The following is a 57,671-nucleotide window of genomic DNA, read 5'->3' on the forward strand; positions in this document are numbered from 1 at the left end:
CACCAAATCAATCGGAAAAGCCTCTGATTTCCAAGCCCAGTCTGCTAAACATACCTCTGTTTTATCCATCGTTTTCCTCGGAAGAAGAGCTTTGAAAAAAGCAATTACTATCTCTCAAGAATTTTTTGAGAAACTTTTAAGCATGCTGTATCAGTGTGCTATTCAGAATCAACAAGAGAGTCCTCACTATGGCTAAATTTTGTGAGGATCTCTCAGGCTTTATGCGCGGGCTCTATACCGAGACACACGAAAATGTACCTATTTTTAATGTAGCCTTTACTGGATTCTGCGCATAAAGCGTGGAACATAAGCTAATGAAGCAATTGTCAACAGCCCCTAATATAGGGTCGATAATTAGAAGCCCGAATTATCGCTGCACTAACTTGAGGAACAGACACATGTATCTTGAGCATAGAGAGATTTATCATTGCTCTAACACATTGTTACAAAGAGAGCCCCTCGCTACACTCGTGATGACGAAAAAACCTCTGGATTTCGTTAAACTAATCCAGTCTACTAAACACCATTGTTATTTAGGCAAGGAGGCTAAAAAGTCAGTAACCTCTTTGGGTGTTAATTCATAACATTGTCCACGTGACAAATATCTTGGCATAGTTAATACACCGTAGCGAATTCGTATCAATCGACTTACTTCCACACCTTGTGATTCCCATAATCGTCGCACTTCCCTATTACGTCCTTCATTTAATGTCACATGATACCAGGAGTTTGATCCTTCTCCACCTCGAAATTCCAAGCGAGTAAATTTAGCTATTCCATCTTCTAGTTCAACACCCTTTTGAAGATTATTTAAAGCCTCCGGACTAACCTGGCCATGAACTCTAACTGCATATTCTCTTTCCAGTCCATATTTAGGATGCATTAATTGATTTGCTAAATCACCATTATTTGTAAAGATAAGTAAACCAGAAGTATTTAAATCCAAACGACCTACCTGAACCCAACGTCCCTGTCGCAAATGAGGTAAATGATCAAAAACTGTCTTCTCAAATTTAGGATCATGACGGCTTGATATTTCACCTACGGGTTTATGATAAAGCAGAATGCGTGTGTTTTGTCTTACTTTAAGTGGATTAGGAATTAACTTTCCTTTTACAGTGATCTTATCTTCGGCACTTGCTGAATCGCCTAATTTCACTGGTTTACCATTAACCTGAACCCAGCCATTTTCTATCCAACGCTCCATTTCTCGTCGAGATCCAAGGCCTGCTTGACTTAATATTTTTTGTAACCTTTCGCTGCTCATTCGGTAATATACTCTTCATTAGGATTATGTAAAGTTAAGGATTCCATAACCTCGGGTAAGGTTGGAAGTTCCTTTAAATATTTTAAATTGAAATAATTTAAAAACTCTCTTGTAGTCGTATATACAGCGGGCTTACCCGCAACATTTTTATAACCAGAAACACGAATCCATTCTCTTTCCAATAATGTTTTTATTATTTGACTACTTACTGCAACACCACGTAGCTCCTCAATATCAGCTCGGGTAACTGGTTGCTTATAAGCAATAATGGCTAAAGTTTCAAGCAAAGCACGAGAATATTTACTAGGCTTTTCAATTTGCATGCGAGCAACCCAGCTGCTGTATTCTTTTCTGGTTTGTATGATAAAACCACTAGCAACTTGAACAAGCTCAAAAGATCGTGATGTATAGTCTTCTGTTAAGTCATTAATAACCATACTTAAATGTTCTTTGGTAGGTCTTTGCCATTCATCAAAAACCTCTAACAGTTTATCTATAGAGATTGGTTCATTAGAGCTTAAAATTAATGCTTCAACTATGTTTTTTAATTCCTTTTCATCCATCTTATGCTGCCTGTAAATGTATTGGAGAAAATGCTTCGTTTTGTGTAATCACAATGAGTGATTGCCTCGCTAACTCTAAAATAGCTAACAAAGAAACAACCAATCCAATTCGTCCCTCCTCAATCGAGAATAATTGACTGAATTCTAAAACTTTATGTTCTTGCAGTAGTGACAAAACGTGACTCATTCGCTCACGAACCGATAGCACTTCTCGTGAGATTTGATGATGGCTTGTCTGCTCTTCTCTTTGTAATAGTGATTTCATTGCTTCAATTAAATCTTCCAAATGTACATCAGGATGAACTATTATTCGTTCAAGTTCAGAAGGAGTTACTTGAACTAGAAAATGATCTCGCTCTTGTCTAGGAAGTGTATCAAGCAATTCTGCTGCAATTTTTATTTGTTCATAGGCTTGGAGTTTTCGTACCAGGCTCATACGAGGATCTTCTTCCTCATCATCGTCACTAGCAGGAGGAGCCGGTAGTAACAGTCGTGACTTAATTTCTGCAAGCATCGCAGCCATCAATAAATAATCAGCAGCTAATTCTAAACGTCTACATTCCATCAATTGGATATAATGCAAATATTGCTTTGTGATACTTACAATCGGAATATCCAGTATATCTATATTCTGTTTGCGAATAAGGTATAAAAGCAAATCTAGAGGTCCACTAAATGAATCTAAGAGAACCTCGAGTGCATCAGGAGGAATAAATAAATCATCAGGGAGCTCCGTAAGCTCCTTACCATCAATAATTGCTTTTACTTCTGGTTTGCTTGCTAATTCAATATCCATGCTAATAACTCATTCTTATGAGGCTCTTCACAGATACACTCTCAAAAATCGGCATAAATCTGTGCATGTAAAATGGAGGAAGTAACGTGGAACCTGGACGCTATTATATTCGTCCAGGATTGTTTTTCAAAAGTACCGATATAACGCCCAAGCATCAATAATCAAGCCCCATAACTTCTCGTACAGTACTCAAATTTTTGCAAGCCACTTCTCGTGCAGCTTCACTTCCTTCAGAAACAATTCGTTTTACTGAACTCAAATCAGACTCATATTCCGTAATTGCTTCTTGAATAGGTTGTAACTCTTTATTAACCGCGTCAACAACCGGTCGTTTACATTCAATACAACCAATTCCTGCTGAACGACAGCCCTTTTGCACCCAATCCTTCACTTCATTATTGGAGTAAATTTTATGAAATTGCCAAACAGGACATTTGTCTGGCTCACCAGGATCGGTTCGTTTGACTCTTGCTGGATCAGTTGGCATAGTCAATATCTTTTTCTCAACTTGTTCCGGCGGTTCCCTTAACATAATTGTATTATGATAGGATTTAGACATTTTTTGCCCATCTGTACCAGGCATTTTGGCTGTTTCGGTAAGTAATGGGTGGGGTTCTGGCAGAATAATTTTACCACTACCCTCTATGTAACCTAAGAGACGCTCTTTATCACCAATAGATAAATTAGGTTGATCTTCTAACAAAGCTTGTGCTGTTTTAATTGCCTCATGATTTCCATGTTCCTGAAATTGCCGACGCAACTCACTATAATACTTGCTGTTCTTTTTTCCCATTTTTTTAATAGCTTCAGCCGCTAACTCTTCAAAATTTGGCTCTTTACCATATATATGATTAAAACGACGCGCAATTTCTCTTGTAAGCTCAATATGAGATACTTGATCTTCACCGACAGGGACATAATCAGCATGATAAATAAGAACATCAGCACTTTGTAATAAAGGATAACCTAAAAAACCATAGGTCGATAAGTCTTTTTCCTTTAATTTTTCTTGCTGATCTTTAAAGCTAGGTACTCTTTCCAACCATCCCAAAGGAGTAATCATGGATAAAAGTAAGTGTAACTCAGCATGCTCTGGAACCCATGATTGAATAAATATTCGTGATAATCCAGGATTTACTCCACAAGCCAGCCAATCCACAATCATATCCCACAGATGGTTTTCTATAAAACCTGGTTGATCATATTGTGTGGTTAAGCCATGCCAATCGGCTGCAAAAAAGAAGCAATCATATTGATGTTGTAATTTAATCCAATTTTTTATTACACCATGGTAGTGCCCAAGATGTAATCTTCCACTGACTCGCATTCCAGAAACAACTCGTTTATTGGAACTAAATAATGCTGACATCAATATCCTCTTTATAAATTTAAATTAATTACTTAAAAGGTTCGGGATCACCCTTACCCTCCCTTATTATCACTGGATAATCACCAGTTAAATCAACTACCGTTGTGGGCTCTTGTCCACAGTTACCGCCATCAATAACTAAATCGATTTGATGTCCTAACAGATCATGAATCGCTTCAGGTTCGCTCAATGGGGCCTTAGCGCCAGGTAGAATCAACGTAGTGCTCATTAAAGGCGCTTCAAGACATTCCAATAGTGCAAGTGTAATCATATTATCAGGAACGCGTAATCCCAGAGTTTTTCTTTTGGGATGGAGCATTAAGCGAGGAACCTCTTGTGTTGCATTAAGAATAAAAGTATAGGAACCTGGCGTAAACGCTTTCAATAATCTAAATATTGGATTTGATACACGGGCATAAGTGCCAAGTTGAGATAAGTCACGACAAACAAGAGTCATGTTATGATTTTTATCCAATTGGCGTAATTTTCTAATGCGTTCAAGTGCGGCCTTATTACCTAAGCTACAACCCAATGCGTAACCTGAGTCCGTAGGATAAACAATTAGTCCGCCGTCCTCAATAATATTCACCGCCTTTCTCAATAAACGAGCCTGTGGATTATCAGGATGTAATGCAAAAAACTGACTCATAAAGTCCCCTGTTAAATGTTCCATTCATGCCAAATAGGCGTACAGTTCACTGGTAGCTGCCTCTGGCCTCCAAGCTTAACTCGTGAAGAAATATCACTATGATAATCTGAACCAGAAGAAGCTAATAACTGGAACCTTAGGCATATCGCCGCCATTTCATTAACATCAGTAACAGTCATCTCACCAGAAACTACCTCTATTCCTACGCCACCAGCTTCTTTAAATTCATTAATTAACTCATGCAATTTAGAGCGCGTCAATCCGTATTTAAGAGGATGAGCGATAACTGCCTGGCCACCTGCAGTGATAATGCCATCGACCGCTTCCTGAATGCTAATCCAAGGAGTCGGAACATAGGCTCCTTTACCTCTCCCTAAAAAGCGCTTAAATGCCGTTGCAAGATCTTGAACTTTGCCTTCATTCACAAGAAGCTGTGCAAAATGAGGTCTTCCTACTCGCTCATGTCCTGCTAATTTGCATGCCTTTAAATAAGCATCCGAAATACCAAGCAAATCTAATGCCGCTCCAATTTGTTGCGCACGCTCTACTCTACTCTGATTTTGCCGTTGAATCAGTTCAAGGAAACCCGCAGAATGGTTAATTTGATAACCCAGAATGTGTAATTCATGCTTTTTCCATCGGACACTAAATTCTATTCCATTAATTATTTTAATTGATGTAGTAGAAGCGGCCTGCAATAATTCGGGATAACCTGCGACTGTATCATGATCTGTAAGCGACAAACACTGAATCTGTTTACTTTGCGCTCTTTGTATTAATTCTTTTGGACTTAAAATTCCATCAGAAAAATTGCTATGACAATGAAGATCGATCATGAATTTGTGTTATATCAAAAAGAATGATTGTAGCATAAATCTTGCAGAAGATGAGCGTTCTGCACTATTCTTGTGAACCCATACCAAATACGGCCATAAAGTATAATAAATACTATACTAATAATATATTACTTTATTAAGGAAAACCCTAAGATAATGATTCATAATGTTCATCATGTTAAATTATGTAGAAAGTCAATCGTTGCCCGAAATAACAAACAAGCTGACTTTCTCGATGCAATAGACCGCTTTGATGTAACCTTTGCTGTTGGTCCCGCAGGAACAGGTAAAACTTATTTAGCTGTTTCTAAAGCCATACAATGTTTTGAAAAAGGTGAAATACAAAGATTAATTTTTGTAAGACCGGCAGTTGAAGCAGGTGAAAAATTAGGATTTCTTCCAGGAGATTTAGTAGAAAAAGTACTACCCTATTTAAGACCTATTTATGACGCACTATATGAAATGATAGGTTTTAAAGAAACACAAAAGCTGATTCAATCGGATATTATCGAGGTTTTACCCTTAGCATTTATGCGTGGCCGAACTTTAAACGAATCATTTATCATTCTTGATGAAGCACAAAACACAACCATTATGCAGATGAAAATGTTCTTAACACGTATTGGTTTTGGTTCAAAAGCTGTAGTAACTGGAGATATGACACAAGTTGATTTGCCAAAAGGTATTGATTCAGGGCTTGCGCATGCAGTAGGATTATTCAAAAAATTACCGGAAATTAGTATTCATACATTTACAAGTCATGAAGTAGTAAGGCATCCGCTAGTATCTAAAATTGTTGACTGCTATGATAATGCATCAACCGGAAAAAAATAAATGAGTTATTATATCGACATTCAAAACGCAACTGATGAATCACTACCTATCAGCGAAGACGAAATAATCCGCTTGGCATCTCTGGCTTTAAGAGATTGTAAAAAAGAAGCGGAGCTCACTGTTCGGCTGGTTACTGAAGAAGAAATGATTCATTTAAATCATACATACAGAAAGCAAAATAAAACCACAAATGTATTGGCATTTCCTAGTGCGTTACCACCTGAAATACAGTTAGAATGCCCATTATTAGGTGATGTTGTCATTTGCCCACAGGTTTTGTTAGAAGAAAGCAAGCAGCTTAAAAAAACTTTAGAATCACATTGGGCATTGATTTTGATTCATGGAGTATTGCATTTATTAGGCTATGATCATATTAAGGATGATGAGGCAGCCATAATGCAATCTATTGAAATTAAATTATTAGCTGAGCTTGGATTTCCTAATCCTTACGACGTAGAGGGTAATGAACTTGAATAGAGAGGAAGATAGCACTACGTGGTTTGCTCGTTTTAAGCAGTTTTTACAAGGAGAACCACAAAATCAAGAGGAACTTGTTAGTTTATTAAGGGACGCACAGATTCGCTCTCTTATTAGCGCTGAAACTTTGACAATGATAGAAGGAGCTATTTCATTCTCCAAAATGCGTGTACGAGATATCATGTTGCCCAAAAACCAAATGATTTGCATTAAGCAAGATGATCAATTCTGCGACATCATCAAAACAATTACTCAAACCGGCCACTCAAGATTTCCTGTAATTGCCGCAGATTCAGACGAAATCATTGGGGTATTACATGCAAAGGATTTATTACGCTATCAATCTGCAAATCTCGACTCCTTCGATTTACTAGATATTTGTCGTCAGGCAACGTTTGTTCCTGAAAGCAGGCGTTTGGATAGCTTACTCCGTGAATTTCGCAGCAACAAAAATCACATGGCTATTGTTGTGGATGAATATGGCGAAGTTTCAGGCTTTGTAACCATTGAAGACATTATCGAACAAATTATTGGCGATATTGAAGATGAGTTCGATATTGATGAAGATGCGTACCTTAAGGCACATGAAGATGGACACTATATTGTTAAAGCCCATATGCCTATTGATGAATTTAATGAACAACTTAAAGCAGATTTTAGTGATGAAACTTATGATACAATAGGTGGTATTGTAATGAATAGTTTTGGTCATTTACCTTCACGAGGGGAAACGATTACGATCGATTCTTTTGAGTTTAAAATTATTAATGCAGATGCTAGAAGAATCAAGTTGATGGAATGTATTGATAAACGCAAGGCATAATGAAGAATGAATGGTAATATTCTCATAATCGATGACGATATAGAGCTGACAGATTTATTAGCCCAATATTTGGAACCCGAGGGATTCCATGCTGTTTGTATTCATGACGGTGAAAACGGAGTAAAAAAAGCCTTAAATCAGACTTTTGATGCAATTATCCTTGATGTCATGTTACCGAAACTGAATGGTTTTGAAGTATTAAAAGCGATTCGTGAACATTTGGAAACACCTGTTCTCATGCTTACGGCTCGAGGTGATGATATAGACCGTATTGTAGGCCTTGAAATTGGTGCCGATGATTATCTGCCTAAACCATGCAATCCTCGCGAATTAGTAGCTCGCTTACGTGCTATTCTAAGACGTACCCAAAAAATTCCCACATCAAGACCGGTCATCGAACAACATAACATAGTGGTTGACTGTTCCAAACGTCATGTAACCATGGGTGGAAATTATCTCGAACTGACTAATGCTGAATTCAATATTTTAGAAATGCTTATAAAATCACCAGGGCAAGCATTTTCAAAGGAAGAACTTACTGAATATGCTTTAGGCAGAAAATATACTGCCTATGATCGAAGTATCGATGTTCATATCAGTAACCTAAGAAATAAATTAGGAGACAATCCTCAAGGCGAACCCATAGTTAAAACTGTTCGAGGATTTGGATATATGTTTAATGCGTAGTTTGTATTGGAAAATTTTTATTTCATTTTGGCTCGCCACAATACTTATTATTTTCACTACAGCTTGGGTAATTAGTCATATTGTACAAAAATCATCATTGCCTGCCCAAGAACAGCTATTTATGGATAGTTATGCAAATGCGGCCGTTGCAACGTACGAATCAGGTCGACAAACTGCTTTATTAAAATGGCTTAATAAAATTGGTATTTCACGCCATATGTCCATTTATTTATTATCAAGCACTGGTGAAATTATTGGAACACAAGCCGTACCAGAAAATGTAAAAAAAGTTGCAGAAAACTTACTTCAAGATCAGCTAAGCGAAGGTATATTAAAATCAGGCAAACTCATCGTGAGTCATGAAATCTTATCCACTTCAGGAAAGTTTTATCGACTTGCTGCTGTAAGTGAAAAACCAATCTATCATTTTGTTGGCGTTCCTTGGGCTGGTCTTGCGATTCGCCTCATTTTAGCCACATTTATTAGTGGTCTTATTTGTTATTTATTATCACGGTATTTAACTCAACCATTACGATCTTTGGGATTGGCGGCTAAATCAATTGCTACTGGAAAGTTAAATACAAGAGTTGGGCATTTAAGAGGTCATTATAATGATGAGATAGCCCAATTGAGCAATGAGTTTGATCGTATGGCAGAACAATTGGAGACAATAGTCAACTCCAAAGAACGATTGTTACAAGATATTTCACATGAATTACGCTCCCCTCTTGCTCGATTGCAAATTGCTATTGAATTAGGACGCAATAAAACGCAACATTTAGCAGACACAGAATTTAATCGTATGGAACTTGAGTGTTCCAGGTTAAATGCTTTAATTACTGAGGTACTTGATTTTGCTCGTTTGGAAAAATCAACAACTGATCTCAATTTAAATAAAATTGATCTTTCAGCTCTTTTGCTCAATATCATTAGAGATGCCAATTATGAAGCTGGAGAGGAAACACCGCGAGTCAAGGCAGGCGTGATTGAACCGTGTTGCTTGTTCATTGATGAGCGATTAATTCATAGAGCAATAGAAAATGTGGTTCGCAATGCACTACATTACTCGCCTGCCACAGAACAAGTGGTTGTTTCATTAAAACATGATGAAACTAAAGAACATGTGTACATCGATATTAGTGATAAAGGACCAGGCGTGCCTGAAGCTCAATTAAACAGAATATTTAGCCCATTTTATCGTGTTGATACGTCAAGAACAAAAAAAACAGGCGGATACGGTTTAGGGTTAGCCATAGCCTCTCGCGCAATTCAATTACATCAGGGTGAAATCATGGCTCTAAATAATCCTGGTGGAGGATTGCTTATACGCATTATTCTTCATTCAATACCAGATATAAAAACGGAACCACCTGTATTAAATCCAGTTATAAATTCGTAAAACTTTAATCATAAAATTAAATATATGATTGATACTTTTTTTATTCACTCTTATGCTCTTAAATATATGAAATAAACTATTTTTTTCTGTTTAATTAAGGTACAATTTGCAGGGTTACAAAATCTCCAGGATTACTTTTATATGACCGTAGCCCAGAAATTAGATAAAGCAAGTGGCATTTTTTTCTTTGCTGGCTTTTTGCTTTCAAAGCTTCAGTATATTCCTTTTCCACTGGCGTCAGCTATTTTCCGATTCATTTCATTGGGCGTTTATTCATTAGCTTATCTGTCTTGGTTTATAGCATGCCATCTTCATCCTGATCATCCAGAACACTATCGCAAATGGTATGGTTTTGCACAAATTAAAGAGCAATTTCTTTTTTCCTCAATTGTAGGGTTTACAGCAACAATAATCAGTGTCGCTGCCATTTTTGTACCGGCTTTATTTCCTCCTGCAGCATGGTTGTTTCTTCTTGGTAATATAATATGGTCAATTGGAGAGTATCATAAATTGAAAAATCCCCCTCCGGGTGATGAAAATTTTTCCTCGACACGACAAAAAGCTTATGTATCTTACGCTATAACATCTACTGCCATAAGCCTTGTTGCTGCAACTGCAGCAACTTTTATCTTTTTCTTTCCGCCGATGGCGATACCAATTACTATTTTTTCACTGCTCATTTGTGTGGGACTTGGGGCATTCGCATTTGAATTCTGGTTAAATTGCAATTTCGGACAACATAAACCCGACCAAACTCCTGAAAGTTATTATGAAATGAGTGAAATATTAAAGCCTTCAGTTTCCGTACAATACTCTAAGTCACCCGAACAAGAACCCAGTTGCTTCAACAGTGTATTTTCAAATCCGAGCCAACAATCTTCTGAACCAACTAAATCAAATGTTATTAATGGCGAAGAACATAAAGAAGAAGATAGTCTTAAAGACAATACTCTTTTATACTTACAAACTTCCAGTTTTAATTGAGATTTGTTATGGATCAAACGATTGCGAAAATGATTTCAAACGCACATGAGGCGCTCATTCATTCTTACTCGCCTTATTCCAAATTTTGCGTGGCTTGTTGTATATGCACCGATAAAGACAATTTATATACAGGAGTGAATGTAGAGAACGGCTCTTATGGTTTATCTGTATGTGCTGAAACTTCAGCAATTTCTGCAATGGTTTCTGCAGGCGAACAACATATTAAAAGTATGGTTATCCTTGCGGGAACAGATTTATTGTGTCCACCTTGTGGTGCATGTAGACAAAGGATTTATGAATTCTCAACAACTGATACTCTAATCCATCTATGTAATAAAGATTCAATATTACGTAGCTTAAAGATTAATGAACTCCTACCATTGGCATTTAATTTTGATGTTAACCCTTAATTAATAGGAAAATTTGTATGACAGATACTGCACCAAAGCAGAGCTATGCCCATTTAGCAGCAAACTATATCAAAAAATTATACCCTTCATTTAAACCAACCATTGGGGTGGTTTTGGGATCAGGATTAGGGAAATTTGCTGATGAGTTACAAGATTCAATACGAATCAGTTATGAAGAGTTACCAGGATTCCCTAAAATTACCGTGCAAGGACATGGTGGTAATTTGATTTTTGGCTATTGGAATAATGTGGGTGTTGTATGTTTACAAGGTCGAGCTCATACTTACGAAGGTATAGAGAACTATGAAACAGTTAAAACCTATATTCGTACTTTAAAACTGTTAGGATGCGATTATTTTATTGCCACTAATGCCTCAGGCTCATTAAGAGAAGATGTTGGGCCCGGAGAATTAATGCTAATCTCGGATCATATAAATTTACAGCCTAGCAACCCATTGATTGGGGCCAACGATGATGAGTTTGGCCCAAGATTTTATCCTTTGGATAACGCTTATGACAAACAAATGCGTTTTGACTTATTATCTATTGCTGCACAAAATTCAATTAAGCTTACTGAAGGAGTTTACATTTCGGTGTTAGGCCCACATTACGAAACAGCTGCCGAAATCAGAGCATTTAAAGTTTGGGGGGCTGATGCTGTAGGCATGTCTACTGTACCAGAAGTATTAGTTGCGAATCATTGTGGGATGCACGTAGCAGTTATTGCTATGATTACTAACTATGCAACAGGTCTCTCAAAAACTGCACACAGCCACGAGTCTGTAGTCGCGATGGCAGAAAGTGCTGCGGAAAAACTTAATTTAATTCTAAAACAATACATTGCGAGTATAAAGTGACTTTAGAGACCCATTTGAATGAGGTCATGGAAACGTTGCTTGGTAGCTATTCCAAAAGAATCATCCCCGCCAAGCAACTTATTCAAACCATTGATCTTACATTATTGGATGAACATGCAACTCCTGAAGCATTATTGCAATTAAAACACAATGCGAATCAAAATAAAGTTGCTGCGCTCTGCATTCATATACAGCATCTGGATCAATTTTTTTCACAAAATAATATTGATTTGGCTACGGTTATTAACTTTCCCCATGGAAGCGAAGAACTCTCTATTTCACTTGAAGCTATAGAAAAGGCAATTGAGCTGGGGGCTCGAGAAATTGATTATGTTTTTCCTTACCATATATATCTTCAGGGACAAATGCAAAAAGCGTTAAATCAATGCCATACTATTGCACAATTATGTAAGAGGCATAAGCTTACTTTAAAAATTATTTTAGAAACAGGCTCTTTTCCTGATATCAAAGCTATTTACAATGCAAGCAATGAGTTAATTGAATCAGGCTGCGATTTTATTAAAACATCAACAGGAAAAATATCTACAGGAGCATCATTATCCGCAGCATTTGCTATTTTAAGTGCTATTCGAGATGCAGGTAGAGTCTGTGGGATTAAGATTTCAGGAGGCATTAGAAAGCCACAGCAAGCATATAATTATGCCATACTCGCAGAGTTGATAATTGGCAAACAAATTAATAAAAGCTGGTTTCGCATTGGGGCCAGCAGTTTATTAGAAGAACTGTTAAAAATAAATTAATTCTCGGTTATACTTCATTCGATCGTAAAATTAATTAGTACGTGACATAGATAATTCCCTATTTGCTTCAAGATAAGCTCACAGTTAAATTTGATATGGGGCTATTATCTTAATCATGTTCCTTACTGGAGTTTGAGTATCTATGAATCGAAAAAACATATTTAAACCAATTTTAGTATTATTCTTTGGTCTTATTTTATCAAGCTGTAATAAAGCATTGCCTCCTGGTGAATATGATTCAAATGAGGTAGGTAAGATTAAAAAAGTAATTCCAGGAACAATTATTTCCAAACGCCCTGTGAATTTGCATCGAACAATGAGCAATGTAACTAATAACACAAACAATAGTTTTGAGGACAATGGCTATAACCAATCACGTGGTGTTGAATATGTCATTAAATTAAATTCAGGAGGAATTATTTCTGTAGTACAAGCAGAAGATCTCAAGCTGAAAACAAAGCAAAAAATACTTGTAATTTATGGAAAACATACTCGAGTTGTTGCAGATAATGGTAGTGAGGCCTTTTAAATCTAAACTATAGGTGTAGCCTGGGTGAAGCGTAGTGGAATCCGGGCTACTATAACTATAATACTACTGTGAGAACATGGTCTTATATGTTCAGGAAGATCATCACAGACCAATACCAACAACAGCCAACCACATTAATGCGCCATAATACGCACTCACAATAAAGGCTTTAAAGCAATCTTGAGGTATTCTTTTATTAATCAGCTTTTGTTGGTAAATCAAGACAATACCCGCTATAAACCAAAAAATATAAAACGATAAATTTATTTGATTTATGAATGCCCAATATAACCACAAACTATGAAATAAACCTTGTAACAAACCAATAATCACCCGATCATAACTAGCAAAATAAATTGCAGTCGATTTCACCCCAATTCGTAAATCATCCGCTTTATCAGCCATGGCATACATGGTGTCATAAGTAATAATCCAGGAAAAATTTATTAAAAACAACAAGAAACATTCACTATTTAAAAATCGATCTGAGGCAACATAAGCCATAGGTATTCCCATAGAAAATGCTAAACCAAGAACAAATTGGGGTGCATTGAGAAAGCGTTTACAAAAGGGATATAACAGAGAAATAAATAGTGCGATTAATCCAAGAAAAAAACAATTTCTAGGAAGCTGAATTAATATAAATAATGCAGCTAAAAGTAATGTTATTAATACAAGAAAACTCTCTGGCAAGCTCACTTCACCAGCAGTTAGCGGTCTTAGTTTAGTGCGTGCAACATGTTTATCAATATTTCGATCAGCAATATCATTGATCACACAGCCCGCAGCACGCATCAGTGCAGTACCGCATAAAAAAAAGATTAACAGTCTGAGCGATGGTAGTCCTTTATTTGCCAACCATAAAGCCCATGCCGTTGGGTACCAGAGCAATAGAATTCCCACGGGCTTATCAAAACGCATTAATCGCCAGTATGCATTCCACTTCATGAGTTAATATTCTCAAGTTCAGGTAACATAATTTCAGCCAAAAAAAATGATTCTTTTTGTTGAAATGAAAACTCAGCGAGTCGCACCCAAAGCACACCATTAATTGAGTCCAGATTTTGTTTAACCCAATAATACTCCAAGCATTGTTGATCCACAGGATAGCTTGTCCATCGAACGCGATGCACTCGATCTTCATTAAAAATTAAGTTTTTTATTGATTCGTTTTCTAAGCGTCCAAAAAAAGCAGGATCAAGCTCATAACATCTCTTAGGAATAATACTTCGTGCATACCAATAAACAACATCATGACTTTTCATCATGATTTCACGTTGAAAGACGAGGTTATCTTGGATTTGTAGAAGGTTTCTACCCCACCAGTCTGTATCTCTCCAACATTGGGAAATAAGCTGAATGCGTGATTCCCCTTTAATTTGCAGCAGTTTATCAGTTAATGAAGCGTTATAATTAAGCCATTGTGAAAGTTGTTCCGAACTTTGTGCATTTATTGTGTAAATGGAATGGGTATTAATAGACATGTATGTTAGCTACTTATTACAAAATATATTTCAGGATGATCTTACAAAATTAACGCATCAGCGACAAGTTATTGCTAACTCTTATTCTTCCTAGTCGATTCAAAATAACAACAGTCTGTTCATGGGTATCTAAATTCATTAAAATGAAACGTCCGTTGCTAATCGCTTGTCCAGGATAAGTTGAAAAAGTGATCTTCTTTGATGAACTTACTCCATCCCAATGCAAGTCCCAACGAGGATGACTCCATTGCCATTGATAAATCAATTCCATTTGATTCGTTTTTTTATTTAAAAAATTTAAAACAATACCCTTTGACCAATTCGATGACGCATCTTGAGGAGAAAGATATACAGGATTGCCAAGAATAATAGCCTGCATCTTGGCATATTGTATTGCCGTACGAAGTTCATCAATTATCGTCTTCTGCTCATTTTTTTTCACAAAATAAGTATATGAGCCAATCCCTATTATTGATAAGCCTATAAACACAGACATAGTTATAAGTAACTCAAGTAACGTAAAACCGTTTATTTTCATCAATTAAAATTTATTCCGTTTCTATTTCCTGATTTGCGAGTTACCTAATAAAATACCATAGTTCGATGAATATATTACATACTATAGGAAAATGATTCATCAGACTCTAAATCGACGTAATCATCTTCATAATAAACACCCGAAATCACAGTTTGCATGGGCTCATATTTTCTGCTTAATGAACGAAGCATTTGAGGATCAATATCAGAATGCTTACTCAATAAGCTTAATATGCGTGAACATTGAGAAAAAGATAAATCCCAACGTGAAAAATACTCTTCTTTACACACATTTACATTACTGTTAAGCAAAGCAAGCAATTGACTCATCGCATCATATACTTTCTCACTAGGATTCCTTTTAAGTTCTTTTAACAAATTAATTGCAATATGAAAAACTATGTGTGTTTCATTGCGGATTTTTGCAAAATGGCTCAAACAATCAAAAGGTGCTTTTAACGAAAAAGCGTGACGCGCATAATCAAAAATCTTTTTGTCTGTGCTGTCTTTTAATAAATCTTGCGATAATTTTAAAAACACAGGATATATAGCAAGCAGGATTTTGTGATGGTCTTTTCTAATTGATGAAGATGAATCATGATGTATTTCATTACCAAAAAAAGTCAATTGATTATCATCTTGTTTAGGAGTTTTGGGTGAGTTGGTTTGCGGTGAAAAACTTTTTGAACTGAAATAAAGTCTACGCAACTCCTGCGCTTGTTGCATTAATTCGCATTGATTAGGAGCACTAGACTCTTCAATCAGTCGATACACTTTTTCAAACCAGTTACTATCACCTCGATAACAACAATAGGAAAGTAACTCACCAAGGGAACTAAATGTCGTATACATAAATTCTTCATTTTCATATTCTTCAGAGTCATTTTTATGATAACGGGTATTCAAATAGTTGATTGTCTCTTGATAACCAGAATCAATCATTTGTTTTCTGGTTTCCTCTGCCACGGTAAACGATGATGTAGATACATTATCAACGTTAATTATAATGGATTGACATGCATATTTTCTCAATTTCAAGCGATCTTTTTCCCAACCGCTGGCAGGATCACTAACGCCAGTTAATAATCTATAAATCCAGTTTAATACAACATTCTCTCTATAAACTCGATCCATCACCCGATCGATAGCCTTTCTTTCTGGACCATCATCAAACTTAACGGCTAATACTTTTAGGTTATTACCGTATTCTGATTCGAGTAATGTGGAGTGATCATCAAAAAATGCCTCTGTAGGAAAATTATTTAATATTCCACCATCATTATGTTCTTCACCATCAATAAGGGTTGATCTATAAACAATAGGAAAACTGGCAGATGTTTTAACTGCCTCACTCACTTCAAAATTTGGTGAGCGAAAATAAGAGAAATATCGAGTTTTCCCTTGCCGTTTATTTGTTGCTGTAACTACCAATTCTTTTCCAATCCCACAACCTGGACATTTCTGCCGTATTTCCTCTAAGGTAGCAAACGTAATTTTTCCGTGCGGATATGGAATTTTATATTTAGAAACGATTTGATCTAATTTATAGGCAATAGCATAATCAAGAGCAGTCTTTAAGGAGTGAGCTTCTGAAATTCCATTGATATTTATATCAAAATGAACTAAATGCTCATGTTTAAAATGTTTAAACAGGGCTTCAATCTCGGCCGCTGTATAACCTAAATAACACATTAACGCCATAATGGCTCCTGCGGAGCTACCAGCGAATTTTTCAGGATATATTTTCGCTTCATTTAATGCTTTCCAGACACCAATATGAGCAAAAATTTTTGCACCACCACCACAAAGAACTATATTTTCAATATTAGGTTTTCTTTCACGCACTAAAATCTCATGTGATTTTAAAAACCGAAATATCTCTATTTTTTTTGTTTGATATAGAGGCACTACATGTTTTTCTTTAATTGATTTACTTTTAACTTTTTCTTCACTTATCCAGGGAAATAGCCAATTCCAAATTCGAACATACCAAGGTTTTAATGACATAAAACGCTGCATTCTTCGATAATCATACATTTTATCTAGGCGTTCTTGTGGATCATCTACCTCTATTGATTGAGGATGAGGACTCTTGCATATTGATTCAAAGTTAATATTTTTTATATTAAGCGAGATAAGTTGATCGACCAATTTATCGGTAATAAAAACTCGTTTTGTATTTCCTAAAGGTTCTTGCTGTGAGTCATTAGGATCTTTATATTTTGTCCCTGTTCCCGGAACTAAAAATTGATTAAATCCAATTAATATCCCGTGATTACCATGACACATTTGAATGCCTGTCAATTGATAATGGGATATATTTTTCAGTGATAAATCTAAATCACTTATTTTCCAATGCTCTAGATATTGTCCCTGAAACCAGCTTACTATTCTTCCCCACCAGGTTAAAGCAACCTCTGCTGTAAAGCCGCGATACTCATTTACAGTTACGCCACTTAAAAAGGCTTTAGTTTTTTCTTTTTGATGGGGTTCCAAAAGCCATTGTTTAAACAATGCTCTTTTCTCATCACTTACCCGGGTAAAATCGAACATTATTTGTTCGTTATCAAATAGATAACTACCCAAGGGGATTTTATTATCAGGAGGAAACCCATTAATTTGTAAACGTCCTAAATAGGCCGTCATAATAATTTTTTTTAGTAAATCAAGATTTTGGGCATATGGGTGTGTGTCAGATTCAAGCAGCTGACTTATTACGTGTTGTGGTGTCATCACTTATCCTTAAGTTATGATAATCCATTAACTCATTCAGCAAATAATCGAAGCATTCCCTGCTTTCCATTAATTTATTGCTGAATGGATCTTGCTATACTTATCTCGATTCTTGCTGTTTCCATCACCTTTTGTTCAAACGATAAGATTACGATTAGATTCCTTTATATTTATTATTTTTAACCATCACAAATATAATTAACACAAATTTATCATAAATTAAATAGATAAAATTATTCGAAATTGACGCTCTTATAGTATTAATATGATATGCCTATACCCGGGCTTTCATGATTAGCCTAGTCACATTTTGGAATGTAGCTAGGCTATAAATTGGATTAATTATCTTGAATATTCTTTTAAAATTTCAGCGACAACTAGTTCAGGATTTGCTGCTTGTGTGATTGGACGCCCTACTACCAGATAATCACTACCTTCTTCGATAGCCTGTTTGGGTGTCATTACTCGAGATTGATCATCACTGACGTTATTTGGCAATCTGATACCTGGAGTAACCGTGATAAATTGCTCACCACAAGCTCTTTTAATGGCTTTCACTTCTTGAGCAGAACAGACCACTCCATCTAAACCTGATTCCTTAGTCAAAATTGCTAATTTTTTCACATGGTCAATAACAGGAGTGTTAATCCCAACCGAAGTTAATTCGATTTGATTAAAACTGGTTAAAACAGTTACTGCAATTAAGATTGGTCTACTAGCGCCATAAGAATCAATAGCCTTCCTTGCTGCTTGCATCATATTCATTCCCCCAGAAGCATGGACATTCATCATCCATACACCGAGTTCAGCACCGGCCTTACACGCTTTTGCAACAGTATTAGGAATATCATGAAATTTTAAGTCTAAAAAAACCTTAAATTGTCTTTTGACTAATTGTTTCACAAAACTTGTGCCAAGCAGTGTAAAAAGTTCGCTTCCTACTTTTAAAGCACAACTTTGGGGATCAAGCTTTTCAATCAAACGTAAAGCATCATGCTCATTATCAAAATCCAGTGCTACAATTAATTTGGGCATCATTTATACCATTGCTTCTTGTTCATGAACTTTTAGAGCATTTTTAACTGCTGTAACTATTTTCATTTGCTCTGCTTCTTGCAAATATGGATGCATGGGTAGACTAATAACACGGCTGCTTGCATATTCTGCATGTGGAAAATCACCGATTTTATAACCAAGATAAGCCATTGCTGCTTGCTGATGCAGTGGTACAGGATAGTGCACTGCAGTTGGAATTCCTGATTCTTGCATCGCCTTTTGAAAAGCATCTCGATTAGTGACTTCAATAGTATATTGTGCATAAACACTTGTATTATAACTATGAACAAAAGGTGTTTTTACTAAAGGCGAAAGAATCTGATCATACATTTTGGCGACTCTTTGGCGCATAATAATTTCATCGGGGAACAGTTTTAATTTTTCAATTAAAACAGCGGCCTGAATCGTATCCATTCGTCCATTAATTCCTATACGGTTATGGCAATAACGCGCATTTTGACCATGAATTCTTATTTCAATAAGTTTTTGAGCTAAAATATCATCATTAGTAAAACAGGCCCCAGAATCTCCATATCCACCCAAAGGTTTAGACGGAAAGAAACTAGTACATCCAATCGTTGATAAAGCACAAGAATATTTACCTTTATAAGTTGCGCCAAAACTTTGTGCTGCATCCTCAATTACCGGGATACCATAACGAGCCGCAATCGCATTAATTTCATCATGTTCAGCACATTGACCATACAATCCAACCGGCATTATCGCCTTGGTTTTGCTGGTAATTGCGGCTTCCAACTTATTAGGGTCCAGGTTATAGGTCAGTGGATCAATATCTACAAAAACAGGTTTGGCTTGACAAAGACTAATCACCTCAGCAGTAGCGAAGAAACTGAAAGGAGTAGTTATTATTTCATCTCCTGGCTGAATTTCTAAAGCCATTAATGCCATTAATAAAGCATCTGTTCCACTTGAATTGACAATAGCATGTTTAACTCCTATAAAATCAGCTAATTGCTTTTCAAGCTGCGCAATTTCAGGCCCCATAATATATTGACCATGATCCAAAACGTTTTTAATACTGGCTAAAATTTCGTTTTCTATTATTGAATATTGTCTTTTTAAATCGATAAATTGCATCATAATCTCTAAAAAAATTAATTAATATCCTTCCAATCCATGGACAGGTTTCATTCTTCCCCAGTTTTTGCAGCTGGGACAATGCCAATGAAGATGCTTTCCACCAAAACCACAATGAACACATCTATAAACTGGCTTATTGTCTAAAAATTTACTCGTTATATCATAAAGCATTTGTAACTTGTCACGTACCTTCCCGTGAGCAGATTCAAGATGCCAATAGATTAACTGATTTAAACCTCGAATTGATGGATGTTTGCTTAAATTATCAGCTACGAAATCGATAGCAGCATCCATATTTTTTTGTTGTCTTAAATATTCCGCTATTACAAAAATTACTGAAGCTCTGGGATTTTTCTCTAATGTCTCTTCAAGATACTTGATACACTCATCCATTGTATTTAATTCTTTATGACATACAACTAGAGGTTCGATAATTTCTGTTAAAAAATCTGCATCTTGCTGAGGCACACGTTTTAATGAACGAATAGCATGTTTGTAACGCCCTTCTTTCATTTCAAGGCTTGCATTCATTAAACTGGCTCGAACAGATTCATTATCAACGTTTATGGCTTGTTTAATACAATATGTAGCCCTATCAATCGCATTGCTTTTTAAAGCTTGATTGGCCATTTCACAATAATAATGGGCGGCTTGGTTATGAAAACTTGTTCCTGTAGAAATTTCTAATTTTTTAATAACATCCAAAGCCTTTTCCCATGCTTTTTCTTGTTGATAAATCGCTAGCAATCCATGCAAGCTGCTAGTTTCTTTAGATCCACCTAACTCTACAACCTCCAAAAAAATTCGCTCTGCACGATCGAATAAACCAGCACTCATATAATCTTGGCCTAATGCCATTAACGATTCTTTTCTTTGTAATATACTTAATTGAGGTCTTGCGATTAAATTTTGATGAATGCGTATAGCTCTATCAACCTCACCACGACGTCGAAATAAACTTCCTAACGCAAGATGAGTTTCTACCGTATCACTGTCAACTTCTAATAACTTAATAAATATATCAACAGCTTTATCGGGTTGTTCATTTAAAAGATAATTAAGTCCGACAACATACTCACGAGATAAGCGATTATTAAGAGTAGGATCTTCCTTAGGTTTACTACGATTTGCCATCCACCAACCAGACCATGCAGCAGCAGGCAATAGTAATGGCCATAAATCAATCATTATTACCCTCCTCTCTGCATGTTAAACTTCATAATAATAAAAAAATTAGTGTTGATCTTGCAATGGAATTGATCGTAAGTTTTTAATTTCTTTTTCAGTTAATTTTAATTGGTTTTTAATTTTGTGGTATTCAGCTTTTAAACGCCAATATCGACCAATAAAAAGTATAAAGCCTACTAAAATACCGATACCCAACATAATTGTCATGAGAACAGATATAGGCATTGTTATCGTTTTAAAATATAAATTAACATCCACTGAAGTTGCATTTAAAGCAGCAAAACTAACGCCAATAATGATAAGTACTATATAAATAACTAGCATTAATATGCGCATAAATTCTTCCTTTTTTGTTTACTGGGCAATTCGAAGTGGAACCTGGGAGCGTTCCAGGATAATACTGTAACAAAAACCTGAGCGCCACCTCGTTCACTCTGGTTATAAAATATACAAACAAAAAAGCGTAGAAAAATCTACGCTTTCTTAACTAGTTGACAATAAAGGAATTAATCACTTTCTTTACTTGCCATTTTTTCTTTCAGCAAATCACCTAAGGTTGTTGTTGAAGCACCTTCGGTTCTAGAATATTTCTTGATGGCATCTGCTTCATCTTGAGCATCTTTCGCTTTTACTGAAAGCGTAATTGAACGGTTTTTACGATCAACATTTATGATTTTTGCTTCAATCTCGTCACCTTCTTTGACAAGGGTAGTCGCATCATCAACACGCTCATCAGACAATTCACTTGCACGAATAGTGCCTGTAATATCATCAGACAAAGCTACAGTAACTGTTTTAGGATCTACTGCAACAACTGTACCTTTAACTATGGCGCCTTTAGTATATTCATCAACAAAACTTGCGAAGTTATCGCCTTCAAGTTGTTTAATACCTAAAGAAATTCGCTCACGCTCAGGATCTATAGCAAGAATAACAGCTTCTAACTCTTGTCCTTTCTTAAACTGTTTTACTGCTTCTTCACCAGCAACAGTCCAGGAAATATCAGACAAATGAACCAAACCGTCAATATCTCCATCCAAGCCAATAAATATTCCAAAATCAGTGATTGAACGAATTTTACCACTTACTTTTTGGCCTTTATTGTGGGAGGCGGCAAATTGTTGCCATGGATTACCAACACATTGTTTCATACCTAGAGAAATACGGCGTCTTTCTTCATCAATTTCAAGAACCATAACATCAACTACATCACCCAGAGAAACTACTTTACTTGGATGTACGTTTTTGTTGGTCCAATCCATTTCAGACATATGGACTAAGCCCTCAACACCTTCTTCGATTTCAACAAAGCAACCATAATCAGTAATATTAGTTACTTTACCTTGTAATTTTTTGCCTATTGGATAACGTTCTACCAGGTCAACCCAAGGATCGTTACCTAATTGTTTCATACCTAGAGAAACGCGGTTTCTTTCGCTATCAAAGCTCAATACTTTTACTTTTACGTCTTGGCCAACTGATAATACTTCACTTGGATGTTTTACACGTTTCCATGAAATATCAGTAATATGCAACAAGCCATCTATGCCGCCCAAGTCAATGAATGCACCATAATCGGTAAGGTTTTTAACAATACCATGGAGTTCTTGACCCTCATGTAAGGACTCAAGCAATGCTTGTCTATCAGCACTACTTTCTTCTTCAACAACTGCACGACGTGATACAACGATGTTGTTACGCTTTAAATCCATCTTAATAACTTTGAATTCAAGCTCTTTGCCTTCTAGATAAGAAGGATCTCTTACAGGTCTGACGTCTACTAATGAACCAGGTAAGAAGGCGCGTATAGTACCAATTTCAACAGTAAAGCCTCCTTTAACTTTTCCGGAGATAAGACCAGTAACTGTTTCATTGTTCTCATGCGATTTAGATAATTTACGCCAAGCTTCCTGACGTTTTGCTTTTTCTCTTGAAAGGAGCGTTTCGCCATAGCCATCTTCCACAGAATCCAGTGCTACTTCAACAGTATCACCCAGGCTAACTTCCAAAGCACCATCTTTGTCATAAAATTCTTCTTTAGGTACGATACCTTCAGATTTTAGACCTGCATTTAAAATGACATAGTCACTATCGATACCAATAACTTTGGCATTAATAATGGCACCAGGATAAAATTGAGCGCCGGCAATACTTTGCTCAAACAATTCTTTGAAACTTTCAGACATGTTAATAAACTCTTTAGTAATAAAATGAAAGAATGAGTTCCACTCATCTTTCCCCCAACAAATAATTAAGCACAATACAAACGTTCATTTATTAATTTTAATACAATATTAAACACTTGTACAATGGATAATCTGGTTGTATCAATTTGCACTGCATCATCCGCAGGCTTTAATGGCGCATGCGTACGAGCTGTATCCCTTACATCACGCTTAGCCAATTCTTCTACAACCTGCGCGAGGCTAACATTAATTCCCTTTTCTTTCAACTGTAAATAACGTCTATTTGCTCTTTCTTCTTCGTTAGCATATAAAAAAATCTTCAAAACAGCTTCAGGGAAGACCACGGTCCCCATATCTCGACCATCGGTAACGAGCCCAGGAGATTGGGCAAAATTACGTTGGCGCTCTAGTAAAGCCTGTCTTACCTCCTGAATTGCAGCAATCTGAGAAGCATCCTGCCCACATTGTTCGCTTCGAATTTCCGAGCTGATGTTCATATCATCCAAAATGGCTTGCACTCCATAATCATCAGAAGATTCAAAGCGTAAATTTAGCGAACGGGCTAAAGTGGTTAATTTATCCACATCATTGAAGTCAATCTTGCTTTTTCTAGCTGCATAAGCGAGAACACGATAAATGGCTCCACTATCAAGCATATTCCATTTAAGATGTTTCGCAAGTAATTGGCATAAAGTGCCCTTACCAGTGCCACTTGGACCATCCAGGGTTATAACAGGTACAGTGTCATGGTGCATTATTAATGGTTTCCTCTATTTGTAATTGAAGCTCCTTTGCTGTTTCTACAAACAAAGGAAATGAGGTAGCTACATTGACACAATTTTTAATGGTAACAGGTTCTTTAGCTACAGCCCCAGCGATCGCAAAAGACATGGCGATACGATGATCGCCTCTGCTTTCAACAGTACCTCCTTGTAAGGTCCCTCCTTCTATAACTACTCCATCGTCTAGTGCATTCGCATAAATACCTAATTCTTTTAGACCATCAGCCATAGCAGCAATTCGATCACTTTCTTTAAAGCGTAACTCGCTTGCGCCATGCAGCGTAGTTTGTCCTTGTGCACAAGCTGCGGCAATAAAAATAACAGGGAACTCATCAATTGCAAGCGGTACCATATTGGGATCAATATTAATTCCTTTTAATGGTGCATACTGAACTCGCAAATCAGCAACCCACTCCTCTCCTAATTGTCTCTGATTTAAAAGGGTAATATTAGCCCCCATTTCCAATAAAATATGTAGTATTCCGGTACGTGTTGGATTAATCCCTACTTTACGAATGATAATATCAGAACCTGGAATAATAGTGGCTGCAACAATAAAAAATGCCGCGGATGAAATATCCCCAGGGATATCTATCTCTGTGCCAATACATTCACTATCAGAATTAACAATTAAAGTATTACCTGAACGGTGAACTGGGTAAGAAAAGTTTTTTAGCATAAGCTCTGTATGATCACGACTCACACCTGCTTCTGTAATTCGTGTCTCACCTTCAGCATAGAGGCCTGCCAATAAAATACATGATTTAACCTGAGCACTCGCTTCAGGCATTATATAATGAATTCCTTTAAGTTTTTGGTTTCCTCTGATTGTGATGGGAGGTTTGCCATCTACGGTAGTAATATCAGCCCCCATTTGTGTTAATGGTTTACTGATCCGCATCATAGGTCTTTTTAATAAACTCTCATCCCCTGTTAATTGGCTGTCGAACGATTGGGCAGCTAACAATCCTGCTAACAGGCGTATACTGGTTCCAGAGTTTCCACAATCGATAACCTGTTCAGGTTTTCTTAATCCATACTTGCCAACGCCATATATTACTACTTGCTGTTCATCAGGTCCTTCTATGGTGACTCCCATTGCTTGGAATGCTTTTAAGGTTGCCATGCAATCTTCGCCATCAAGAAATCCATTAATAATCGTAGTTCCTTTAGCTAAAGAACCAAAGATAATAGAACGATGTGAAATCGATTTATCACCAGGTACAGTTATTTCACCTTTTATTGACCGGACAGGTTTACTGATAAAATTAAGTATTCTCACTAACTATTTTCCTTTGCAAATTCAGACATGAACTCTATGAGCGCATCAACTCCGGCCATGGGCATCGCATTATAGAGACTGGCGCGAATGCCACCTATGAGTCGATGTCCCTTTAAACCGTACAAACCGCGTAGCTGGGCTAAATGTAGGAATTCATTCTCTAATTTATCATTCTTAAGTGAAAAACAGACATTAACTATAGAACGAACCTCAGGATCTACATGAGTTGTATAAAAATCGGTGTTATCCAAATATTGATATAATTTAGCTGCCTTTTGACAATTAAGACGGTATATTTCTTCAACTCCGCCTTGAGCTTTTAACCAATCAAACATTTTGTCAGCTAAGTAGCAATTAAATACTGGTGAAGTAGCATAAAGTGAATGATGCTCAGCTTGAATTTTATAATTTAACATTGTTGGCACATGGGGAGTGGGTATTTTTTCTAATAGATCATCCCTAATAATTACTATTGTTAACCCAGCATTCGCTATATTTTTCTGTGCTCCAGCAAAAATCAAACCAAAATTTCTAACATCTACAGGTTCACTAAGCAAAGCGGATGTCATATCAGCGATTAAAGTAATTCCCTTAGTGTTAGGAACATAAGGAAATCGTACTCCATTAACAGTTTCATTTGGAGTGTAATAAACATAAGATGTGTTTTCTTTTATATCCCAATTTTTCGGTTCAGGAATTGTTTTATAGCCATTTTGTTCATCACTGGCAATACAATAGGCCTTTTTTAAGTGTTGTGCTTCCAATAAAGCCATATGCGACCATACTCCAGTGACCAGATAGCCCGCCCGCTCCTCTGGACTTAAGAGATTCATTGGAATCATGGCAAATTGAGTACGGGCAGCTCCTCCCATAAATAACACATGATAATTTGAAGGTATAAAGAGCAATTCTCTTAAAGACTGCTCTGCATGATTTAAAAGAGCTGAAAACTCCGGGCTACGATGTCCAACCTCAAGAACAGAAACGCCAAGATTTTGCCAATCAAGAAGCTCTTCTTGAGCTTCCTTAAGAATAGCCTCAGGAAGCATTGAAGGCCCTGCACCAAAATTATAGACTCTAGTTGTCATCGCCATTTTCTTCAATTTCAGTTTCTTCATTGGACTCGTTAGATTCCTCGCCTAAATCTTCAATTTTTTGCATGCCCACTACTTTTTCACCTGGGCTAACATTAATCAATCGAACACCTTGCGTATTTCGACCAATTACGGACAATTCATCAACCTTAAATCGTACCAACGTACCTTTATCTGTAATTAACATTGCCTCATCTGCATCAGTAACTTGTACTGAACGCACAACTTTACCATTACGCTCACTTACCTGAATGGATATTACACCTTGTCCACCGCGACCAGAAACCCGATACTCTTCGATTGATGTGCGCTTTCCATATCCATTTTCTGTTGCAGTCAAAATAGTACCATCTGGATGAGCTACAACTAAGGATATTACTGCTTGCCCCTCTTCGATGCGAATACCTCGTACGCCACGGGCGGTACGCCCCATAGGACGAACTTTATTTTCATCAAACCGCACCACTTTACCTGCATCAGTGAATAGCATGATATCCTTACTACCATCGGTAATATCAACACCAACCAAACTGTCATCTTCATCCAGGTCTACAGCAATAATTCCATTAGATCTCGGTCTACTAAATGCATTTAAAGGTACTTTTTTAACCGTTCCTTTTTTAGTAGCCATAAAGACATAGTAACCTTCCTGATACTCCCGGACCGGTAGCATGGCATTAATTTCTTCGCCGTCAGCAAGTGGTAAAATATTAATAATCGGTCGACCACGAGAAATACGACTGGCTAAAGGAAGTTGATATGCTTTTAACCAATAAAGTTTTCCGAGATTAGAGAAGCAAAGCAATGTGTCATGCGTGCTAGCTATAACTAACCGAGAAACAAAATCCTCATCTTTAACATTTGTTGCGGATTTACCCTTACCACCTCGACGTTGAGCCTGGTATGCACTTAGCGGTTGGTATTTTACATAGCCTTGATGCGACAGGGTTACCACTACATTTTCTTCAGTAATTAAGTCTTCGATTGTCAAATCTTCTTGTGATGCAGTGATTTCAGTACGACGTTCGTCGCCAAACTGAGTTTTTATCTCAATGAACTCATCACGAATCACCTGCATGAGTCGTTCCGGAGATGCCAATATCTCCATTAACTCACGAATCAATTGCAATAATTCCTCAAACTCGCCAAGAATTTTATCTTGTTCCAAAGCTGTTAAGCGATGGAGTCTTAATTCAAGAATAGCCTGAGCCTGAGCTTCTGATAGCTTATAGCCATCAGTCCCTAATCCAAACTCAGCGGTCAAATCATCAGGCCGAGAAGCATCAGAACCAGCTCTTTCCAACATCGTTTTAACCATGCCTGGTTGCCATAGCTTGGCAAGCAATGCTTCTTTAGCGTGTTGAGGGGTTGGTGACTTTTTAATCAAGTCAATCATTTCATCAATATTGGCTAAAGCAATCCCCAAGCCTTCTAATAAATGAGCGCGAGCACGAGCTTTTTTCAGATCAAATAAGGTTCTTCTGGTTACAACTTCACGACGGTGTTTAATGAAATATTCAAGAATTTGTTTCAAGTTCAATGTACGTGGCTGTCCATCAACCAAGGCAACCATATTAATTCCAAACACATTTTGCATTTGAGTATGAGCGTACAAATTATTTAAGATGACATCAGCTACTTCATTACGTTTAAGCTCGATAACGACTCGCATGCCTTGCTTATCAGACTCATCCCTAAGACCAGAAATTCCTTCAATTTTTTTATCGCGCACCAACTCAGCAATACGCTCAACCAGTCGAGCTTTATTTACTTGATAAGGAAGCTCCGTAATAATAATAGATTGTCGTCCTGTATCTTCATCCGTTTCAATTTCTGTTCGGGCACGAATAATTGCGCGCCCTTTTCCTGTACGATAACCTTGAATAATTCCAGCTCGGCCATTGATAATGGCTGCTGTTGGAAAGTCTGGACCAGGAATAATTTCCATAATGTCGTCCAAACTTAACTCAGGATCATCAACAAGAGCAATGCAGGCATTAATAACTTCTGTAAGGTTGTGAGGTGGAATATTCGTCGCCATACCTACAGCAATACCTGAAGAACCATTAACTAATAAATTGGGTACTCGTGAAGGTAAAACTACAGGAGCAAATTCGGTCTCATCATAGTTAGGGCTAAAGTCAACGGTCTCTTTCTCAAGATCCGCTAATAAAGCATGGGCTACCTTAGACATTCTTACTTCGGTATATCGCATTGCCGCCGGTGCGTCGCCATCTACAGAACCGAAGTTACCCTGACCATCTACCAAAAGATAACGCATCGAAAAAGGTTGAGCCATACGAACTATGGTGTCATAAACTGCTGTATCGCCATGTGGATGATATTTACCGATCACATCCCCTACGACACGTGCAGATTTCTTATAGGGTTTATTCCAGTCATTGCCTAATTCACTCATTGCGAAAAGTACGCGTCGATGAACCGGTTTCAGTCCATCGCGAACGTCAGGCAAGGCTCTGCCTACGATAACACTCATCGCATAATCTAGGTAGGATTGTTTTAACTCATCTTCGATATTAACTGGCAAGATTTCTTTAGCTAGATAAACCATAGTTTGGACGTATCCTTGACGATAAATTTTAATGATAAAGGATACCATACAGACGGATTTAATTAAATCATCTACATTAAAATGTACCCCAAGTACTGCACAACAAGCAGTATTTTTCTGGGACAAGTGATAAAATACACACTAAATTTGGATTCTCGGCATAACAAAGATAAATTTGTTGGTTTATACTGTTATTCTTTGAAATTCTAAACCATAATAAAATTGACTGTAAGTGCTCATTTTGTATATAGTGCCGGCACAAACAAATGAATCCTTTTATCAGGAGAAGCAATGACAAAAAAAACAGCTAAACTTAGCATTGAAGGCCAAGAGCCACTGGAATTACCTGTATATACACCTACGTTAGGGAATGATGTGATTGATATCACACAACTAGGTGCGCGTGGCGTTTTTACCTTTGATCAAGGTTTTTTATCAACTGCCTCCTGTGAATCTAAAATCACCTATATAGATGGTGATAAAGGGATATTACTTTATCGAGGCTATCCAATCGAACAATTAGCTGAAAAAAAAGATTTTCTTGATGTAAGTTATCTTTTGCTCAATGGCGAACTTCCTAACGCCGAAGAGAAGAAAAAATTTGTTAATTTAATTAACAACCACACTATGGTACATCAACAAATGTATCAATTTTTAAATGGTTTCCGTCGTGACGCACATCCTATGGCAATTATGGTAGGAATGGTTGGTGCTTTATCTGCGTTTTATCATGACACCATGGATTTAAATAATGCGGAAGATCGCTTTATTTCTGCAATACGCATGGTTGCAAAAATGCCGACCTTCGCGGCAATGAGTTATAAATACTCAATAGGACTACCCTATATCTATCCGCAAAATAAAATGTCTTATGCCGAAAACTTCTTACATATGATGTTTAGCGTTCCCACAGAAGAATCAACTCCAGATCCAGTTCTGGTTCGCGCAATGGATACTATCTTTATTTTACATGCGGATCATGAACAAAATGCTTCTACATCGACTGTTCGCCTTGCTGGATCAACAGGAGCGAATCCTTTTGCATGTATTTCTGCAGGAATCGGTGCATTATGGGGACCTGCTCATGGCGGTGCAAATGAAGCTTGTCTTAATATGCTCAAAGAAATTGGAAGCGTTGATCGCATTCAACATTATATCAAGCGCGCAAAAGATAAAGATGATCCATTCCGATTAATGGGATTCGGTCATCGAGTTTATAAGAGCTACGACCCTAGAGCAAAAGTGATGCGCCAAACCTGCTATGATGTATTGGAAGCGGTAGGTGCAAAAGATGCTCCATTATTCAAGCTTGCTATGGAACTTGAACGTATCGCCCTCGAAGATGATTATTTCATTGAGAAAAAACTTTATCCCAATGTTGACTTCTATTCAGGTCTTACTTTAAGCGCTATAGGAATTCCAACAAATATGTTTACAGTAGTCTTTGCTTTAGCTCGTACTGTTGGTTGGATGAGCCATTGGATGGAAATGGTTGCCACTAAATCACGAATTGGTAGACCACGCCAGCTTTATACTGGTGAAAAGACAAGAAATGTTCCATAAATTTATGGATGTATAACCTGGATTCAGGTTACAACAGTCGTTCCCCCCGAAAGCGGGAACGACTCTCAGTCATTCTATTCGTAAAAATCTCATAACTAATGCATGTTTACTTTTTTATTTTTTGTAAAGCCCGAGCCCAACCACGATAGTCCCGCTCTACTTGCTCCAAAGACCTTTGTGGTTTAAATGCTTGCTCTACATCCCAAATTTCATGCAGCTCATCCAGCGAATTAAAAATTCCGTAACCCAAAGCCGCTAATATTGCTGCACCCTTTGCAGTTGTTTCGATATCTTTGGGTTTTTGTATCTCTAATTGACATTGATCTGCTAAAAATTGTAAAAACCAACTATTGACCGCCATGCCACCGTCAACTCGCAATAGCGATAAATCCAATTGGCTATCCTCTCTCATACAAAAACATACTTCACGAGTTTGATAACAAACACCTTCTAATGCGGCGCGGGCAAAATGGGCCCTATTAGTGGATAAATTCAAACCGACCATAGATGCTCCTGGTGATGATAACCAATGTGGTGCACCTAAACCTGTAAATGCTGAAACTAAATAAACCCCTTCATTGCCCGTCAATGAGCTGGCTAAGATCTCAGTTTCATCATAGCTTATTATTAACTTCATTGAATCACGTAGCCATTTTACAGTAGTACCTGCATGATAAATACTACCCTCTAACCCGTATACTGTTTGTCCTTGAATCTTATAAGCAATTGTTGTTAAAAGTTTATGCTGTGATAATACTGGCTTATTACCTGTATTAAGTAATAAAAATGCACCCGTTCCAAAAGTAGCTTTTACCATTCCCATTTTAAAACAGCCTTGGCCAATTAAAGCGGCTTGCTGATCACCTGCAACTCCCGTAATCGGTAACTCAATACCAAGCCACTGTTTATCAATCAGCCCAAAGCGACTATCACTCGCGCAAACCTTAGGTAATACAGACTCGGGTATTTTAAAATAATCGAGTAAATCTAAATCCCATTGTTCTTTTTTGATGTTAAACAGCATCGTTCTCGATGCATTTGTCACATCGGTTAAATGCAAATGCTCTGTAGTTAAACGCCAAATAAGAAAGCTATCAATGGTACCAAACGCTAAGTCACCTTTATTCACCAGCTTCTTAGCTTCTGCATTATTTTCTAAAAGCCATTTTAATTTGGTTGCAGAAAAATAGGGATCTGCAATTAAACCGGTTTTCTCTTGTATCATAGATTCATCAATTGCCAAGGTTTGGCAATATTCTGCTGTTCTGCGATCTTGCCATACAATAGCTGGAGCAACACATTTGCCTGTTTTTTTATCCCAGATTACTGTAGTTTCCCTTTGGTTTGTCAAACCACAACATACTATTTGATCTGTTGGAACTTTAGCTATCACATCACGCATGGCAGTTAAGGTTTTTCGCCATATTTCTTCTGGGTCATGCTCTACCCAACCTGTTTGAGGATAATATTGAGTGAGCGGATATTGACTACTAGCAACTAAGTCTCCCGATACATTATATATCATGGCACGAGTACTGCTCGTTCCTTGATCAATTGCAAGTAAATAATTCATTGTTGCAGAGTTCCTTGTCCCAACTATTATGTGTATATTGATAAGTGTATACCTTTTTTCTGGAGACCAAAATATGAATTCGGTTTTTGATGTTGCAATTATTGGCGGCGGCATCAATGGCTGTGGCTGTGCTGCAGATGCAGCATTAAGAGGATTATCTGTGGTGCTCTTGGAACAGGATGATTTAGCTTCTAAAACATCCTCAAGCAGTACCAAGCTTATTCATGGCGGATTAAGATATTTAGAAAATTATGAATTTAGCCTGGTTAGAAAAGCAATAACTGAACGACAAAGACTTTTAGACCTGGCACCACATTTAGTACATCCGCAAGCACTCGTTCTCCCCTATGAAAAACACATGCGTTCTCCTTGGTTTTTGCGTTTGGGTTTATTCATTTATGATCATTTAAGTGGAAAAAATCGTTTACCTAAATGCAAAATGATTTATAGGAAAAGTAAAAAGGATTATTTTGACTCCCTCATCGATGAACTGAATATAGGTTTTCTATTTTATGATGCAGTTACTGATGATGCTCGCTTAACCATTGTTAATGCACTCCAAGCCAAAAATCATGGGGCAAGCATACGAACTCACTCAACAGTAATTCATACAGAAGTAGTCAATAATTTGTGGCAATTAACTATACAGCCTAAATCTGGTTCAAATTATATGCTTTATGCTAAATCAGTAATTAATGCAGCAGGACCATGGGTTAAATCAGTCGAAGAACTTACTAAAATTCCAGATCGGCAAAAAGTCAGTTTAATTAAAGGAAGTCATATTATCGTACCCCAAATCTATGAAGGGAATCACGCCTATTTATTACAACATCAAGACAAACGTATCATCTTTGTTATTCCTTATCATGGGTTTAGTATGATAGGCACAACTGATATCCCATTAACTGATAATCCTGATGATGCGAGTATTAGCAATCAAGAAATTCATTATTTAATTGATTTAGTTAATTCATATTTTAAATGCAAGATATCCCAAGAGGATATTATTTACACTTGGAGTGGCGTCCGCGCTTTACTTGCTGATGAGAATAAGGAAGCCAGGGCTTTAAGTCGCGACTATTCATATGTAGTCCACCATAAACCGGCTCCAATCGTTACAATCTATGGAGGAAAAATTACCACCTACCGCCAATTGGCAGAAGAAGTCATAAACCAGCTTAATCAAACTTTTCCAAAGATTAGTCCATCGATTACGGCATCAACTCCTCTGCCTGGAGCAATTTTTGAAGGAATGAATTTTGAGCAGTATATGCATTATGCTAAAAAGAAATATGGATGGATGGATCCAAACTTACTGAACCGTTATTTATATACTTATGGAAGTCGCATGGAGCTATTTCTTGCCACCTGTAATAATCAGGAATCCTTAGGGAAAAAATACTGCACTCACCTATATCAAGTTGAAGTAGACTATTTGATTTTAGAGGAGTGGGCACAAAATTGTGACGATATACTCAAACGACGAACCAAACTCGACTTAATCATTGATGAACGAGGCAGGAAGGAACTCGCAAATTACTTATCACGAGTTACTTCGTTTCCTTCTGTTGAAGTTCCTCTTTTATTGCACTAACATCAACTGCTAGTGCTTGCTCAACCAATTCTTTTAAGGTAGAAGCTGGCATACTGCCAGCATTCGAGTAAATGACAATCCCTTCTTTGAATACCATCAGATGAGGGATTGAGCGTATTTCAAAAAAATCAGACAATTGTTGTTCTGCTTCAATATTAACTTTAGCAAATTTTATATTAGGGAACTGCTCAGCTACCTGCTCATAAACCTTAGAAAATTGTTTACATGGCGCGCACCAGTCAGCCCAAAAATCAATGAATACAATGCTATTATCATCAATTAAAGATTGGAATTCTGCACTGGATACATTGAGGCTGGTCATATTGCTTCCTTAATTTCAATTGAGTTAACAATTTTTTGAAAAACGTCATCTACATCACCAGTACCACAAATACTATGAAACTCAGGAGCGCTTTGATCACCACTCTCAGCCCATGACTTATAGTAATTAACTAAAGGTGCCGTTTGACTGCGATAAACTTCGAGACGTTTTCTTACCGTTTCTTCTTTATCATCTTCACGTTGAATTAAAGCGTCACCAGTAATATCGTCTATCCCCTCACGTTTGGGAGGATGGTTTTGGATATGATAAACACGACCTGAAGGCTGATGGATTCGTCTCCCACTGATTCGTTTGATAATTTCCTCATCATCCACAGCAATTTCAATCACATGATCTAAATAAATTCCTGCTTGTTTTAGAGCATCTGCCTGCACAATTGTTCTGGGGAAACCATCAAAAAGAAACCCTTTCGCACAATCACTCTTTTTTAAACGCTCTTTAACTAATCCAATAATAATCTCATCGGATACTAGACCACCTGTTTCCATAATTTTTTTAGCACTTAGCCCTAAGGGAGTTCCCTGTGCAATAGCTGCACGCAGCATATCACCAGTGGAGATTTGCGGAATTTGATAACGTTCAATCAAACGCAAAGCCTGGGTTCCTTTTCCAGCGCCCGGCCCACCCAAAAGCATTAATCGCATTAAAAACTCCTTAGTGATCTATATCAGTTTTGATTACTGATATATTATTACTTATTAAACTATATAAATTCAAATGCAACCCCAAATCTAATTCATTAATCCAGGGTTACCACCTTTTAAAACACTAAAACCAAGATATTGATTTTAATGATCTTTTACACGAATTCAGCTGCATTGCATAAAGTTGCGAACGTGCTTTTACTTTACGTGCAACAGGCATTAACCATGATTTTCTCAAATAAGTTCTACGCTGATAACCACCTATACCTTCATGATAGGCCAAATAAAGCGCATAAGCATCTGTTCGAGGAATTCTTGCTTTTTTATAAGCTTCATTTGCATACCAACCAATAAAATCGACACCATCAGCAAAGTTATCACGTGAAGCAAACCAACCACCACAATTTTGTTTATAATGACTCCATGTTCCATGTAATGCTTGGGTGTACCCATAAGCTGACGAAGGTCTTTTCCAGGGAATGATACAAAAAAGCTTCTTACGTGGTGGCCGAGCTCGAGCATTAAATTTTGATTCTTGATGAATAATAGCCATTTGTACAGGAATGGGAACCAGCCATCGGCGCTCAACATCCTTAGCATCTCGATACCACTTGGGATGCTGCTTAAATATACTACACAGATTGTTTATATCTGCAGGGGGATGACTAACACAAGCAGTAAGAAAAAAAGTAAACAACAAAACAACTATACGTAATTTCTTAAAAATTTGTAATAAAGCGTCCATGAGCGACCAAACAATAAAAAGATCATTTTAACAAATTTGATAACTACAATCTACGCTTGCATGAGGAACTCAAGATATGCTTTTGTATCTAAAAATAAACTACTACTTCCCTGCTTTACCCCATGTTAAGATATAGCTTAATCAAAATAAGTTAAGCTGAACCAATGACCATTCTTGTATTTGATATAGAAACAATTCCCGATGTTGAAGCTGGCCGTAATTTATATGACTTACATGGGCTATCAGATAAGGACACGGCTGAAGCAATGTTTGCATTACGTCGAGCTAAGGTAGGTAACGATTTCTTACCTCATTATTTACAAAAAATTTGCGCTATTTCTTTAGTTATGAGTCATGGCTCACAAATAAAAGTTTGGTCTTTAGGCGATGAATCATCTGATGAAAAAGAATTAATAACCCGATTTTTTTCTGGAATTGACAAACATACCCCAACTTTAGTCAGTTGGAATGGTAGTGGCTTTGATTTGCCTGTGCTACATTATCGCGCCTTGCTACACGGAATTACAGCACCTACCTATTGGGAAATCGGTGAAAATCAACAGAATTTTCGTTGGAACAATTATTTAAGTCGATTTCATTACCGACATATTGATCTCATGGATGTTATTGCAGGATATCAAAATAAAGCTTTTGCTCCCCTGGATGAAATCTCTAGCATGCTCGGATTCCCTGGGAAAATGGGGATGAGTGGTTCTAAAGTATGGGAACAATATTCATTAGGTCAACTAAAAAGTATTCGTGATTATTGTGAAACAGATGTACTCAATACTTACTGTGTTTTTTTACGATTTGAACTAATGCGCGGCGTGCTTCAAAATGATGAATATAACCATGCACTGGAATTACTCAAAATATATTTAAAATCCGAGCAAGAAAAAAAACACCTACAAGAATTTTTAAACAACATGGCATAAAACAGTCGTAAGCAGATGTTTTCGCTTGGGGACAGTGCAGCGAAACCCGGGATATGAGAGATATTTTATTCCCGGGTTCTGCTGTACTGTCCCACGGCCACCTTGTTTTTTAAAAAGGCCGATGACCGTCAAAAGTAGATTCCAAGCGATCTGCTTCAATAATATTCAATGCATCTTTATATTCTTTACTTTGCAAATGCTCCAAAGTCTTTGCAAAACGCTCTATCCCTAAGTTTCGATACTCATCCATACTTACAGATTTTGCATCATTTGCTAATTGGGTCCATGACCAAAGAGTAATCCACCACTCTACAACAGGTTTATAAGCGGTATACCATGCCCATATTGAATCTGAAGGTTTTTCTTTCCCGAAATAGGCACTTAAATAAGCTAATTCTTGTTCTTTGCTGAGTTTCGCTTCTATAGCAAAATAAGCAAGGTCCCACATAAAATCGTTATTGCTTGAGTATTCCCAATCAATTTGATAGAACCTTTCTTGCTCCTTTGCTCCCTCAACTGCCCTCATATAGTTTAAAGGCGTCGAATCATTATGACATGGGCACATTTCAATTTTATAAGAAGAGAATAATTTCTTTAAATAAGACATTTGTTCTATTACAAACTCAACTTTTTCAGGAAAAGCAAAATTTTTAATTTTTAATTGTTCGAGCAATTGCTTATTACGCTCGAACACAGCAGTGTCATTGTCAAAGCGTTCTGAGGCATGTAGCTTTTTTGCCATACCAGCTAAGGTTTGTAATATATCATCTCGTTGTAATGTTTCCTTATCTAAATTCTGAACGCCCTCTATGAATTTAGTGAGTTGTAGTCCATCCGGTCCTAAGTACTCTATAGGAACATTAAGTCCTAATATGGATGCCTTATGAGCATTTTTTGCTTCGTCCTTACGCGATACTGAAAACAACGAGACATCTCCTGGAATTCGTAATACCCATCGTGGCGGTTTTTTACTTTCAATAAGAGCCGGATTAATCCCAGGAATTTTTGCGAGCAATTTAGAATAGTCTTGTTCAGTTTGAACCCTATAAACAATATTTGTCATTCCACCTGACATTAATTTTAATCTTAATACATCGAGTCCCACTTCAGAAAGCAGTGGAATGCGATGAATTGTTGGCAATAAACTCATGTATTTTTGAGTTAAATCCACCATTTTTTTCCATTTATGATTTACCAATGACGCCTTGAACTGCGATGCTGGATCAAGTAGACTTAGGATGTAAATCATTAAATGTTCATTAATTCTAGGTTTGCCACTATCTTCGCCAAAAAAATGCCATTTCATTAAGATTGTTTCGCGAAATTGAACATCAAGCGAGTATATAAAATTTAGACACAGATTTACAAGACAGCACACTTAAAGAAAAAATTAAACAACAAGGGCTCTTGCTATGACTGAACCCCTTATTCCTATAACAAAAAAACAGGCGCTTATATTTACCTGCTTTTTTGTCATGTATGAGTTTCTAACTTATATAGCAAACGACATGATCATGCCTGGCATGGTTCAGGTTGTTCGTTCATTTCATGCGCCAGAATCTGCTGTAGCTACCTCTTTGAGCGTTTATATTCTCGGAGGCGCAAGTTTGCAAATTCTCTTGGGACCCATATCCGATAGTTATGGGCGCAGGCCAATGATGATACTTGGAGCATTTCTATTTTTTATTTTTACTTTATTTATTGCTTGCTCCAATTCGATGAGTCAGTTTTTGATCGCACGCTTTTTTCAAGGTATGGGCTTATGCTTCATTGGGGTAATAGGCTATGCAACCATTCAGGAGATTTTTGAAGAAATGGATGCAATTCGCTTAATAGCCATTATGGCTAATATTGCGATCCTGGCCCCATTACTTGGACCTCTCATTGGAGCGGTTGTTATTCATTATACTTCATGGCGTTACATTTTTGTTGCTATTGCACTAGGCGCCCTTGTTGTATTATGGGGGTTATGGCGATATATGCCTGAACCGATTGGCCAAATAAAGAGAAATGGGGAGTTAACGCCAAAAACTAAATTCTCAGCAAATAAGGTACTTCAGAACTATAAAGACCTGTTTACTAATAGAGCATTTTGTTTTGGAACTTTAGCAGCAGGTACAGTTGGTATTCCTTGTATTGCCTGGATTGCATTAGCACCTATAATTTTTATTGTGGAGGCAAAACTTACAGTAATTCAATATGGACTTTGGCAACTGCCAGTATTTGGTGCAACCATTTTGGGCAATTGGTTTTTACACAAATTAACCTATAAGTATCAAATTAAACAAATAGTTTTTCTAGGTTGTATTATTCTGGTTGTTGGAGCAGTTTTAACCTCTTTGCTTCCCTATCTGTTTGGTAATGCCTATTATTATTTGCTTCCTGGAACAATTATTTATTTTTTTGCACTGAGTGTAATTAATGCGCCTTTAAACAGATACTGCCTCTTTGTGACCCCGGTAAGCAAAGGCACTGCCTCTGCACTAGTTAGTCTATGTGTTATGGTTGTTGGCGCGATAGGAACAGAAGTAGCTAATTTATTTTATAAGCAGCATAATAACCTTCATTTTGGTCTTTATTGTAATGCAATTGAGTTAATCTTTCTGGTATTTATAGGTTTAACTTTTTTACTTAAAAATCCGATTGTAGATGAACGTAAACCCGATTTGAGTGTCACAATTTAGCACGTAGCAGAGACACAGCATATTTAGCTATTGTTGTTGACTCCTGAATAGTTTATTGGCCTAAAGATCTTAAGTACCTGCACAACGGTCTTCCATTTAAGCTAAATAGAGTAAGACAAGCTTAATTATGAAGTTAGTTCATAATGGTTTTGTGAATGATGACTCTAACTTGAATTTTTATTAAATTCATATTAAATCTATTAAGTTATATGATGCACTTTATTGCCATCATTTATTCTTAAGGACAAGAAATGCTAAAGAAAATCCAATTATTCTCTTTATTAATAGCAACTGCATTTTTCTCTACTGCTCATGCAGAAACATACAAAGTGGCCGCCAGCAAAGACACAGTAACCCTCGGCCTTTTTGCATTAGATAAAACACCTGTAGTTAAAGTTCACTCTGGAGATTCTGTGTCTTTAGAAACTTGGAATAGTTGCTTGCATGAAATGGTCTTTAATAAAACAACCCCAGCTGAAATTGCAAAATTCTATGCAAAACATGATATTCAAAAAAGACGAGGTATGCATAGCTTAACAGGCCCTGTTTACATTGAAGAAGCAGAGCCCGGGGATGTACTCGAGATTCGAGTATTAGATATCAAATTAAATGATTTTGGATATAACTTTTTAAGCCCAACACAAGGAATTTTATCAGAGTTTACTAAACCAAGAATCATGTACTTCAAATATAATAAAGAAAAGACCACCACAGAATTCACCAAAGGTATATGCTTACGCCTAAAACCCTTTCCGGGGGTTATTGCAGTTGCCCCACCTCGAGATTGGCCTGATGGATGGCCTGTGCATTTAGAAACTCATATGGGCCAACCCGTTCCAGGACAATTCAACTCGGTCCCACCAGGCCCTTTTGGAGGAAACCTCGATCAGCCAAGTCTGCAAGCTGGGTCCATTCTATATCTGCCTGTTTTTCAAAAGGGTGCTTTGGTATGGACTGGTGATTCACATGCAATGCAGAGCAATGGAGAGATTGATGTCACAGCACTCGAGACCTCCTACGAAGGAATCACCTTGCAATTTATTGTAAGAAAAGATTTAAGAGCCGAAGGAGTATTTGATAAAACCAAACGGAATGGAAGTAATTTATTCACCTGGCCTATTGTTGAAAATGCTGAGGAATGGATAATAATGGGTTTACATGAAAACTTGTTTGAAGCAATGCAGCTTGCCTCCAAGAATGCAATTGACTTTTTAGTACGCACTCAAGGGTTCTCTCCCCAAGAAAGTTATCAATTTTTAAGCATGGTAGGAGATTTCAATATTCCTGAAGCGGTTAATGTCATTAAAAACGTAGCTGTTCATATTCCTAAAGAAGCCTTCATACACCATGGGAAGACGACCACACTCAGCTCTGAAGGCAAGTTCCCTCTAACAACGCCCAAGATCAATGAAATGGCAACCTGTGAGCCCCAAGAAGGCAAAATTGTTGAATAACCTTTAGGTGAAATAATGAATGAGATCTCAGCTTACTTATGCTTATACTTCATGGCTTCAACTGCCTTAGCTACCTCAATTGTGCTTGATAATAAAACAAATTACCCTGAAAAAAGTAATCCAGGCAAAATTGCAATACAATGGGCTGCATCAGCTGAGGCCATTCAAGAGAACAATAAAACCATCATGAATGGTTCAAAATTGGACTTGAGATCCATGATGACTCTTTCTCAAAAAGGGCAAATCCAGCTCAATATACCTAATCATGCCCATTACTTTAGAGTAGTCGTGTGGTCAACTGGCAAAAAGAAACCTGATTTACTTACAAACTGGGTCGATATTGTTCCTAATAAAACCTATATTTTGAACCAGAACCAACTTGCATCTGCAATACTGCTGTCTGGAGCGGGCTGTTAGTCCGCCATGCTCATTTAAACTTGTGGACTATTTAGGCTGCAAGTTTATAAATTTCTTCCTAGTGGTTATAAAAGAAAAATTATGATCCGATTACTATTTTTTATCTTCTTTATTCTTATAAATTGCATTGATATTGTGAATGCAAAAACCTCAAAGTCCATTTCCACAATATCAGCTAAACCTCAAAATGTAATCAACAACTCCAGTATCAGTTCTAACCCCGCTGCAGTCAATGTAACCACGGGTTCGGGGGCAATGCAACGTTACGTGCAGAAAAAACTAGGTATTGAAAATAATCATGGAATTATGGTTCAAGGTGCCTGGATTGGTGACACGAATAAATTGTTTTCAGGAGGAATACCAGATGCTGATCGTGTAACATCAAACAGCGTGTTTTTATTGGATCTTACGGTAAACACGGAACAATTTAATGGATGGAAAGGAGGATTGTTTAGCGCCCAGTTTTTGCAACAAAACGCTCAAAATACCAATGCCCAAGCAGGTATTATTCAAGGGTATAACTCATTACCCGATGTTTACCCTTTTAATCGGTCCGAGCTATATGCTCTTTGGTATAGACAAGAACTTTTTGATAAAAAAATGTTTGTTCGAATTGGAAAAACTATTACTACGCTCGATTTTAATAATGTAATCAAACCCGCCCCTCTTAGCTCTGATGAGCCTAATATTCCTGCTGTAACGAGCTTAATTTATACTCCGATTTTTATTAATCCAGCTGTAGATGGAGTCATGCCTGGCTATACAAATACTGCATATGGCATTACTACGACTTGGGCTCCAATGGCTCAATGGTATCTTTCATATGGAATATATGATGGTAATTTAGCCAGTGGGAAGCAAACAGGTTTAAGTGGTCCAACCTTCAATGGAAACTATTTTCAGGTAACTGAATCTGGTGGAGCCTGGACTCTAGGTAAGAACCACCGACCAGGTACAGCAGGAATAGGAGTATGGCATCAGACCGGTTTGATTCGTCAACATAATCTATCCGAAAAAGGAGCAACTGGTGCTTATTTATTTGGTTCTCAACGTTTATGGTATCGCCACCCAGGATATGACATCAGTGGCATTTCTGCGTTTTATCAATTGAGTATCAATAATTCCAGTGTTTTACCCATGAAGCGCTCCATTGGCGCTGGCTTCACTCTATTTGGCCTTATTGCAAACCGTGAAGGAGACTCTTTAGGTACAGGATTTTCTCTTGCTTGGCTCAATCACAGAATCTCAAACCGCTCCTCTGAGTTGATGTACCAAATTTATTACCAGGCAAAACTAATGACTAATGTCTACCTTGAACCGGCCCTTTCATACATACCTACCCCAGGCCAGGATGAACATTTACCCTCCGCATTCGCTGGAACAGTTCGTGCTATTGTGCTGGTATAAAATCTATTGCTTGTAATTAAGTATCAATTAGTATAATCATTGCATTTACGGGCACAATTTAATACCGTGAGATCAGGCATTTGACATAAATATTAATCAATGACTAGTATTGTGTTTTAATTAACAAAAAAATCATTTTTGCTTCAACTCATTGCGCAACAATCCAAGTATCAATATGCCAAGGTTCGTTTGGTTATATTTTTAAAAGGGAATAAGAATTATGACTATTGAACTCATACAAACAGGAAAAGAAGATACAAATGATTACGAACAAAGCTTACAAGACTTAGGTTACACTGAGCTAGACAATCATCTTAAAGAAGATGTTATTGCTATCTGGAAGTTTTTTTGCAATGAAGAACTGGTATTCAAAGGCTTGAAAAAATTTGTTACAGCTTATTTTGCATTTACCCAACATGAAACAAAAACTTTACGCCAATTTTTCGATGAATGGGGCAGCAAAAATCATTTTAATAGGCCCGACTCTTTTGAGATTAGTGAAGAATTTAAAACCAGCCCACAGTTCCACTATCCTAAACACACTCCTGTTTTGTATGGTGAGCTGACACCGGACCTGTTTAATAACATTCTACTAAAAAATGGTTATTTATCCGCTGATGCGGGGGCGGGCCCCAAGCATGGTAAATGGGCTCACTCCATTCAGTTTTTTCTTTTAGAAGAGGCACGAAAAGAAGGTATTTTGCAGTTGCATGCTCCAACGGTTTGCCAATTTGTGCAAACAATCTCACAAATTAAAGGTCCTTTTGAAGCATTAAGTTTATGGGACATTCTATTTGACTCTTTTGAGGATCATATTTTTACTCACCCTAATAACATTACTACAATCCTATCCAGTTCCTGGGATACTTCAGAAGCAGCAAAATTTTTAGCCGCAAAGTTAATTGCTTTTGACGAAAAATTTTATCGGATAGCGCGCAATGAAAGCTGCTATGAGGCATATGCTAAGCAAAAATATTTAAGTAGGTTAAATGAAGCACATTTTATTTTTTATAAAGAGAAATGTGCTTTATTATGGTTTACACCAAAAGATCAAAAGGACACACCCACCCCGGACTTATTGATTCCTTTATGTAACCATCAGTTAGGATCGTGAGAACAAACCAACTCATCTTTTTCCTTATTGAAAAGATGAGTTGGAACAATTAGCGTTAATGCTTCTGATGTGCTGGATGAGACTCTTTAAGTAAGAAGGCTGCAATAAGCAAACTAGCTAAAAAGCATATTGGCATTACGATTAAGGCAATTTGGTAACTTGCAACACTATATACATGCGCCCCATTCACAACATGCCATAAGTTAGTATGCTGTAATATGTAACCTACTAATGGCTGGAATATTGCACCACCTATCACTACCGAAAGATTATTAAAACCTGAAGCAGTACCAACCAGATCGGGAGCGTTATTTTCTTTGACCACTGCAAAACTTACCGTTTGACCACCGGCTCCTAAACCCAGCACAAAGAGAATAAAAGGAGTCCATCCATAAGATAACCCAGGCAAATACAATAGGACCAATGTTGCAAATAAACCTAAAACTGCACTAATAATCAGAGCGATTCGTCGACTTTCAATTTTATCACTGAACCATCCTAAAAGAGGACTCCCTACACCTATTCCAATCCAAATCATACTGCATAGTCCTGAAGCAGCAACCACGCTTATTTGGAGTTTTTCTTGTAAATATGGAACACCCCAGAGTGCAGCAAAAACTGCTATGGGAGCCCAGATCGTAAAAGCATAAGAACCTATTATCCAGGTATAACTATGTTTGCATACGGCAAGAAGTCGTTTCCATTCATCACGTAGGTAATGTTCAGGAACTGATTGACTCTTTTGGTGGGGGTAATCTCTGATATACAACCAAAAAAATGCTGCTAAAATAAAGCCAATAATTGAAAGAATGAAACTTGCATTACGCCATCCAACAGCTTGAATTAAATAGGCAAGAGGCATTTCGCCAAAAATAGCACCTACTGAACTCATCAATTGGGCGACCCCTGCCAAAATGGCAAAATAATAAGGAGGAAACCAACGTGATAAAAGGACCAGGACACCAATAAATGAAAATGCCGAGCCAATTCCAATAAGAAACCTTCCAATACACGCCGTAAATACACTGTCTGTTGATGCAAAGAAAGCAGACCCTAGCGCACATAGGATAATTGCAAAAGTCATGAGTTTACGTGGACCATAACGATCATATAACACACCCGCAGGTAATTGTGTTGGAGCATAGGCATAAAAATAAAAAGCAGATATAACGCCAAACCCTTGACCGGTAACCCCAAAAGTTTTCATCATGGATTCAGCCATAACGCTAGGCGCTACTTGCAAAATAAATTCATATAAATAAAAAGATGCGGCAAGGAAGAAAATAAAATAAGCGGCTACAAGATTCGTGCTCGCTCCTTGATGTGTTTTATCTGAATAATGTGCGCTCAATTTAAGGTCACTCCGTTTGAAATTCCACATTTAAGCCTATACGTATTTATTTTGTCAATACGTTCTTGTTACATAAAAGACATATAGAAGATAATATAAGGCAAGTTCTTTGTTTAAACTTGAGTTTTGCTGCATGGCACCTAAGCTTGCTATTCATTTATCTTATTTTGTTACTGGATAGATTGCCCCCAAAATTGCAGGGTGTCGCGAGCCAGTAATAGTACTTAAATCAACTGGAACTCGATTGATCGTTTGAGCAGCAAACCAGGCAAACATCATCGCTTCCAAATAATCGGGACTGATACCTACTTCAGCAATACTCATTACACTGGTCTGAGGCAATAATTGAGCAATCATTTGTAATAAGACAAGATTGTGGGCACCTCCACCACACAAGTACATTTTTTTGACATGTCCTGGTTCGTTTAATACTGTTCCTGCAATTGTTTTAGCCGTAAATGCAAGCAGGGTCTTTTGTATATCTACAGGTCTATATCCTTCTTTTAAATAGCGTTCTAGCCATGATAAAGAAAAATATTCTTTACCTATGCTTTTTGGAGCTGAAGAAATAATGAAAGAATCAGACATTAGTGTTTCTAGAAGAGGTTCAATCACTTCACCCTGCTGTGCCCATGCTCCCTCTGCATCATAAGTTACTCCTTGGTGTCTCATAATCCAAGCATCCATTAAACAATTTCCAGGTCCTATGTCCCAACCTTTAATTGGTTCACTTTCATTAATAAATGTAATATTGGCGATGCCACCTATATTTACTACAGCAATATAGTTATTTACATCTTTAAATAATTGCTGATGATAAAGAGGAGCGAACGGTGCTCCTTGCCCACCTAACACTAAATCACGAGTCCTAAAATCTGCAACAACAGTGATTCCAGTTAATTCAGATATAGTATGGGCACATCCTAACTGTAAGGTATATGGAATATTGCAATTGGTATCATGACACACTGTTTGACCATGACTTCCTATGGCGCAAATTTCATTGGCTGACAATTTTACGTTCTGCAATAATTCATTAACTGCATATGCAAACTCTCTTCCAATCAATGTATTCAGTTGGCAAATAGAAGCCAGACTTAAATCCGCACCAGAAAGCAGCTTATCAATACGTGTTTTCACTTCTTTACTGTATTTTTTAGTGATTCCACAAATTAGTATATTTTTTGATATATCGACAAGCGCGGCATCAATACCATCCATACTTGTTCCAGACATCAAACCTATATACAAAGTCATTAATTAATCCTCACTTCATCACTAAATAATATTAGAACGAGTAGATTGTAACCTGGGCGCAGCGAACCTAGGAAATTTTTAATAGAGCAACCCCTATTCCGCTTCGTTGCACCCAGGCTAAAATTCATCCAAACTAAAAATATCCTACAATCTGAAACAAGTATAAAAGTTATTTGTGGTAATTTCAGCTATCTCATCGTATGACATATTACGAAGGTCTGCTATCGCCTGGGCAACATATTTCACAAGAGCAGGATGATTTTGTTTGCCACGATATGGTACAGGGGCTAAATAAGGCGCATCCGTTTCAATAAGTATTCTATCCAAGGGCACTTTCCGTGCTACCTCTTGAAGTGCAGTTGCGTTTTTAAAGGTAACAATTCCTGAAAAGGAAATATAAAAATTCAAATCCATGGCTTTATGTGCTATATCAAGGCTCTCAGCAAAACAATGCATTACGCCACCAATTTGTTGGGCATGTTCCTCTGCCATTAATGCGATTGTATCTTCTGCCGCTTGCCGGGTATGAATAATCAATGGCTTCGAAGATTTTAAAGCAGCCTTTATATGCTGTCTAAATAGGTTACGCTGTACCTCTTGCGCTTCCTCAGTATGGGTTCGATAATAATCCAAACCTGTTTCACCTATTGCAATACATGCTGGATTCGCGGCTAAATCACATAACATTTGTGACGTAACTGGATATTCCATTTCAGTATTTGGATGGACTCCAACAGAAATACTGATATTAGGGTATTCTGCAGCAAGTTGTTCTAATTTGGGATAGTCATTTAGTTCAACACAAACACATAAAAAATGCTGCACGTCATTTTCTTTTGCTTGCGCTAAGACATTAGCCATATCATTATTAAAATCAGATAAATCAAGAAAATTTAAATGACAATGTGAATCAACTAACATGGAATAACCTCATAAAATATTGATCAATTCAGCATAAGATAATAGGAATTATTTCTTACATTGAATTAATTTACATTGTATCTGTTAACTGAGAAGATTTTAGCATGCCTGCTAGATAGGTCTCTATTTTATTACACAAATAACGGCTATTTTCCCCAATAAATTGCACGCCAACTCCTGGCACTTTATTACCCTGGGCTCCTTTAGGTGTAATCCAAACTATTTTACCATCAACTACATAGAGCTCATCTTCATCCATTAATTTGATCAAGAGCTTAACTATTGAACCAAGCTCATAGTTCGTGTTAGTTCGGATAAATAGCCCACCTCCTTTCACAAAAGGCATATAAGCCATATAAAGCGCTGATTCATTAATAAACGAGCAATTAATCTGTTGTATAGTATCCATCACAGATCTCCTTTAAACATCCTGAATTTCCGATAAAAAATCACAAAATATATTCATCACGTTTTTTATGGGAAAACATTAGATTAGCTATTTAATCCTAGTAATAAATCCTCTAATGCCAAAGTTTGATTTACATTCATATTATGGCTTAATTTTCGTTGTAATGTATTTATTTTATCGATTTGAGAAAAAATCGTTATGGAATCAATTTTAGACATTAAATAATTTAGTTGATAAATAGCTGGTCCCGTAGCTACAGCCCCATTAATTTGCATCACGTGTATTTGCGCATATACTAAATAAAGAAGCCACAGTAATGCACCAAATTCAAACTGACTCCATTGGGCGGCTACCATACTCGGATGTTTCTTTTGTTCCATTACTGCAATTATGCCATCTAAAATAAATTCAGATTGTTTAATAATCAAAGTCTGTTCGGATTCTTCGGGAAAATATTCCGCTAATCGTAGAAAATTAATAAGTAATAAATCATCAGGCGAAGCAAAACGTACTATCTGACATCTACTTAAAACTGTAGGTAATAAAGTGCTTAATTGCTGGGCTAAAAGTAAAAATATGGTTTGCGGAGCAGGCTCTTCCAAAATTTTTAGTAATGAGTTTGCAGCCGCGGTGTTCATTCGTTCGGCAGATTCAATCACAATCAAACGAAATTTGGCTCGTTGGGGAGTTAAATAGGCGTAACTTTGTAATTCTCTGATTTGATCGATTTTAATTGGTCCACCACTTTTTTCTGGTTTAACCCATTTCACATCAGGATGTTCACCACGAGCAACCATTTGACAATCAGTACATTGAAAACAAGGTTGATTTTCTTTCATTTTACAGAAAATTAATTGAGATAATTTTCTGATAAAATCTTTAAAGGCATAATCAAATGATCCAACACATAACAACGACTGAGGCAAACGATGATTTGCCCATGCAAATTGAATCTGATCCCACTGTGATTGATACCTATCCTTTTCATCAAGTGAAGAAAGGTTCTGCAGCTCCTTGATGTGACTCATTGCTGCTGCTCTATAAATTCATTCATTGCATTTTGAATAGCCTGTTGTACTTCGTGTAACGATCGTCGCGCATCAATAGTTACCGTATTAGTACTCATTTCAACATGCTGAATATAGCTTTTATGGACTCGATGAAAGAAATCAATCGATTGCTGCTCAATCCTGTCAACCTCACCCCTAGATTTAACTCGCGCCATTCCTTCTTCAGGGCTTATATCCAAATATAAAGTCAAATCCGGTTTAAATCCCTTCAGAGCAAAAGAAGATAATTGATTAATCACCTCCTGATCTAATCCTCTTCCACCACCTTGATAAGCCATGGTTGATAGTTCAAATCGGTCTGCAATAACCCAAATTCCTTGACGTAATGAAGGCTTAATAACTTCTTCGAGAAGCTGAATTCTGGCTGTATAGAGTAATAGCAATTCGCTTCGATCATCCAAAGTATCCCTATATTCTGGATTTTTAATCAGATCACGTAAAATCTCACCTATTACTGTTCCACCAGGCTCCCGGGTTGTTAGGGTTTTGATATGTTTCTTTTCAAGCAGATCTATAACCGTATTTATTGCAGTGGACTTACCAGCCCCCTCCAACCCTTCAATAACAATTAACTTCCCGGTTGAAAACAACATCAGAAATCCTTCCGTTTATATTGATTAATTGCTTGTTTTTGTTGCTGGTAAGTTTCTGAGAACTGATGAGTTCCATCCCCTTTAGCAACAAAATATAAATAATTAGATAATTGAGGATGGGCTGCAGCATCTAATGATTCTTTGCCAACCATGGCAATAGGTGTTGGAGGCAATCCTCTATAGTGGTATGAGTTATAAGGTGTATCGATTAGTAAATCGTCATGAGATAATTTTCCCGTATATGCAGCCCCTAAACCATAAATGACCGTGGGATCCATCTGTAAAGGCATATTTTTATTTAAACGGTTGAGCATGACACCAGAAATCAGCTTACGCTCTTGTGGAATAGCAGTTTCTTTTTCAATTATTGAGGCTGCTATTAGCAATTCATATGGATTTTTATAGGGCAAGTTAGGTGCTCTATTGACCCAACTCATAGTCAAATAATTAACTAAGTTACGATGGGCATGCTCTAATAAACTTTTACCAGTACTACCACCGCGATATTGATAGGTATCAGCAAGCAATAATCCTTCAGCATTTGGATGATTATCTTTAATAGAATTCCAATCCTCTGGTCGATAATTCAAATAAGCTGCTTTTAGTAAATCTTGGGATATTTTCTGCTGGGTGGTCCCTGCAATAATTGTAAAATTTTGCGTTAAGACATCTCCTGCTACAACTCGATGCACTAACTGCATCGCAGTTTCACCTGGCTGTATTTGATATACACCAGCTTTGAGTTGAGAGGACAATCCTGAAAAACGAATCATCGTTAGAAGCATTTTGTCTGAACGTATTAAATTTTTATCTTTTAATATTTTTACAAATTGTGAGGCCGTAGCAGTTCGGTCAAGAGTGATAATGACCGGAGAACCCTGCATGGGAACAATAGGTTTAGTAATTTGAAAATAGGTAATCAAAAAGAAAATAAAAAAAGACATAAAAAACATTAGAACATAAAGTACCAGTTTTTTATGTCTTGGAAATGTCATTTATACACGCTTGAATAATAAGCTGCCATTTGTTCCACCAAAACCGAGTGAGTTACTCAGAACATAATTAATAGATCGTTTTTGGGGTGTGTAGGGTACATAATTCAAATCACATCCCTCATCTGGATTATCCAAATTAATAGTTGGTGGAGCAATTTGATCTCTAATTGCTAAAATACTAAATATTGCTTCTACAGCACCTGCAGCCCCCAATAAATGACCGGTCATTGATTTTGTAGAACTGACTGCTAAATCATACGCATGTTGTTTAAATATGCGCTTAATCGCTTTTGTTTCATTTAAATCATTAAGATAGGTCGAAGTGCCATGTGCATTGATATAATCAACTTGTTCTGGATCGATACCTGCGTCATGTATGGCTGCTTCCATTGCACGAGCAGCACCATCAGCATCATCATCAGGAGCAGTGATATGATAAGCATCACCAGACATACCAAACCCTACAAGTTCAGCATAAATTTTTGCACCACGAGCTTTGGCATGTTCATACTCTTCTATCACAAGAACACCTGCCCCTTCACCCATAACAAAACCATCTCTATCTTTATCAAAAGGTCTTGATGCTTTTTCAGGTTCATCATTACGTTTAGATAGAGATCGCACAGCAGAAAATCCTGCCAAGCACAGCGGGGTTAAGGTCATTTCAGCCCCACCACATAACATAACATCAGCATCACCATAAGCAATCATTCGTGCAGCTAGACCAATATTATGTGTGCCAGTAGTGCAGGCAGTAACAACAGAAACATTGGGGCCTTTAAGCTTATGTCGAATTGAAATCTGTCCAGCAACCATATTTATGATACCTGCCGGAATAAAAAATGGAGAAACCTTTCGTGGACCACCCGCCATCAGTTTATCCTGGTTATTGGTAATTGTCTGGATGCCACCAATACCCGCACCCACAGCTACACCAATACGATTTGATAGATTTGCGTCAATCTTCAATCCCGAATCAAGCATTGCTTCATCAGCTGCAGCAATACCATATTGGGTAAATAAATCCATTTTACGCGCATCTTTAAGCGCAACGTAGTTCTCAATATTAAAATTCTTAACCTTAGCCCAGATGCGAGAGCTGTATTCGTTGGCATCAAACTCATCTGCCAAAACAACACCACTTACACCAGCTAATATATTTCGCCAAGTTTCTTCTACATTAAGACCGACAGGGGTAACCATACCCATACCAGTAATCACTATACGCCGCTTATTCAATGAAAGCTCCTCGCAAAACACTCCCATTTCTCTCCCACATGCAAGAGGGAGAGAAAGAGATAAAAGCAAATAGTTATGCTTCTTCTTTATTTAAATTAGATTCAATATAATCAATCGCTTCTTGAATCGTGGTAATTTTTTCAGCTTTCTCATCAGGAATTTCTGTTTCAAATTCTTCTTCAAGAGCCATAACCAATTCCACAGTATCTAAAGAATCAGCACCTAAATCATCAACAAATGATGCATCATTCTTTAACTCTTCTTCTTTAACGCCTAGTTGTTCAACAACAATTTTGCGAACACGCTCTTCAACTGTACTCATAACTTGATTTTCCTCTTTCGGTTGATAGAAATTTAAAAAAACTTCGGATTATTTAATATACTACTTCCACTTAATTTTTTTTACTTGGTCAATAAACCTAAATACATTTTTAACCTAATCAATCACTTATATTTTTAGTAATCCCAAACAACCAAAGTTAAATGGAAGTGGTATAGTTTATTCATTTATACAGATAACGCAAGTGCATTTAGTCCATATACATACCGCCATTGACATGAATTGTTTCACCTGTGATATATTTAGCACTGTCTGATGCCAAAAATGCTACTGCTTCAGCTATATCCTTGGGTTCTCCTAGCTTACGCATAGGAATTCTCTTTAACATTTCGTCCTTTACCATGTCAGGTAAAGCAGCGGTCATATCTGTATCAATAAAACCAGGTGCAACAACATTAACAGTAATTCCTCGGCTCCCAACTTCTTGAGCTAAAGACTTACTGAAACCAACAATACCTGCTTTCGCTGCAGTATAATTCACCTGACCAGAATTTCCACTTGAACCCACCACTGATCCAATAGAAATTATACGTCCCCATCGTGCTCTAAACATAGGCTTTATACAAATTTTAGACACTTTGTATATTGAATTCAAATTTGTTTCGATTACTTTATACCACTCTTCATCATCCATACGCAGTAATAAATTATCTGATGTTATCCCGGCATTATTAACTAATATTGACGGAGATTGATTCTCATGAGTCAACTCACCTATAACTTGCTCTATTTGCTCCGAATTTGTAACGTCAAGAACCAATCCTTTTCCAGATAGTTTTTCTTTTTCAAAATAGGCATTAATCGATTGAGCACCTTGTTCTGTAGTAGCTGTACCAAATACAAAAGCACCTTGCTGCGCCAATTTAAGGGCTATAGCCTGACCTATTCCTCGGCTTGCACCTGTAACCAAGGCAATCTTTCCCTCTAGACTCATCATGTATTTCCTCAATAGAAAATGTTTATTTTTTAGGTTGTATCTTTGGACAAACTAGGCAAATTGCTCTTCAACCTGATCCAGACTAATAGTATCGTAAACACTAATAGTATTTAAACTTCTGTCTATTCTTTTAATTAAGCCGCCCAATACTTTTCCTGGTCCGCACTCTAAAACAAGTTCTATTCCATTATTTTTAAAGAGCTGGATTGTTTCAACCCAACGAACAGGGCTATATAATTGTTCTTTTAACTTTTCACGTATGTGCTGAACAGAATGATAAATGCTTAAATCAACGTTACTTACTACATCTGTTTTTGTGTTTTTAAATTCGATTTTAGCCAAATATTCAGCAAAGGATGCTGCTGCTTCAGATAGTAAGGGACAATGACATGGAACACTAACTGGAATTACTTTAGCCAGACGAGCACCAGCCTCCTCAGCTAATTCTAGTATTCGCGTAACGGCTGGAGTATGTCCCGCAACAACAACTTGTCCAATTGCGTTATAATTGGCTGGCGTTACAACCTCATGTTCTTGGCTGGCTTGCTCACATAGAGCTTTTACTTGTTCATCAGTTAAACCCACAATTGCAGCCATAGCCCCCATGCCCAAAGGTATTGCATTTTGCATTAACTGTCCTCGCCGAGCTACTAAACATGCGGCATCAAATAATGACAGTGCGTCAGCGCAAACCAATGCAGCATATTCACCCAGGCTATGGCCAGCCATAAGAATAGGCTTGGCAACACCTTGTTGCATCAATACTCTATATACAGCCACATCAGCAGTAAGCATCGCAACTTGTGTATGCTCTGTTTGATTTAGTTTTTCTTCCGGCCCATGTTGCACAAGTTTCCATAAATCATAACCTACTGCTTCTGATGCCTCTGCAAAAGTTTTTACAATAATAGGATATTGCAACTCAAAATCAGCCAACATACCAACTGATTGTGAACCTTGCCCAGGAAATACAAATGCGGTTTTTACCATTTAAAAATAGCTCCGAACTAAAAATTTAATTCAAAAAGTTGAATCAAGTAAATTATTAATAACGAATTACCATAGCTCCCCAAGTCATTCCACCACCGAAAGACTCAATCAATAACAACTCATCTCTTTTAATCTGATTGGTCCGAATAGAATGATCCAAAGCCAAGGGAATAGATGCAGCCGAAGTATTACCTTGGCTACCGATAGTAACAATCACTTGTGACATAGGAAGGTCAAGCTTTTTAGCAATGGCCTGAATGATACGCATATTTGCTTGATGAGGAATTAACCATTGAATATCAGATTTTTTCAAATGGCTCATCTCTAGAACTTCATCAACAACATCGCCCATAATTTTGACGGCAATTTTAAATACTTCATTACCTCGCATACTAATCGTTGCACGTTGATTATCAAATGTTGCGTTACTAAGATTTAATAATTTTTCAGCATCATAAGAAGCATGTAATACACTTCCCATAATACCTTGTTTATCACTGGCACTTAAAACCACTGCTCCAGCGCCATCGCCAAATAAAACACAGGTTGATCGATCAGTCCAATCTACTGCTCTGGACATGCTTTCACTACCGATGACGAGAACATTTTTTGCTGCACCGGATGTAATATACTGTTTTGCAATATCCATCACGTATACAAAACCACTACATGCTGCACCAACATCAAAAGCAGGAATAGGTCGCTTAATTTTTAAAGCATGTTGAACATAGCAAGCAACTCCAGGAAAAAAATGATCCGGAGTACATGTAGCAACCAATATCAAATCGATTTCATCAGCATTCAAGCCTGAGGAGATTAACGCCTGCTCAGCAGCTTTGGAAGCCATATACGAGGTTGTTTCGTAAGGTTGCGCGACGCTACGGCTGCTGATGCCGGTTCTGGTAACAATCCACTCATCAGTAGTGTCCAACATTGACTCTAGTTCAAGATTGGTAAGTTGTTTTTCAGGAATATAACTTCCGGTACCACGTATTACAGCATTATTCATAACAGCAATCCCTGATTTATAAAATCATTTATTTGGACACGTACTAAATCTACTACGTTATTTTTAGCCTCAAGAACTGCTTGTTCAATAGCATGTTGAAATCCTAATTCATTAGCACCACCATGGCTTTTTACTACAATACCATTTAAACCGAGCATACTTGCGCCATTATAACGAGAAGGATCAAAGCGCTTCTTAAGATGTTTTAATGCTGGACGCGCAATTAACGCAGAAAGTTTGGTATACCAGCTTCTGCTAAATGACTCCATGAGTAAACTTACAAACAACTTGGCAAGACCTTCACTTGCTTTTAAGGCTACATTCCCCACAAAACCATCACAAACAACCAGATCCACATCTCCGGTATAAAAATGATCACCTTCTACATAACCAACATAGTTCATAATCTCGCATTCGGCAAGCATGTGAGCTGTGCGTTTTACTTGATCATTTCCCTTCATTTCTTCCACGCCAATATTCAATAAGGCGATTTTAGGTTTAGGCTTATTCGCTACAGCTTGTACTAATGCAGATCCCATAACAGCAAACTGAAATAAATGTTCTGCACACGAATCAACATTAGCACCCAAATCAATCACCCATGTCCTACCTTTCATAGTTGGTAGCTCGGAAACAATTGCGGGCCTATCGATTCCAGGCAGCGTCTTTAAAACATAACGTGCCGTAGCCATTAAAGCACCAGTATTCCCAGCACTAACACAAGCTTGAGCCATGCCTTCTTTCACCAAATTAATGGCTACACGCATGGAAGAATCTTTTTTATTTCGCAAAGCATGCGAAGGCAACTCATCCATAGTTACTACTTCAGAAGCATGAACTATGGAAAATTGATTTGAAGACGCTACACCCTGTTTTTTTAGAATAGCACTAATCTTGTCATGAACTCCGACAAGAATAAGTTTCAAATCAGGATCATTCTTTGCTGCACGAATACAGGCAGGAATCACAACATTTAAACCATGATCCCCACCCATCGCATCAATTGCAATGGTGATATTTTTCAAGAAAATTACTCTTGTTCGTAAACAGTATCAGTGTCAATTATTTTTCTACCACGATAATAACCATCTGGTGTCATATGATGACGAAGATGAGTTTCACCGGTAGTTTCATCAACAGACAGTGTTGGCTTGGTCAAAGCATCATGCGAACGACGCATATCACGACGTGAGCGTGACTTTTTATTTTGTTGTACAGCCATTGTATTACTCCTAAACAAATTGCATTCATAAAGCGGGAATATTAGTGTTAATTAGATAAAATTTCAATAAAATTCATTTTTTCCCACTAAAATTTGATTAACTTCATTGCTGCAATCATCAATTTTTGGATGAAATTGTGGCGCGTAGAGATGTAATTCATCAATTAGTATATCTTCCAAACTAACCTGCAAATTTTCAGAAACAATACATTCGTAATGTTCTAATATCTGTTCTGCCCTTTCATCATTTCGACATACAGCAATCACAGTAATATTATCATACGGAAAATTAAATTCGTCCAGACAACGCTGGCATTGAATGGGTAACTGCCCCTTAACATGAAGATGAATTAAATAAAAATCTTCTTTAGCTTCAACATGATAAGTAACATCCAACTGACAGGAAGAGGTAATATAATTAGGTAAGCGCTCACTCAGTGTCACCATTTTAGTTTGTTGGCCTTGTTTAACCATTTCTTGTAAGTGCAGCATTATTGTCGTATCCTAAAGAGTTATATTTTTTTAATAATGTCATCAAAATCATAGCTGGGGTGTATCGCAGCGAAACCCCGGCTATGATTTTGAAACATAGAATATTAAGCGGTATCTTAATTTTATGAAAGCTAAAGTTATTGTTGGAATGTCTGGCGGCGTTGACTCATCCGTTGCAGCATGGTTATTGCAAGAAGCAGGTTATCAAGTCGAAGGCTTGTTCATGAAGAACTGGGAACAAGACGATAAAGACGGATTCTGCCCCGCAGCCCAAGACCTTGCAGATGCTCAGGCCGTATGTAATCAATTACATATACCGCTGCATACTGTTAATTTTTCTGAAGAATATTGGCAAAGAGTGTTCACCCATTTTTTAAGTGAGTATGAAAAAGGGAGAACTCCTAATCCTGACGTATTGTGCAATAAAGAAATCAAATTTAATGCTTTCTTAAACCATGCATTAACACTTGGAGCTGACTATATTGCAACAGGCCATTATGCTAAAAATAAAATAGCAGGAGAAGTAGGATTTTTATACAAAGCGAAAGATCGTGATAAAGACCAAACCTATTTCCTTCATGCGGTAGATCCTAAAGCTTTAGCAAAAACCCTATTTCCAATTGGCGATTATACAAAACCAGAAATTAGAGCGTTCGCTAAAAATTTGGGTTTAGTTACTCAAGCAAAAAAAGATTCAACTGGAATTTGTTTTATTGGTGAAAAACGTTTTAAATCTTTTCTAAAAGAGTTCATTCTGGCTAGACCTGGTGAAATCAAAAGCACTGATGGCAAAGTTCTAGGATCACATGATGGATTAATGTTTTACACTTTAGGTCAACGCCAGGGGCTGGGTATTGGTGGTTTACAAAACTCAACCGATGATCCTTGGTATGTGGTCGATAAAGAAGTATCTACTAACACTTTATATGTGGCTCAAGGCAGTCAACATCCCATGCTCTATGCACAAGGACTGATTTGTAGCCCAATTCATTGGTTAGCTGATTGTAAGGATAATTTGCCACTTACCTGTTACGCCAAAACACGATACAGACAAGCAGAACAAGGCTGCATCATTTCACCTCTGAATGATAATCAGCATTATGTGATGTTTTCAAAT

The 57,671-nt window shown here is 37.2% G+C and carries 59 protein-coding genes (1 of these 59 running past the window's edge); 20 read left to right on the plus strand and 39 right to left on the minus strand.

Features of this window, described 5'->3' with window-relative positions:
- Window positions 1-196, plus strand: a 196-nt coding sequence (locus ELY20_RS17000; RefSeq protein ID WP_126955512.1) for a hypothetical protein, incomplete at its 5' end; no start/stop codon positions are given.
- A 333-nt stretch (window positions 197-529) separates the two neighbouring features.
- Here the strand turns inward: ELY20_RS17000 and rluB are convergent.
- From rluB to ELY20_RS10410, 6 genes are all read right to left on the minus strand, one after another.
- A complete protein-coding gene (gene rluB, locus ELY20_RS10385) occupies window positions 530-1,267 on the minus strand; it encodes a 23S rRNA pseudouridine(2605) synthase RluB (protein ID WP_110142297.1) in 738 nt (245 codons plus the stop codon).
- The gene (scpB, locus tag ELY20_RS10390; RefSeq protein ID WP_110142298.1) at window positions 1,264-1,830 is read right to left on the minus strand and encodes an SMC-Scp complex subunit ScpB; all 567 of its coding nucleotides are present in this window, start codon (window positions 1,828-1,830) and stop codon (window positions 1,264-1,266) included. Before scpB ends, rluB begins: the two co-directional genes overlap by 4 nt.
- A gap of 1 nt (window position 1,831) precedes the next feature.
- Entirely contained in the window at window positions 1,832-2,626 is a 795-nt protein-coding gene (locus tag ELY20_RS10395; RefSeq protein WP_110142299.1) for a segregation and condensation protein A, read from the minus strand.
- A 154-nt stretch (window positions 2,627-2,780) separates the two neighbouring features.
- Entirely contained in the window at window positions 2,781-3,995 is a 1,215-nt protein-coding gene (locus tag ELY20_RS10400; protein ID WP_110142300.1) for a tryptophan--tRNA ligase, read from the minus strand.
- 28 nt (window positions 3,996-4,023) lie between these two features.
- The gene (locus tag ELY20_RS10405) at window positions 4,024-4,644 is read right to left on the minus strand and encodes an L-threonylcarbamoyladenylate synthase (protein WP_110142396.1); all 621 of its coding nucleotides are present in this window, start codon (window positions 4,642-4,644) and stop codon (window positions 4,024-4,026) included.
- A gap of 11 nt (window positions 4,645-4,655) precedes the next feature.
- Window positions 4,656-5,480 (minus strand): PHP domain-containing protein, encoded by an 825-nt coding sequence (locus ELY20_RS10410; protein ID WP_110142301.1) that lies wholly within the window; start codon window positions 5,478-5,480, stop codon window positions 4,656-4,658.
- Between the two features lie 156 nt (window positions 5,481-5,636).
- Between ELY20_RS10410 and ELY20_RS10415 the strand changes: the two genes are divergently transcribed.
- From ELY20_RS10415 to ELY20_RS10460, 10 genes are all read left to right on the plus strand, one after another.
- A complete protein-coding gene (locus ELY20_RS10415; protein WP_110142302.1) occupies window positions 5,637-6,314 on the plus strand; it encodes a PhoH family protein in 678 nt (225 codons plus the stop codon).
- Window positions 6,315-6,791 carry an rRNA maturation RNase YbeY gene (gene ybeY / locus ELY20_RS10420; protein WP_110142303.1) on the plus strand — a complete coding sequence of 159 codons (477 nt, stop codon included), beginning with the start codon at window positions 6,315-6,317 and terminating at the stop codon, window positions 6,789-6,791. It begins immediately after the preceding gene.
- The gene (locus ELY20_RS10425; RefSeq protein WP_110142304.1) at window positions 6,778-7,614 is read left to right on the plus strand and encodes an HlyC/CorC family transporter; all 837 of its coding nucleotides are present in this window, start codon (window positions 6,778-6,780) and stop codon (window positions 7,612-7,614) included. The genes ybeY and ELY20_RS10425 overlap by 14 nt, the downstream gene beginning before the upstream one ends.
- A 6-nt stretch (window positions 7,615-7,620) precedes the next feature.
- The gene (gene cpxR / locus ELY20_RS10430) at window positions 7,621-8,301 is read left to right on the plus strand and encodes a two-component system response regulator CpxR (RefSeq protein ID WP_110142305.1); all 681 of its coding nucleotides are present in this window, start codon (window positions 7,621-7,623) and stop codon (window positions 8,299-8,301) included.
- Window positions 8,294-9,700 carry a two-component system sensor histidine kinase CpxA gene (cpxA, locus tag ELY20_RS10435; protein ID WP_110142306.1) on the plus strand — a complete coding sequence of 469 codons (1,407 nt, stop codon included), beginning with the start codon at window positions 8,294-8,296 and terminating at the stop codon, window positions 9,698-9,700. The genes cpxR and cpxA overlap by 8 nt, the downstream gene beginning before the upstream one ends.
- A 141-nt stretch (window positions 9,701-9,841) precedes the next feature.
- Window positions 9,842-10,684 (plus strand): hypothetical protein, encoded by an 843-nt coding sequence (locus ELY20_RS10440; RefSeq protein ID WP_110142307.1) that lies wholly within the window; start codon window positions 9,842-9,844, stop codon window positions 10,682-10,684.
- Window positions 10,685-10,692: 8 nt separating this feature from the next.
- A complete protein-coding gene (cdd, locus tag ELY20_RS10445; RefSeq protein WP_110142308.1) occupies window positions 10,693-11,094 on the plus strand; it encodes a cytidine deaminase in 402 nt (133 codons plus the stop codon).
- Window positions 11,095-11,111: 17 nt separating this feature from the next.
- On the plus strand, window positions 11,112-11,951 hold the full coding sequence (locus ELY20_RS10450; protein ID WP_110142309.1) for a purine-nucleoside phosphorylase: 840 nt from the start codon (window positions 11,112-11,114) through the stop codon (window positions 11,949-11,951).
- Window positions 11,948-12,712, plus strand: a complete 765-nt coding sequence (gene deoC, locus ELY20_RS10455) for a deoxyribose-phosphate aldolase (RefSeq protein WP_110142310.1) — start codon at window positions 11,948-11,950, stop codon at window positions 12,710-12,712. Before ELY20_RS10450 ends, deoC begins: the two co-directional genes overlap by 4 nt.
- Window positions 12,713-12,854: 142 nt before the next feature.
- A complete protein-coding gene (locus tag ELY20_RS10460; RefSeq protein ID WP_110142311.1) occupies window positions 12,855-13,241 on the plus strand; it encodes a hypothetical protein in 387 nt (128 codons plus the stop codon).
- Between the two features lie 102 nt (window positions 13,242-13,343).
- On the opposite strand, the gene ubiA is transcribed toward ELY20_RS10460, so the two are convergent.
- The 13 genes from ubiA to gyrA all read right to left on the minus strand — a co-directional run bounded on the left by ubiA (window position 13,344) and on the right by gyrA (window position 29,256).
- Entirely contained in the window at window positions 13,344-14,189 is an 846-nt protein-coding gene (ubiA, locus tag ELY20_RS10465) for a 4-hydroxybenzoate octaprenyltransferase (protein WP_110142312.1), read from the minus strand.
- Window positions 14,186-14,725 carry a chorismate--pyruvate lyase family protein gene (locus ELY20_RS10470; protein WP_110142313.1) on the minus strand — a complete coding sequence of 180 codons (540 nt, stop codon included), beginning with the start codon at window positions 14,723-14,725 and terminating at the stop codon, window positions 14,186-14,188. The genes ubiA and ELY20_RS10470 overlap by 4 nt, the downstream gene beginning before the upstream one ends.
- A 49-nt stretch (window positions 14,726-14,774) precedes the next feature.
- On the minus strand, window positions 14,775-15,263 hold the full coding sequence (locus ELY20_RS10475) for a GspH/FimT family pseudopilin (protein WP_110142314.1): 489 nt from the start codon (window positions 15,261-15,263) through the stop codon (window positions 14,775-14,777).
- A 74-nt stretch (window positions 15,264-15,337) separates the two neighbouring features.
- Complete coding sequence (vpdC, locus tag ELY20_RS10480) at window positions 15,338-17,995, minus strand: Dot/Icm T4SS effector VpdC (RefSeq protein ID WP_110142315.1); 2,658 nt, start codon at window positions 17,993-17,995, stop codon at window positions 15,338-15,340.
- 342 nt (window positions 17,996-18,337) lie between these two features.
- A complete protein-coding gene (gene pyrF, locus ELY20_RS10485) occupies window positions 18,338-19,033 on the minus strand; it encodes an orotidine-5'-phosphate decarboxylase (RefSeq protein ID WP_110142316.1) in 696 nt (231 codons plus the stop codon).
- The gene (locus ELY20_RS10490; protein ID WP_110142397.1) at window positions 19,034-20,149 is read right to left on the minus strand and encodes a DegT/DnrJ/EryC1/StrS family aminotransferase; all 1,116 of its coding nucleotides are present in this window, start codon (window positions 20,147-20,149) and stop codon (window positions 19,034-19,036) included.
- Window positions 20,150-20,170: 21 nt separating this feature from the next.
- A complete protein-coding gene (gene lapB, locus ELY20_RS10495) occupies window positions 20,171-21,340 on the minus strand; it encodes a lipopolysaccharide assembly protein LapB (protein WP_110142317.1) in 1,170 nt (389 codons plus the stop codon).
- A gap of 45 nt (window positions 21,341-21,385) precedes the next feature.
- Window positions 21,386-21,676: a LapA family protein gene (locus tag ELY20_RS10500; RefSeq protein ID WP_110142318.1), complete on the minus strand. Its 291-nt coding sequence runs from the start codon at window positions 21,674-21,676 to the stop codon at window positions 21,386-21,388.
- A 170-nt stretch (window positions 21,677-21,846) separates the two neighbouring features.
- Window positions 21,847-23,526 (minus strand): 30S ribosomal protein S1, encoded by a 1,680-nt coding sequence (gene rpsA, locus ELY20_RS10505; protein ID WP_110142319.1) that lies wholly within the window; start codon window positions 23,524-23,526, stop codon window positions 21,847-21,849.
- A gap of 65 nt (window positions 23,527-23,591) precedes the next feature.
- The gene (gene cmk / locus ELY20_RS10510) at window positions 23,592-24,281 is read right to left on the minus strand and encodes a (d)CMP kinase (RefSeq protein ID WP_110142320.1); all 690 of its coding nucleotides are present in this window, start codon (window positions 24,279-24,281) and stop codon (window positions 23,592-23,594) included.
- Window positions 24,271-25,590: a 3-phosphoshikimate 1-carboxyvinyltransferase gene (aroA, locus tag ELY20_RS10515; RefSeq protein ID WP_110142321.1), complete on the minus strand. Its 1,320-nt coding sequence runs from the start codon at window positions 25,588-25,590 to the stop codon at window positions 24,271-24,273. Before aroA ends, cmk begins: the two co-directional genes overlap by 11 nt.
- On the minus strand, window positions 25,590-26,678 hold the full coding sequence (gene serC / locus ELY20_RS10520) for a 3-phosphoserine/phosphohydroxythreonine transaminase (protein WP_110142398.1): 1,089 nt from the start codon (window positions 26,676-26,678) through the stop codon (window positions 25,590-25,592). Before serC ends, aroA begins: the two co-directional genes overlap by 1 nt.
- The gene (gene gyrA, locus ELY20_RS10525; protein ID WP_110142322.1) at window positions 26,668-29,256 is read right to left on the minus strand and encodes a DNA gyrase subunit A; all 2,589 of its coding nucleotides are present in this window, start codon (window positions 29,254-29,256) and stop codon (window positions 26,668-26,670) included. Before gyrA ends, serC begins: the two co-directional genes overlap by 11 nt.
- 291 nt (window positions 29,257-29,547) lie before the next feature.
- On the opposite strand from gyrA, the gene gltA reads away from it, so the two are divergent.
- Window positions 29,548-30,819 carry a citrate synthase gene (gltA, locus tag ELY20_RS10530; protein ID WP_058469032.1) on the plus strand — a complete coding sequence of 424 codons (1,272 nt, stop codon included), beginning with the start codon at window positions 29,548-29,550 and terminating at the stop codon, window positions 30,817-30,819.
- Window positions 30,820-30,925: 106 nt separating this feature from the next.
- Here the strand turns inward: gltA and glpK are convergent, their stop codons facing one another.
- Window positions 30,926-32,392 (minus strand): glycerol kinase GlpK, encoded by a 1,467-nt coding sequence (glpK, locus tag ELY20_RS10535; RefSeq protein WP_110142323.1) that lies wholly within the window; start codon window positions 32,390-32,392, stop codon window positions 30,926-30,928.
- Window positions 32,393-32,465: 73 nt separating this feature from the next.
- Between glpK and glpD the strand changes: the two genes are divergently transcribed.
- Window positions 32,466-33,986, plus strand: coding sequence for a glycerol-3-phosphate dehydrogenase (gene glpD, locus ELY20_RS10540; RefSeq protein WP_110142324.1), 1,521 nt, complete (start codon window positions 32,466-32,468; stop codon window positions 33,984-33,986).
- Here glpD and ELY20_RS10545 read toward each other — a convergent pair.
- The 3 genes from ELY20_RS10545 to ELY20_RS10555 form a co-directional block, all read right to left on the minus strand.
- Window positions 33,943-34,308, minus strand: a complete 366-nt coding sequence (locus ELY20_RS10545) for a thioredoxin family protein (RefSeq protein WP_110142325.1) — start codon at window positions 34,306-34,308, stop codon at window positions 33,943-33,945. The genes glpD and ELY20_RS10545 overlap by 44 nt on opposite strands.
- The gene (gene adk, locus ELY20_RS10550; RefSeq protein WP_110142326.1) at window positions 34,305-34,973 is read right to left on the minus strand and encodes an adenylate kinase; all 669 of its coding nucleotides are present in this window, start codon (window positions 34,971-34,973) and stop codon (window positions 34,305-34,307) included. The genes ELY20_RS10545 and adk overlap by 4 nt, the downstream gene beginning before the upstream one ends.
- Before the next feature lie 124 nt (window positions 34,974-35,097).
- Complete coding sequence (locus ELY20_RS10555; RefSeq protein ID WP_110142327.1) at window positions 35,098-35,718, minus strand: transglycosylase SLT domain-containing protein; 621 nt, start codon at window positions 35,716-35,718, stop codon at window positions 35,098-35,100.
- 164 nt (window positions 35,719-35,882) lie between these two features.
- Between ELY20_RS10555 and ELY20_RS10560 the strand changes: the two genes are divergently transcribed.
- Entirely contained in the window at window positions 35,883-36,653 is a 771-nt protein-coding gene (locus ELY20_RS10560; protein ID WP_110142328.1) for a 3'-5' exonuclease, read from the plus strand.
- 109 nt (window positions 36,654-36,762) lie between these two features.
- Here ELY20_RS10560 and ELY20_RS10565 read toward each other — a convergent pair whose 3' ends face one another.
- Entirely contained in the window at window positions 36,763-37,959 is a 1,197-nt protein-coding gene (locus ELY20_RS10565; RefSeq protein ID WP_110142329.1) for a choline/ethanolamine kinase family protein, read from the minus strand.
- A 106-nt stretch (window positions 37,960-38,065) separates the two neighbouring features.
- Here ELY20_RS10565 and ELY20_RS10570 point away from each other — a divergent pair, with 106 nt between their 5' ends.
- The 5 genes from ELY20_RS10570 to ELY20_RS10590 all read left to right on the plus strand — a co-directional run bounded on the left by ELY20_RS10570 (window position 38,066) and on the right by ELY20_RS10590 (window position 43,729).
- Window positions 38,066-39,337 carry an MFS transporter gene (locus ELY20_RS10570; protein ID WP_110142330.1) on the plus strand — a complete coding sequence of 424 codons (1,272 nt, stop codon included), beginning with the start codon at window positions 38,066-38,068 and terminating at the stop codon, window positions 39,335-39,337.
- 251 nt (window positions 39,338-39,588) lie between these two features.
- The gene (locus tag ELY20_RS10575; protein WP_110142331.1) at window positions 39,589-40,791 is read left to right on the plus strand and encodes an acetamidase/formamidase family protein; all 1,203 of its coding nucleotides are present in this window, start codon (window positions 39,589-39,591) and stop codon (window positions 40,789-40,791) included.
- 15 nt (window positions 40,792-40,806) lie between these two features.
- A complete protein-coding gene (locus ELY20_RS10580) occupies window positions 40,807-41,208 on the plus strand; it encodes a hypothetical protein (RefSeq protein ID WP_110142332.1) in 402 nt (133 codons plus the stop codon).
- A gap of 81 nt (window positions 41,209-41,289) precedes the next feature.
- The gene (locus ELY20_RS10585) at window positions 41,290-42,615 is read left to right on the plus strand and encodes a carbohydrate porin (protein ID WP_110142333.1); all 1,326 of its coding nucleotides are present in this window, start codon (window positions 41,290-41,292) and stop codon (window positions 42,613-42,615) included.
- Between the two features lie 220 nt (window positions 42,616-42,835).
- The gene (locus ELY20_RS10590; RefSeq protein WP_110142334.1) at window positions 42,836-43,729 is read left to right on the plus strand and encodes a LirA/MavJ family T4SS effector; all 894 of its coding nucleotides are present in this window, start codon (window positions 42,836-42,838) and stop codon (window positions 43,727-43,729) included.
- A gap of 55 nt (window positions 43,730-43,784) precedes the next feature.
- Here the strand turns inward: ELY20_RS10590 and ELY20_RS10595 are convergent, their stop codons facing one another.
- The 15 genes from ELY20_RS10595 to ELY20_RS10665 form a co-directional block, all read right to left on the minus strand.
- Window positions 43,785-45,080, minus strand: a complete 1,296-nt coding sequence (locus ELY20_RS10595) for an MFS transporter (protein WP_110142399.1) — start codon at window positions 45,078-45,080, stop codon at window positions 43,785-43,787.
- A 162-nt stretch (window positions 45,081-45,242) separates the two neighbouring features.
- Window positions 45,243-46,337, minus strand: coding sequence for an anhydro-N-acetylmuramic acid kinase (locus ELY20_RS10600; protein ID WP_110142335.1), 1,095 nt, complete (start codon window positions 46,335-46,337; stop codon window positions 45,243-45,245).
- 144 nt (window positions 46,338-46,481) lie between these two features.
- Window positions 46,482-47,258 (minus strand): TatD family hydrolase, encoded by a 777-nt coding sequence (locus ELY20_RS10605; RefSeq protein ID WP_110142336.1) that lies wholly within the window; start codon window positions 47,256-47,258, stop codon window positions 46,482-46,484.
- Between the two features lie 70 nt (window positions 47,259-47,328).
- Complete coding sequence (locus tag ELY20_RS10610) at window positions 47,329-47,667, minus strand: PilZ domain-containing protein (protein ID WP_110142337.1); 339 nt, start codon at window positions 47,665-47,667, stop codon at window positions 47,329-47,331.
- Window positions 47,668-47,750: 83 nt separating this feature from the next.
- On the minus strand, window positions 47,751-48,695 hold the full coding sequence (locus tag ELY20_RS10615) for a DNA polymerase III subunit (RefSeq protein WP_110142338.1): 945 nt from the start codon (window positions 48,693-48,695) through the stop codon (window positions 47,751-47,753).
- Complete coding sequence (gene tmk / locus ELY20_RS10620; protein WP_110142339.1) at window positions 48,692-49,330, minus strand: dTMP kinase; 639 nt, start codon at window positions 49,328-49,330, stop codon at window positions 48,692-48,694. Before tmk ends, ELY20_RS10615 begins: the two co-directional genes overlap by 4 nt.
- A complete protein-coding gene (gene mltG / locus ELY20_RS10625; RefSeq protein ID WP_110142340.1) occupies window positions 49,330-50,325 on the minus strand; it encodes an endolytic transglycosylase MltG in 996 nt (331 codons plus the stop codon). Before mltG ends, tmk begins: the two co-directional genes overlap by 1 nt.
- Window positions 50,326-51,564: a beta-ketoacyl-ACP synthase II gene (fabF, locus tag ELY20_RS10630; protein WP_110142400.1), complete on the minus strand. Its 1,239-nt coding sequence runs from the start codon at window positions 51,562-51,564 to the stop codon at window positions 50,326-50,328.
- Between the two features lie 73 nt (window positions 51,565-51,637).
- Window positions 51,638-51,886, minus strand: a complete 249-nt coding sequence (gene acpP / locus ELY20_RS10635) for an acyl carrier protein (protein ID WP_003631752.1) — start codon at window positions 51,884-51,886, stop codon at window positions 51,638-51,640.
- Window positions 51,887-52,094: 208 nt separating this feature from the next.
- Window positions 52,095-52,841: a 3-oxoacyl-ACP reductase FabG gene (fabG, locus tag ELY20_RS10640; protein WP_110142341.1), complete on the minus strand. Its 747-nt coding sequence runs from the start codon at window positions 52,839-52,841 to the stop codon at window positions 52,095-52,097.
- A 51-nt stretch (window positions 52,842-52,892) separates the two neighbouring features.
- Window positions 52,893-53,831 (minus strand): ACP S-malonyltransferase, encoded by a 939-nt coding sequence (fabD, locus tag ELY20_RS10645; RefSeq protein WP_110142342.1) that lies wholly within the window; start codon window positions 53,829-53,831, stop codon window positions 52,893-52,895.
- Between the two features lie 55 nt (window positions 53,832-53,886).
- Window positions 53,887-54,840, minus strand: coding sequence for a beta-ketoacyl-ACP synthase III (locus ELY20_RS10650; RefSeq protein ID WP_110142343.1), 954 nt, complete (start codon window positions 54,838-54,840; stop codon window positions 53,887-53,889).
- Window positions 54,837-55,865, minus strand: a complete 1,029-nt coding sequence (plsX, locus tag ELY20_RS10655; protein ID WP_110142344.1) for a phosphate acyltransferase PlsX — start codon at window positions 55,863-55,865, stop codon at window positions 54,837-54,839. Before plsX ends, ELY20_RS10650 begins: the two co-directional genes overlap by 4 nt.
- Window positions 55,866-55,870: 5 nt before the next feature.
- Window positions 55,871-56,062 (minus strand): 50S ribosomal protein L32, encoded by a 192-nt coding sequence (gene rpmF / locus ELY20_RS10660; RefSeq protein WP_028380381.1) that lies wholly within the window; start codon window positions 56,060-56,062, stop codon window positions 55,871-55,873.
- Window positions 56,063-56,125: 63 nt separating this feature from the next.
- Window positions 56,126-56,554 (minus strand): YceD family protein, encoded by a 429-nt coding sequence (locus ELY20_RS10665; RefSeq protein WP_110142345.1) that lies wholly within the window; start codon window positions 56,552-56,554, stop codon window positions 56,126-56,128.
- Window positions 56,555-56,678: 124 nt separating this feature from the next.
- Here ELY20_RS10665 and mnmA point away from each other — a divergent pair, with 124 nt between their 5' ends.
- On the plus strand, window positions 56,679-57,671 hold the 5' portion of the coding sequence (gene mnmA / locus ELY20_RS10670; protein WP_110142346.1) for a tRNA 2-thiouridine(34) synthase MnmA. The gene runs 93 nt beyond the window's last position; the window shows 993 of its 1,086 coding nt (coding positions 1-993); its start codon is at window positions 56,679-56,681; the stop codon falls past the right edge of the window.

Source organism: Legionella qingyii, from assembly GCF_003990155.1.
GTDB classification, from domain to species: domain Bacteria; phylum Pseudomonadota; class Gammaproteobacteria; order Legionellales; family Legionellaceae; genus Legionella; species Legionella qingyii.

Coding starts and splice junctions, on each gene's coding strand:
- rluB (WP_110142297.1), bottom strand. CDS start 1,267: ATGAGCAGCGAAAGGTTACAAAAAATATTAAGTCAAGCAGGCCTTGGA.
- scpB (WP_110142298.1), bottom strand. CDS start 1,830: ATGGATGAAAAGGAATTAAAAAACATAGTTGAAGCATTAATTTTAAGC.
- ELY20_RS10395 (WP_110142299.1), bottom strand. CDS start 2,626: ATGGATATTGAATTAGCAAGCAAACCAGAAGTAAAAGCAATTATTGAT.
- ELY20_RS10400 (WP_110142300.1), bottom strand. CDS start 3,995: ATGTCAGCATTATTTAGTTCCAATAAACGAGTTGTTTCTGGAATGCGA.
- ELY20_RS10405 (WP_110142396.1), bottom strand. CDS start 4,644: ATGAGTCAGTTTTTTGCATTACATCCTGATAATCCACAGGCTCGTTTA.
- ELY20_RS10410 (WP_110142301.1), bottom strand. CDS start 5,480: ATGATCGATCTTCATTGTCATAGCAATTTTTCTGATGGAATTTTAAGT.
- ELY20_RS10415 (WP_110142302.1), top strand. CDS start 5,637: ATGATTCATAATGTTCATCATGTTAAATTATGTAGAAAGTCAATCGTT.
- ybeY (WP_110142303.1), top strand. CDS start 6,315: ATGAGTTATTATATCGACATTCAAAACGCAACTGATGAATCACTACCT.
- ELY20_RS10425 (WP_110142304.1), top strand. CDS start 6,778: ATGAACTTGAATAGAGAGGAAGATAGCACTACGTGGTTTGCTCGTTTT.
- cpxR (WP_110142305.1), top strand. CDS start 7,621: ATGAATGGTAATATTCTCATAATCGATGACGATATAGAGCTGACAGAT.
- cpxA (WP_110142306.1), top strand. CDS start 8,294: ATGCGTAGTTTGTATTGGAAAATTTTTATTTCATTTTGGCTCGCCACA.
- ELY20_RS10440 (WP_110142307.1), top strand. CDS start 9,842: ATGACCGTAGCCCAGAAATTAGATAAAGCAAGTGGCATTTTTTTCTTT.
- cdd (WP_110142308.1), top strand. CDS start 10,693: ATGGATCAAACGATTGCGAAAATGATTTCAAACGCACATGAGGCGCTC.
- ELY20_RS10450 (WP_110142309.1), top strand. CDS start 11,112: ATGACAGATACTGCACCAAAGCAGAGCTATGCCCATTTAGCAGCAAAC.
- ELY20_RS10460 (WP_110142311.1), top strand. CDS start 12,855: ATGAATCGAAAAAACATATTTAAACCAATTTTAGTATTATTCTTTGGT.
- ubiA (WP_110142312.1), bottom strand. CDS start 14,189: ATGAAGTGGAATGCATACTGGCGATTAATGCGTTTTGATAAGCCCGTG.
- ELY20_RS10470 (WP_110142313.1), bottom strand. CDS start 14,725: ATGTCTATTAATACCCATTCCATTTACACAATAAATGCACAAAGTTCG.
- ELY20_RS10475 (WP_110142314.1), bottom strand. CDS start 15,263: ATGAAAATAAACGGTTTTACGTTACTTGAGTTACTTATAACTATGTCT.
- vpdC (WP_110142315.1), bottom strand. CDS start 17,995: ATGACACCACAACACGTAATAAGTCAGCTGCTTGAATCTGACACACAC.
- pyrF (WP_110142316.1), bottom strand. CDS start 19,033: ATGATGCCCAAATTAATTGTAGCACTGGATTTTGATAATGAGCATGAT.
- ELY20_RS10490 (WP_110142397.1), bottom strand. CDS start 20,149: ATGCAATTTATCGATTTAAAAAGACAATATTCAATAATAGAAAACGAA.
- lapB (WP_110142317.1), bottom strand. CDS start 21,340: ATGATTGATTTATGGCCATTACTATTGCCTGCTGCTGCATGGTCTGGT.
- ELY20_RS10500 (WP_110142318.1), bottom strand. CDS start 21,676: ATGCGCATATTAATGCTAGTTATTTATATAGTACTTATCATTATTGGC.
- rpsA (WP_110142319.1), bottom strand. CDS start 23,526: ATGTCTGAAAGTTTCAAAGAATTGTTTGAGCAAAGTATTGCCGGCGCT.
- cmk (WP_110142320.1), bottom strand. CDS start 24,281: ATGCACCATGACACTGTACCTGTTATAACCCTGGATGGTCCAAGTGGC.
- serC (WP_110142398.1), bottom strand. CDS start 26,678: ATGACAACTAGAGTCTATAATTTTGGTGCAGGGCCTTCAATGCTTCCT.
- gyrA (WP_110142322.1), bottom strand. CDS start 29,256: ATGGTTTATCTAGCTAAAGAAATCTTGCCAGTTAATATCGAAGATGAG.
- gltA (WP_058469032.1), top strand. CDS start 29,548: ATGACAAAAAAAACAGCTAAACTTAGCATTGAAGGCCAAGAGCCACTG.
- glpK (WP_110142323.1), bottom strand. CDS start 32,392: ATGAATTATTTACTTGCAATTGATCAAGGAACGAGCAGTACTCGTGCC.
- glpD (WP_110142324.1), top strand. CDS start 32,466: ATGAATTCGGTTTTTGATGTTGCAATTATTGGCGGCGGCATCAATGGC.
- ELY20_RS10545 (WP_110142325.1), bottom strand. CDS start 34,308: ATGACCAGCCTCAATGTATCCAGTGCAGAATTCCAATCTTTAATTGAT.
- adk (WP_110142326.1), bottom strand. CDS start 34,973: ATGCGATTAATGCTTTTGGGTGGGCCGGGCGCTGGAAAAGGAACCCAG.
- ELY20_RS10555 (WP_110142327.1), bottom strand. CDS start 35,718: ATGGACGCTTTATTACAAATTTTTAAGAAATTACGTATAGTTGTTTTG.
- ELY20_RS10560 (WP_110142328.1), top strand. CDS start 35,883: ATGACCATTCTTGTATTTGATATAGAAACAATTCCCGATGTTGAAGCT.
- ELY20_RS10565 (WP_110142329.1), bottom strand. CDS start 37,959: ATGAAATGGCATTTTTTTGGCGAAGATAGTGGCAAACCTAGAATTAAT.
- ELY20_RS10570 (WP_110142330.1), top strand. CDS start 38,066: ATGACTGAACCCCTTATTCCTATAACAAAAAAACAGGCGCTTATATTT.
- ELY20_RS10575 (WP_110142331.1), top strand. CDS start 39,589: ATGCTAAAGAAAATCCAATTATTCTCTTTATTAATAGCAACTGCATTT.
- ELY20_RS10580 (WP_110142332.1), top strand. CDS start 40,807: ATGAATGAGATCTCAGCTTACTTATGCTTATACTTCATGGCTTCAACT.
- ELY20_RS10585 (WP_110142333.1), top strand. CDS start 41,290: ATGATCCGATTACTATTTTTTATCTTCTTTATTCTTATAAATTGCATT.
- ELY20_RS10590 (WP_110142334.1), top strand. CDS start 42,836: ATGACTATTGAACTCATACAAACAGGAAAAGAAGATACAAATGATTAC.
- ELY20_RS10600 (WP_110142335.1), bottom strand. CDS start 46,337: ATGACTTTGTATATAGGTTTGATGTCTGGAACAAGTATGGATGGTATT.
- ELY20_RS10605 (WP_110142336.1), bottom strand. CDS start 47,258: ATGTTAGTTGATTCACATTGTCATTTAAATTTTCTTGATTTATCTGAT.
- ELY20_RS10610 (WP_110142337.1), bottom strand. CDS start 47,667: ATGGATACTATACAACAGATTAATTGCTCGTTTATTAATGAATCAGCG.
- ELY20_RS10615 (WP_110142338.1), bottom strand. CDS start 48,695: ATGAGTCACATCAAGGAGCTGCAGAACCTTTCTTCACTTGATGAAAAG.
- tmk (WP_110142339.1), bottom strand. CDS start 49,330: ATGTTGTTTTCAACCGGGAAGTTAATTGTTATTGAAGGGTTGGAGGGG.
- mltG (WP_110142340.1), bottom strand. CDS start 50,325: ATGACATTTCCAAGACATAAAAAACTGGTACTTTATGTTCTAATGTTT.
- acpP (WP_003631752.1), bottom strand. CDS start 51,886: ATGAGTACAGTTGAAGAGCGTGTTCGCAAAATTGTTGTTGAACAACTA.
- fabG (WP_110142341.1), bottom strand. CDS start 52,841: ATGATGAGTCTAGAGGGAAAGATTGCCTTGGTTACAGGTGCAAGCCGA.
- fabD (WP_110142342.1), bottom strand. CDS start 53,831: ATGGTAAAAACCGCATTTGTATTTCCTGGGCAAGGTTCACAATCAGTT.
- ELY20_RS10650 (WP_110142343.1), bottom strand. CDS start 54,840: ATGAATAATGCTGTAATACGTGGTACCGGAAGTTATATTCCTGAAAAA.
- rpmF (WP_028380381.1), bottom strand. CDS start 56,062: ATGGCTGTACAACAAAATAAAAAGTCACGCTCACGTCGTGATATGCGT.
- ELY20_RS10665 (WP_110142345.1), bottom strand. CDS start 56,554: ATGCTGCACTTACAAGAAATGGTTAAACAAGGCCAACAAACTAAAATG.